Origin of the sequence: Kineothrix sp. IPX-CK, from assembly GCF_039134705.1 — a bacterium.
GTDB lineage: Bacteria > Bacillota > Clostridia > Lachnospirales > Lachnospiraceae > Kineothrix > Kineothrix sedimenti.
This window is the reverse complement of record NZ_CP146256.1, coordinates 980,415-1,038,085: the sequence shown is the minus strand read 5'-3', so window position 1 is coordinate 1,038,085 and position 57,671 is coordinate 980,415. Positions and strand designations below refer to the sequence as shown.

The following is a 57,671-nucleotide window of genomic DNA, read 5'->3' as shown; positions in this document are numbered from 1 at the left end:
GCCAGTCCAGATTCAGCCCGTGCAGCAAATTTTCTCCGTTTGGCACCGGACTGTGTATCTGCTCCCAGTCCGTATAAATGTGGCTCCAGAAGGTACTCCACCACGCCTTATTCACTTCTTCCAAGGAACCATACTTATCCTTCAGCCATTTACGAAAGGCAGCGTTACACTCGTCACAATGACAGCTTCCGTCTCCGAAATTGCCGCCCAGCTCATTGGAAATATGCCAAAGCAGGACCGCAGGGTGATTCCCGAAATCCTTCGCCAGCTTCTCATCGATCCTTCTTGTCTTTTCCCGCATCTTCGCCGAGGTATAACAGAAATTATGCCTTTTTCCCGGAAGATTCCTTCTGCCGTCCGCCCCCACCTGCATAACCTCCGGATACTTCTCTGTCATCCAGTGAGGCATCGCACCCGTAGGAGTAGCGAGTATGACAGATATTTCATTTGCATATAGTCTGTCAATAATCTCCTTCAGCCATCCGAAATTAAACTTTCCCTCCTCCGGCTCCAAAACAGCCCAGGAGAATACTCCCAAGGTCACGCAATTGACATGCGCTTTCTTCATCAATTCGATATCCTCTTTCAATATCTCCGGGCAATCCAGCCACTGCTCAGGATTGTAGTCTCCTCCATGAAGCATATTCTTAAGTTCCACCGCACGACCTCCGCATTATAAATAAAATTAAAATTCAAAATTGGTAAATCTCTTCATCATATCCTTGTAGCGGAATCTGGCCATCTGATTTTTCTCAAGTACATCCTCTTCTGTTCCTACATACTGGCATCTGATGCAGTAATATTCCTTTTTATCCTTATCATAAAACATATCCATATCCAAGTCTCTCATAAAGCAGGAAGGACATCTGTAATTTAATTTACCTTTTCCAGACTGAGCCATGATACAAGTCCCTCTTTCTCTTTCAATTTCGCCGTATATCCCAGCGTGAACATAGGTGAAAATGCGTATCCCTCTTTCACATATCCCGTCGCTTCTTTTCTGTCCGTGCGCATGGATACTCCCGTCTCGATCTGGGGCACTGACGCCCGCACCAAATTCGCGTCAGGCATCTCGATTTCCCTGCACTTATATTCATAAGAAATCGTCTCTATACGTTCTTCATTCCTGCAGCTTAGGGTAATTCCCTCCATGGACTCCGAATATTCCGTAGTTCCGTAGCAGGCAACCATATATTCGTTCAGTTCTATCTCCGCACCGGGCTTGCTCATATTCAGTATCTTTCTCTCGAATCTGATTTCCGAACTGCCTTCCCCGAAGGATATGACCGTCTGCAGCTTTACCGTCAGGTCATCGAATTCGATGTCTACCGGGTCGAGTGTAAGAGTCCTCACCTTGCCCTCCTCAGAATAATGGGCTTTGGTCCGGCACAGGCACAAATCTACCTCTTCCCCCTGATAGGATAATTTCGCACTCTTTATGGTTCCTTCACCGGCATAGTGAGTAAAATAGCCCGCTCGGTATTTTTCCTGGATAAGGAAGGGATAGGAGGCGTCTGTTACGTGCTTCGTGCCGATACCTACCGGCCACTCCAGCTTAGCCGTATAGGGACGCAGATCCACCAGCGCACCGCCCTGATCCATATTGACACATGCCCTCATATCCGGATCGCAGTACCAGAATAACTGCTTGTCAGAGCCATACAGGATATCTCTCCAAAGGGCACATTCCGGCTCGGTATACGACTTTTTCTGACGGTAATAATCCGCAAATTCCGCCATCGTCATATCCTTCAATTTTCCTTCTTCCTTCAGCTTTCCGTAATATGCCATTCCGTCGTCATAGCTCTTAACCAACAATTCGTAGGAGGATTCCCACCTTCCCATTTTATTCAGCCAGCCCGGACCCACGAACATCATGTTATAGGAATAGCCGTTGTTGTATTTTTCCAGATTTCTGTATTGGTCGATCAAATTAAACAGATAAGGATATTCCCAGGTCTTGGTATCGTAGATCATGCCTCGGAGCACATTCTGCGGATGGGTTCCGAAATTGGAGCCATTTCCATCATAGCAGGCAATCAAGTCTCTTGACAAATGAGGAATCGCCACGATACCGCTGTCCTCTTCCTTGTTCGCCGCCGGAGCATGGGTGTTTTGCTTGGATGGAATCCATGGGTTCCACGGACCGCCGTCCATAAATGTGTACCACGAATTATTGCAGGTATGGTACGCCTTCGGACCTTCTTCCCAACAGGTTGCAACCGCACATTTTACCATAGGATATTGCTCTTTGATATAGTTCGTCAGATCTGCATCCATGTAATAGGAGCCGGTAGATTCCGGATAAAAACCAAATACATTATTGAATTTTTCAAAAACGTCGTTTATGATCGACTTCTTATCTTCCATGGAAAACATCCATATGCAGAAATCCTTTGTCTTATATTTTTCGCGGAATTCATTGCAGGGAAGCCCTAATAACGAAAGTGCGATTTCATCTCCGTATTTTTCATGGTGCTCCTTGGCAATCTCCACCGCTTCCTCATTAAACAATGACGCATATGTCATATGTATTGTCGTCCTCAGTCCGTATTTATGAGCAGTTTCCTGCTGAAATCTGAAAATATCCAGAGATTCCTTCAAAAGCGATGTCCTTCCGATATCCTCTTCCTTTCCATGGCCGGTCACCTTTTCCGCATATTCCGGCACCATTTCCGGGCGATGTATAATATTTAGAATAAAATCACTCATTACTATAACCTTGTTCCTCTCATATTTTTATGCTTTTCTTACTTCACCGCTCCGGTGATTCCTTCCGCGAAGCTCTTTTGCAGCATGAAGAAAATGATTACCGTAGGAATCGTGCAAAGCAGTACGCCCAGCATAAGCATTCCGTAATCCGTAAAGTAGCCTTCTTTTAAGTTCGCCACTAACATGGGCATCGTAATGCTGTCGTTATCCTGCATGATCACTTTAGGCCACAGGTAATTGTTCCAGGCATTCATGAACGTAATCGTCATCGCAGCTGCGTAAGTGGAGCGCATGGTAGGTATGAACATCCGGAAGAATATGGAAATCTCACTCAAACCGTCGATCCTCGCAGCCTCAATAATATCGTGGGGAAATGATCTGGCACTCTGCCTGAACATCATGATCAAAAAAGGGGTGGATATTGTGGGCAGAACAAAGCCTATGGCAGTATTCAAAAGCTTCGCCTGCGAAAACATCTGGAACAGCGGAATCATGGTCGCCGCAAAGGGAACCATCATAGCTAAAAGGATAATAGCCATTACCATATCCTTCCCTTTATCATGGTATATTTCGAAGCCGTAGCCGGCAAGAGAGCATACAATGAGGGAAATAACCGTAAGTATGATCGAATATTGGAAGGAATTGAACATTGCTGTTCCTACCTTCTGAGCAGCGAAAAGATTTTTCAGATTCTCTATGAAATAAGTACTGGGAATCAAAGTTCCTCTAACTACGTCCACACTTTTGTTGGTGGAAGCCACTACCATCCAGTAAAGCGGAAATATAGACAGTAATGACACTATTGTCAGAAATATATAGGAAAAAGCCATTCTTGCTTTACTAGTCACGCTTATCACCTACTTTCATCTGTATGAAGGCCAGTACTGCTACCAATATCAAAATCATGTACGACATCGCCGCCGCATATCCGAAGTTAGGAACATACTTAAAGGAAATGTTGTAAATATAGTGTGACATCGTTATGGTTGCATTTGCCGGTCCTCCATTGGTCAAGTTCATCGATTCATCGAAAAGCTGCAAGGTACCGTTGGTTGACATAATAGCCGTCAGTAGAATGGTAGGCTTTAACAGCGGAACGGTAATCTTTCGAAAGCTTTGAAAGGGCGATGCCCCGTCTATTTTGGCGGCTTCATATACTGAATATTCGATATTCTGTAATCCTGCCAGATAAAATACCATATTATAGCCGGTCCACCTCCATACGAGAGCTACGATAATGATAATTTTCGCACTGAAGGGATGGCCCAGGAAATTGTAGCCTGTATGTAAGATTCCGAGGTTAATCAGAACATTATTCACGAACCCATCCACCGCGAACAGGGAGCGGAATATAATTGCATAGGACACCAGCGAGGTCGCACAGGGAAGGAAAATCGCCGTGCGGAAAAACCCCTTAAATTTTAAATCCTTGTTGTTTAACATGGATGCCAGCACCAGTGCCGTGATTAGCATGATCGGTACTTGTATGATAAGATAGAAAAAATTGTTTTTTAAGGATTGCATAAAGACTGCATCCTTAAACATCCGTGTGTAGTTGGTTATTCCCGTATAGGTCATGTTATTGCCTATGCCGGTTTTAAAAGACAAAATGAGCGCCTGGACCATCGGCACGAAACTCATTGCAACAATCAGTACCGCCGCAGGCATAAGGAATGTCCAGCCTGTGAGATTGTGCTTCTGTCCCAAAGTCAGTTTTTTCTTCATTTGCCTCCTCCTCTCTCCGTTAGCTATGCAGCCTCTGTTTAAATATTATTTATAACCAATACCGCTCCGGAAATGATCAGCATAATGATCACTAACATCTTTCCTGTTTTCTCCGGCATGAACTTTGAACTAAGCATTCCTCCTGCCAGTCCAAGCGCCATAAAAGGAATCAGCAAAACGGCTTTTACAAAAATCTCTTTATTAATAATCCCTAAAATTATGTATACAATAATTCGGAACGTATTTTCAACGATAAATACAACGCAGATATTTCCCCTAAAGGAGCTGCTGTCCTTAGTTGTCCTGCTCATATATGCGGCCAATAGAGCACCGACTCCATATAAGCCGCTAAGCAGTCCGGAAAGCGCCCCAATAATGAAGAGCACCAGTTTTGAGGATTTTCTCTGCTTGATTTTATATTCCCGAAACAACATCTCCACTCCGAGGCCTATAACGATGATCCCGAAGAATATTTTTATATACTGCGCATTTCCGCTTTTTAAAAAAAGCATTCCGGGAATGCTTCCCAAGCATACGAGAAGCGCCGGAAGAAGCCATATTTTATAATCCGTATTCCTCCTTTCCTTCCATGCGATGACAAGATTGGTCGGATACCCTAAAATAAGCTCTACCGGGGTAATATTCACATTGTTGTATCCAAAACCGGTTATGGTGGTGAATACCAGCGTATTCGCAAAGCCGCTTATCCCTTTTACGAAAAAGGCGAGCAAGGCCGCGATTATCATTAAATAGTCCATAATGTAATTGATAGGGAACGACCCGAGGGCCGCTCCCCTTCTTTCTTAAGTTTATTGTCCCATTGCAAAATTTACGGTATCCTGAGCCACCTGAAGCTCACCGGCAACATCCGCGCCGGATACGATATTTGTAATTGCTGTCGCTACGGCATCACGTGCTTCATAGAAATAAACGCCCGTGTTGCAGGCAGGAATCTGTCCCGCAAAATCGATGATTTTCGCATATACTGCTTCTCCGCCGAAGAAATCGTTGGATGCACCGTACATATCGCTGTCGCCTGCCGGCAAGTAGCATGCGATTGCACCTGTATTCAAAATGGATTCATAGAATTCCACGCTTCCGCCGAAGGTAGCACCCATGAAGTCAGCCGCAAGATCTATGTTTTTGCAGTTGGATGTGATTGCCCAGCTGGAACCGCCCTGGTTTGCATAATTGGTAGCTGTCGTTGCGTTATCTAATTTAGGCATGTTCGTTATTCCCCAGTTGCCGGCCTGATCGTCAGCCGCCTGAATAGAAGCCATAATCCAGCATCCGGCCATGGTTCCTGCAACTGCTCCGCTGTTAAGGGTTCCGATATAGGAATCCCAGTCGTTCACTTCTACGAGGACACCGCTCTTAACCAGTTCCGCATAGGTGCTCATAACCTCTTCCAAAATGGCGTTATCAACCAACTGCGCGGAGCCGTCGTCTCCGAAGAAGCTGCCGCCTGCGGACTGAAGCATCATAACGATGATATCGGATTCACCGCCTACACAGGAGAGCATTGGTTTTCCGGTTTTCCCAAGAACAACTTTTCCTTTTTCGATGAAATCCGACCATGTGATATTTTCAAAATCGGAAATTGTGTACCCTGCCTGCTCCAGCAAATCTGTTCTGTAAGAAGCGATAACCGCACCGTTGTCGAAGGGTACACCGTAGTTCTTGCCGTCTACCGTAGAAAAGCCTACCTTACCTGCTGAGAACTGGCTGTAATCCAACTTGCCCGTAAGATCTGTAAATGCATCGGGATAACTGATTACGTTCTTCTGGAATGCCGCATCCTGCATTAAGAGGATATCCGGCAGCGTTTCGAGGTTTCCTGAGGTAGCCGCCGTGGTCAGTTTCGTCTGAACATCCTCCCAGGGTGTTTCTACTACTTCCAGTACGAAGTTCGGATGATCTTTTTGATAAACCTCAGCCGCTTTGTTCATCGCGTTGATGTTGAATGCCGGATCCCAGCACCATACGGTCAGCTTCTCTTCTCCGGCAGCTCCGGTATCAGCCTGCGCCTCGTCCTCTGATGTTTCCGCAGCAGAAGCTGCTTCCGTAGTTGTTTCATCGGTTCCTGTGGTCTGGCTCGCCGTCTCGGCACCTCCGCCGCAGCCCGCTAATAGGGAAACCGTTAATGCAGCCGCTAAAACGGTGCTTACTAATTTTTTCTTCATTCTCTTTCCTCCCAAATGATTGTATCAACTGTTATTATTCTTCAGAACGTTGCTCTCGTTTGCGCAATTGCTTGTTCTGAAAATATCATACTAAAATCTCTCATTGTTGTCTATTGACAGAATATACTTTTGTTGCGTTTTATTTTTCATCTATTTGCACATTTTTCAAATCCTTTTCAACTCTTTTTTGCGCAATTTTGCGCACCTTATTTTTCATTCGTGCGCACCTTTGGGACTATGGCATACTATCGATTTCCCATCACTTGGTAGATTCCCTGAAGATGATTTCATAACCTAACAGCGTCCTTACATCCACTTTATTCCCGTTGATCAAATCTAACAGAACCTTGCAGGCAACACTGCCGAGTTCGATAGCATCGAATCGGATGGAGGTGACAGAGGGCGTATAATCCTCCAGCACCTCGCTGTCGTAGCAGGAGGCGACTTTTATCTGCCCCGGTACCCGAATGTGCTCGCGGCGTAGCTTGGTAAGAATCCACCGGCACAGCGTATCGTCCATACATAGGATTCCATCTATTTTTTTCATTATAATTTCGTCCACGATTTTCTCCGCTTTCAGCTTATTGTGCACATCCAGGAATACGTAGTCGGGATTTACTCCGATGCGGTTGTCCTCCAGACCTGAGCAATAGCCATTGAATCTGGCATTGGTGACAATATGGCTTCGGTTGTTTCCAATCATCGCAATTTTGCGCATCCCCTTTAAAACCATAGTGGATACCATATCCCGGCAAGCCTCCTCGTGGTCGTTATCTATCTGTACCACTTCCGGATCATCAATGCTTCCTAAGGTCACAAAAGGCATGTTCACTCCCTTTAAATATTTCACGAACACATCATCCACATAGGTTCTCGCCAGTACAAAGCCGTCCACCTTCCTGCTGTTCACGATTCGCTCCAGGCTTCCGATATCTCTGTCCCCAGTCATTACAATAATGGTATCATAATCATTGACCATGGCAATTTCTGTTATTCCGATCATACAGCGCTGGAAAAACGGAAGGTCGATGATCCTCCAGTTATTGGGGATGACAAGTGCGATATTATTTGTCCTGCCCTTCTTTTCTTCAGAGGATAGCTCCGAATAGCCGCAGACATTCACCGCATAATCCCGTATCATCTTTCGCGTATCTTCTCCGATTCTCCCTTTCCCCGACATGGCGCGGGAGACGGTAGTTCTGGAAACCCCCAGCTTCTTTGCCATTTCTACATAATTTATCTTTTTCTTACCGTCCATAGCACTCCATTCCTACCCCTTACACTTGAAATTCTCCCAACGCTGCTTCTAACTGCTCTACCTGATAAAGCATTTTTTCTGAAAGCGTAGAAAGCTCTTCCACGATCTGCACCTGGTTCTTCGTCTTTCCATTTGCCGCTGTTATCGATTCAAAGGCCTCCGCTGTCACCTCCGAGATGTGTTCCATCTTATTCACCGATTCTTCCTTTTCCGTGCGCATCCTTTCGATGCTCAGCACAATGGCTTCCACCTTCTTCACCAGGGCCTCCACCTGCCCCTTCATACCATTAAAAGAATCGCGCATATCCTCTACCGCAATTTCCTGATAGCTAATGACCTCACCCGCATCGTTTGCCGCATTTACCGTACGCACTGTTTCTTCTTTTATCTCATCCACAATGCTTCTGATCTGGCTTGCTGCCGTCAAAGACTGGTCTGCCAGCTTCTTGATAGAATCCGCCACGATGGCAAAACCCCTTCCCGCCGCACCTGCTCTGACCGCCTCGATGGCAGCATTTAAGGACAGCAGTGTGGTTTCTTCCGAAATGCTGTCTATGGTATCCACGATGCCGCCTATCAGACCTGATTTCACTCTCAGCTCATCGATGGACTCTATGACTTTTTGGGTTATCGCAGAGGTTTCCTCTGTCTTTTCCCTCAGAATGTGCATTCTGTCGATGCTGTCTCCGATGGCAAAGGTCGTTTCTCCGGCGATCTCCCTGATTTCCATAGTTTCCGTATCTACAATTCCAATATGTTTCGCCAGACTCTCCAGCTTCTCCACGCCGTTCTTCGTATCGCTAGCCTGTTCGAACAGTCCTTGCTCTATCTGACCTATGGCGGCCGATATATAAGCTGCAGATTCCGAAATAGTCTCCGAGGACTTTACAACATTCTGTGCGGACTGCGCTGCCTCAAGGCTCACAGCTTTCACATGACCCATCAGCCCGTTCATACTTTCCAGCATGTGATTCATATGCTTCGCCAGCGTTCCGAACTCATCCTTCCGATTCGTGTGCAGACGAATAGAAATGTCTCCTCTGGTAATGATTTCCATCTTATCGATAAAATATTTAATAGCCCGGCTAATTCCCACTGCGATTCCACCGCCTATCAAAAGCGCAATGAGGACGGATGCCAATATGACAAAAAAAGTCAGATACTTGATATCCTCCACCTGTCCCGTAATCTCCGACTCGGGAATCAGCATGCATACCATTGCCCCGGTATCCGCTACTTTGCGGTATAGAAACAAATATTCCCTTCCCTCAAGAGACACGTTCTCCATCGTTCCCAGGCTTTCCTCCTCAGCCTTGGCCCGCTCATAGAAATCGGTACCGTAAAAACACGTTTCTCTGCTTCCGTTCCCGGAAATCTCTACTCCATCTCCTGTTACAAAGGCGATTCTGCAACTCTCTCCCATCTGTATTTTGTTCAGGATGTCGGTGACCGCCTGCTTATCGATATCCATGGCGAGAAAGGCTTCCTTCCGGTAAAAAGCTTTCACCATGCGAATCGCATAATTATTGCTGTCGACATTTAAAGTTTCGTCAATGATAGAAGGCTTGCCGAACCAGTAATAGGTCTGGGCGTCTTCCAGCAAGGCTTTTCCCTGCTCGGACTGCGTATACTCCGAGAACATATTTAAAGTAGATTTCTTATTCGTAGATAAGGAGGGAACACTATCCGAGAAAAGATAGATACTCTGTAAAAAAGTGTCGGCAGTTACCTTCGTGGTAATCTCCGACTTCTTGTCTGTATAATAAGTGGATTGGTCTGCCTTCTTCGCTACCATGCCTCCGGTCAGATAGTCCGTCACATTGGTATCCGACAAATATTCCACCGCCGCACCACTTACCGTATCGAATCCAAATTCCAGATATTCTCCCAGCATGTCCAGCGATTGCAGGGTAAATGTTTTATAATTCACTTTTATAGCACCAGAAGCAGAGGTGTACGCCGCCACCCCTGCTATAATAATAAATCCTATTAACAAACAGTAAGAACCCGCCAGCTTGAACCGTATGGTCGAGAACAGATTCTTCTTCCATTTATTTCTTACACGTTTAGATTTCACCATATTCCACCTCTTCATGTTATTCGATCATTCCATTAACATGAACAGGCAACTGCGCAAACACCAAATCTAAAATGATAGATTTCAATAATCCTTGGTCGATTCCTTCAGGCGGATCTCATATCCGAACAGATTGTTCGTATTGACCTCCTTGCCCTCCATATAATCGATTAATATTTTCCCGGCATTCCTTCCTAGCTCGCAGGCATCGAAATCGATAGAACTTATTGCGGGTATACGATTCTCCAAAAGGCTGCTGTCATAAAAAGAACCTACCTTTACGTTGTGAGGAACTTCGACATTTTCCTTATTCAGCTTATTAAGCACATAGAGACAGATGGAGTCATCCGTACACAGAAGGCAATCCACCCTCTTTCGAAGCAGTTCTTCTACCGCGATCTCCGCCGCCACATAGTTCTCTACGTCCATATAAACCAGACCCTGGTCGGCACTTCTTCCCGCCTGCACCATCGCCTCCTCGTAGCCTGCATAACGGCTCAGATTGACAATAAGCCTTTTATTGCCTCCTATGAGACCTATTTTCTCACAGCCCTTAAGGATCAACATGGAGGTGAACTCCTTGCACGCCGCCTTGTGGTCGTGATCCACGCGCAGAACATTCTCGTCGTCGTAGCTTCCGATCGCAAGAAAGGGAACTTTCTTTCCTTTAAGGAAATCGATGGCCAAATCATCCACATTCGTCCTCGCCAACACGATGCCGTCCGCCTTACGGTTGCCAACAAGATTCTTCAGATGAGAAATGTCGTTCTGGCTGCTGGATGTAACCAAGAGATTATAGCCGAAGGTCTCCGTCACTTCTAAAAGTCCCGTCATACACTGTTGAAAAAAGGGAATCTCCACCACATTACAGTCTCCGGGCATCACCCAGCAAATGTTGCGGGTCCTGCCGGAAATCAGTCCATTTGAGCCAATGCCCGGCATATAATTATGCTCCTCAATGTAGTCGAACACTCTTCTTCTCGTAGCCTCACCGATTCTTCCCTTTCCGGAGATGGCTCTGGATACGGTACTCTCGCTGACACCAAGACTTTCCGCCACATCTTTAATTGTTAATTTCTCAGTAACTTCGTCTCTCTTCGCTAAGCCCACACTCTCCGCCACACTGTCTTTCTCATCAATGATGTCAAAAATGCCATATGTTCATATTATCAACTGGCTCCGGCTTCGTCAATGTGCCAATTCACTAAGAAACGCCCACGTAAATTAGTTAAATCATCCACTGTTTGCGACTTTTTTATCCTTATTCCCCTATTGTATATTGCTTGTCATTCACATACTTTTCCTTTATAAATATAAGCAAACTTAATAATGAGAAACATGAAATACTCAAAATTTTATATGTAAACCAATAATGTTCTTGGGAATGGTTTGCAAAAACCAAAAACCACATAATAGGTAACACAGATATAAGAAGGAAAGCCACTATGGTTGAAATTTCATTTATAAATATATTACTTATCCTATTTTTCTTAAACGTCAAATCCTTAATAAAATATAGGCATATCATAATCCCCATTCCTACAAAAGGCCACTTCATTAATACTCCAAAATTTTTTATTATTGCATCCATACGACTTGTGTTTTCCACTACGCCAACACTTGAAGATGTCCTAAACATTGCCTGATTAAGCGCATCTGAAAATATATTACTTTGTAATAAAAGACTTCCAACGCTCCATTTCCCCATCCACATACCGAAATAGCCGCACCCCCAAGTTATAAGTCCTTTCATAAAATCATTAACATAATGCTTTTTAGAATTTATACGGTTATTTAAAATTATATACAATGTCATTAATATTCCAAATGAGGAAAGAGGATATGTAAGAAGATCCAAATAGCTAGTAATTACTCCCGTAAAAAATAATAATGTACAAAAATGTGAAAATTCTAAATGTTGTCTTTTATAATATATATATAATAAATAAATGGATGATAGTAAAATTATATAATATATCGAAGAGTACTGCAGCGATAATGCAGCTGTTAATGGATTCAAAACAATCAGGGCGCTTCCAAACGCCAATAAATTTTTCTGAATATTATTTTTATAAAATAACGATACTATTATACATATTAAAATGCTCTGCATTATAAAGTTAAAAACTCTAAAATCCGTATATTCAAAAAAAAGAAGAAAAATTTTTAGAGGAACTAAATATCCATGCCAGTACCTTGCATAACTAACAGCATAATAATCGAAATCTGCATTATTGGCATAGTTAGTTAACGCTAGTGTTGGAGATAAATCATCACAATCAATATGATAATTATTCATTGCTTCATCAAGGAGACTTCCTCCTTCTCCATAAATAGCTGCCCCTAACATAATACTGTCTGTGTAATTATCCAATTGAGTATACTTATATCCATTAGCCAACTGTGGATATATTCCTTCATAGTCAAAAACAGAACTAGACCTAGCTACGTTTTCTTTCATGCTTGCCGTTGGTAAAATATAAACCGCTAAAATCAACAATGTACCCGCTATAATGCAGATAACCAATTCTATCAATCTAATAAAAACACTCATTTTTTTCATAATATTCAGCTTTATCCTCCGTACTCACTCTTCAGAATAAAATCAAAACTTTTTTATTTTCTAATTATCTTAATAAATAGAAAGTTTCAAAATAACACTATCTTTTAAAAAGTATATCATACGAATAGCATAAACAAAATAACTAATTAAAAAGATGCTTGTTTTATGGTTATTCCTAATTTTAGTTTGCACAAATATAAAACTTATACAAAATCTTCTACATATTAAAAAAGCAACTATATAGTTAGTATTAGTAATTTTGTCATCCGCAACTTTTCACATTACAATGTCGAAGGCTTTATTCGTAACTTTTGTAGTTAGCTTTACGACCAACTTAGTGTTGGACTTGAAAGGTCCTACAGTCCCGTTTCTCCAACCTTTTCGTCAATTTCTTCTGTTCTTATCATAATATCATCGTTTCCAATATGCCATTTTCCATTCTCCCCAATTACCGGAGAGACAACGCTTCCATCTCCGTAACTATGTATACGTACTTTCCACAGTCTTTTTTGCATAATAATTTTCTTCTGCTTTAAAATTTACTAATTATTTTATTACACATGTTAGCCATAATGCGGAACATATATTTGTTTATCGCAACAATATAATCATCGGAATTAACCATTAAATATCTATTATGTATTTTAATTATTGTTTTAATCGTCTTTCCTTTTCTGTTTTTAGAGTTTATCCTTCATCAAAACAATCTTTTCTGCTTTGTTTTTTTCTATTAGATATCCCCATTATTTTCATATTAATGCCAGCCGATACAAATGTAACAGTCTTAAGCTCGTAATAGCAATTGGATAATGTAATAATGCATAATACATTAACATTTATTATAGTTCATAAAATTCAACAAAAATACACCCGCAGACATATGTACCTTCCACGAATATATTTTTATATTACTTATTATTTGTCACCTTATTTTACGGAAATGATTTTAACGGTAAATAATTTGTTCAAAGCAAACTACAGCATATTTAAATTATAGTCATGGAAGAATAACAAAATATATATCAGAAATTTTTTATCCTTATTTTCCCGGCTTTTTTATATTTACTTTGCTATTGTATTCCGTCACGGCCGGATCCTTCATATCATATACCCGGTACCACTCTTTTGTCTCCGTATTTTTCACAGTCTCCGAGCGATTCTTATATAAAAATCTGGTCAAACTATAGCAATCGATCCATATCTCGTTATTTCCCTCTTTCTGAGACTCGTCAAAAATAAGCTGTAATCCCCAGTGAAGATGGGTTACTTCGATATTGTTCACGTTCTCCTTCGTGCTGTAGCCCGTATGTCCCATGTATCCGATCACCTGTCCGGCAGTAACCACGCTGCCCTCCTCTAACTCCTTGAAATAGGGGAAGTTCTGCCGCAGATGAGCATAGTAATAATATCTCTTCCCGTCAAAGCTGCGGATTCCCAGACGCCATCCGCCGTACTGGTTCCAGCCGATGGCCTCCACGTAGCCGGATTCGATGGCAATAATGGGCGTTCCCACCTGTCCCATCATGTCATGGCCGAGATGAGGCCTGGAATATCCGTAGCTTCTGGAAGTTCCGAAATCGTCATAATCGTTATAGGCAAAGCCTTTCGCCACGGGGGAAAAGGCTTTTAAGCCGTAACACGACTGCCATTTTACCGTCCCGTCCTCCATTGGCTTTTGTATCTCATATTCCCCTACGAAGCCACCCAGCACAGCGGTATAAGCTTCCAGATAATAAGCGTAATATTCCATATCCTTCGTCAGTTCCCTCATCGTCGTATCCTTGGAAGTGATTTTCTGTGCAGCCTTGCTTATCTCCGATACGCTTCCCTTGGGAAACTTTCCTCCATTCTTAGCTCCCGCATAGGCCAGCAGCTCGATCCAGTTTAGATGCACCGCTTCCTTATCCTCCAGGTTCTCCTTATACGTGTCCACATCCCACTTATAAGCTTCACACAGGGCCTCATAAGATATATTGAAATCCACCCATTTGATATACTTCTTTTCCGCGAATACTTCCAGCTCTATCGCCTGATCTTCCTCCTCCGAAAAACCGTCTCTTAGAAATCCTGCTGTCCAGACGATTCCAAAACAGCTAAGAAGAATACACTCTATAATTACCGCCCTTTTTATTTTTTTCAGATACTGCATATTTCACCATCCGGTATACCTCATAGAAATATATGAAAAAGAGCGGGGTTCTATTCCCCGCTCCTGAATTACAGCAATTTTTCGTATAGGTAATCCTGCATATTGAAGTAACTTTGCACTCTTTCATAATTGTCCAGAATGGCAGGAAGCCTCCGATCGTATTCTTCTTTTGTACATTTCTTTATAACAGCTTCTATATTATCGATATCCTTTAACGATATTTCTATAATTCCGTCCTTATTAAAATAGCTGTCTATCTTGCGCGCTCCAAGGTAAATGGGAATGGTCTGGGCGGCAAAGCAGCTGGTGATCCTTTCCGTAAAAAAATAGTCCGACAGTTCATTTTCAATGGCAAAGGAATATCGGTAGTTCCTCAAGCTGTCATCGATGGACACATATTCGCCTCCGTCAAGAGTACCCATCACGTCCGCCAGCCGGTTTCTTTTACAGCAGCGCGCAATTTCCGCCCGTACTTTATGGAGCTCACACATTTGCTTGTCGGAACAAAGAATGGATATATTTTTATCCTTCTCAGCATACGCATTACAGTGTATGATTTCCGGATTACTCCGCCCATACCACACCTCCGCGCATATCGGGTAATATTTAGCATTTTGCAGAGAATCTAACAGCCTCTCATCATAAGTAAATATGGCATCGAATTCACGCTCAAGCCCCTTATGCTTCTTAAACATAAGATAGTCCTTCGGCACAATCGCTCTGGATTCTCCCAGCATTCCATACTTTCTTAGCGGCTTTCCCATAGTCTCAAGCATGGCACGGTGCGTATAAAAGTGCGTGTCCAGTCCCCAGTTATAGCGGTCCCACAAGAAATGCTTTCCTACATTGCCGTATGGATTATGGGCGGTATGCATATCTCTAATAAAAAACAGCTCCATAGGCTGTCCGCTCTCATTAAAAATGGGGGGCTGCTTAGAGCTGATACCCGCAGCATGATTATAATACGGCTTATAAATCTTTGAATTCTCCCTTATTGAAACAACCTTATTCCTCACCTTCCGGTATACGCCCATATCCATTCTTCCTCCAAAATAAAAAGGAGCCGTGTCCACCGATGATAGCTCATCCAATTTCACACAGCCCCCTTACCCTTCTATAATTCGGGCTCGATCAGACCATAAGTATTGCCTTTTCTCTTGTACACTACGTTTACCTGATCGGTCTCCGCATTGCAGAATACGAAGAAATTATGTCCCAAAAGCTCCATTTGAATACATGCGTCTTCCGGATACATCGGCTTGATGTCAAATTTTTTGGTACGGATGATCTTGATTTCCTCTTCATCCATATAATCCTTCTCTATGAATTCTTGTTTGAAAAAGCTTACAGACTGCTTCTGGTCTACCAGCTTATTCTTGTACTTCTTTAACTGTCTTTCGATAATCTCTTCTACCAGGTCGATAGAAACATACATATCGTTGCTTACCTGTTCCGAGCGAATGATACTTCCTTTTACCGGTATCGTTACTTCTATCTTTTGCCTTTCCTTTTCTACGCTCAACGTTACGTGTACTTCGGTCTCCGGATTGAAATATTTCTCCAGTTTACCTATCTTATCCTCTACCGCTGTCCTTAAACCTTCAGTAACATCGATATTCTTACCTGCTATAATAAACTTCATATCACTCATCCCTTTCATTGGATTATTGTACAAGCATTATACCATATTCCAATGACCTTGTGCAACAAATTAGAGATTTTGTTTTAGCTTCAAGACTTTTGTAAAGTCAATACCACTTTCGACATTTTCCGATAAAAAAGACATTTTTATCAGAACTATACAAAACATGCGTTCTAAAGGTTACCATAATTTCCTTCCCTCTTTTACTCCCAAAACATGTGGATAATGTGTATAACTTCGTGTATAACTGCCAAATGCCTATTTTTAGGCACTTTCCTATGTGGATAACTTCAAAACTTTATTAAGTGTATTTTGTATTGTTATTTTGTTCTTTGTGAATCTTGTACAAGTCGCAAATTGTCAAGATGATTTTGAATTCCCTCCGGTTTTCCCCACTCAAACGGCTCTTGCAATTCGGATGAAGATAATCAAAAAGGCGAATGCCAGAAAGCATCCGCCCGGTTTGTCCTATTATTTCTCCGATTAAAAAATTCTTCTAACAGAAAGAGGTGTTCTATAGTTAGCATTGGATACGATGATGCCTGTTTTAGAGGTAGAGGCATGTACAATCTGACCGTTTCCAATATATAACGCCACATGTCCGGAATAACATACGAGATCACCCGGCTGTGCATTTTCCAATCCGTTTACTGCCGATCCCACGCTTCTATCTGCCGACGAAGAATGAGGCAGACCAACGCCGAAGTTCGCATAAACACTCATAACAAATCCTGAGCAATCTGCTCCGTTCGTAAGGCTCGTTCCACCATATACATATGGATTGCCCACAAATTGAAGTGCATAATCCGCTACGGAACGTCCCATTGCGCTTCCGCCGCTGGAAGCATATGTAATCGTCTGCTTGGAAGAGCTCGACTGAGTAGCTCTTGCTGCCGCAGCTTGTGCTGCTTTTCTCTCCGCTTCTTCCTTAGCAAGTCTGGCAGCTTCTTCTTCCTTTGACTCTGCCTTGACGAATTCCGTCGAAAGCGTTATGTAATCTGTAGAAACATAACCATCGCCTTCTTCTATGTTCACCTTTACCCAATCATCCATTTCTTCCGTTACGATCAATTGATCTTCAATCGGTATCAGGCCGAGTACCGTCGCATCCATTCCGGGCTGCTCACGTACTTTCAGGGTCGTGGTTGTAACCGTTGCAATTCTCGTTCCTACTTCCTTTGCAAGTGTGATGGCATTCTCGCCTGTCACGCAATATTCACTTTTCACATAACCTGTCACAGAGCCGGAATTGATTTGATACCAGCCGTCGGTCTCCGAAATAAATGTTCCTACCGATTTATCATAAAGCTTTCCAACGATTTCTCCATCCTCACTCGGGGTATTTCTTACATTTACATAATCATTTACTTTTGCAATAACAAGGCTCTTAAAACCTTCCTCTTCATCCTTCTTGTCCAGCTTCTTCTCTACGCTCTTCAACACGCTTTCATCTACGGTAGATGCGTCGACCACCTTCGTCTCTTCAATGGTCTTTTCCGCTGCTTTCGAAGTATCTCCGGAAACAGTCTCTCCACTTCCCGTTACGGATGTTGTATTCGTGCTTCCTGCGGAAACAGAAGCCTGGGTGCTGTTATTCGATGTATTTCCCGATACACCGGCACTATTTGTGCTCTGAGTCATCTGCGTATTCGCTTCATCCTTAATATTTTTCAAAGAAGTTGCATTGGAAGCCAAGGTATAATCGATTCCTGCAGACGGCAATACAGAAGAAATTCCCGTCGCCGCGTTTGTCTTTATGTCAATACTTGAAAATGTAAGAACTGCTGTTACTGCACATATTACAATTTTCACGTTCTTATGTCTCATACAAGAAATATCCTCCGTTAATTGTTAACGCTAGTACTTAATTTATTACAAATTTATTACATCTGTAAAATAATATAACACCTTTGTAATACTTTGTCAACGATAGGATACATTTACCAATTTTTTCTTATTCCAAATACGGCGGTTATCATAATCATACAAAAAATGTATACAATAGTAAAACTACTGACAATAACCCGCACATATTCAACGGTAATCATATTCCCTGTAAACTTCGCCATCGGAATCTCTTTGTCATTATTTTGTAATATCCATCCGTCAAAATCTGCCGGCAGCTTCTCCTTATCGATAAACACCGGTTCCTGCTCCACTTCATCGCTCTGGCTGGTGGGCATGTAGATTGCCGAGGGTCTGTTCCAGTTCACCGCGTAGATCCCGCTGGTCAGAATTCCGATCAAAATGCTGATTATAGACCACTTCACCACATTTTTCTTAAGCTCCTCAAGGCATGAAGCCATAAATCGTGTTCCGGCTTGTTTGCATCGTACAAAGGCGAGAAGTGATTTCTCCGCTATGCTATAACCGGGCGCAAATAATAATTTTTCGCCCTTTCTCTCTTCCAGCATCTGAAACAGTAAACTTCCCATGAATATGATGGATATATTTTTGAAGGAAGTGTTGAACAAAAAGGGCTCTGAGGCTCCTGCGACGAGAATACCTATAATAATAGCCAATTCCTCTCTTCTATCCTCTTTTAAAAACCGGCGTATCATGACGAAATATGCCGCCATAAGAAATGCGAACAAAAAGATGCCGTAAAGAAGCAGGCAGCTCACATAAGAGCAGTCTATCACATAATTCTTCGGTGCCTCTGCCAAAGAGCTTCCGAATAAAGTGATTTCCTGATGAGTCAGAAAATATCTGGATAAATTGAACCGGGTATTAAGTACTTTATTAAAAATATCAAATAGCTTTCCGGTAAAAACCACAGGGCCTGCAATAGAAATCAGCGAACAAAAGGGCAGCACAAGCTGTATGCAAAAGCTTTCGAATCTGGTAATTCTCTTTCTTGTCACCAAATAGCACCTGGCAATCAAATAAACACCCGATAGGATAAATCCCGTGTAACTGATGGAATAAAGAAAAATATAACAATCACCAATAAACAAAAGTCCGGCGGTTATCCATGTCCATTTTCCCTTGGGCTGAAATACATAGAAAAAGAGCATCATAAAGATAACATATGAAACCTGAAGTACATTCGGATGAGGAAAGCCAAGACTGTAACGCAGTATATGTCCAAGTCCCAGCTTGTTATGAGCAAGAATCAAATCGTTGCTCAAGCCAAAAAGATGGATGAGTATCAGCCCCCAGAACGTAATGGTCCATATACACAACCCCAGTTTAAAAACCTTCTTTACGGATATATTCTTCATTCCAAGCAGAAGCATAAATAAAAAGAGTATTCCTTTTTCTCCCGAATTCAAATAAGCTATGATACTGAGCATTCCCAACAACGCTGAAACGAAATATTCTGCCGGAGAATATTTGGTAAGAATTACTTTTATCACAAAACAGCCCGCTCCCGTCAGTATACCCAGATTAAACAGGAACTGTCCCTCGATCAGTCCGAGTCCCTTTGTAAACAGCATGGTAGAAAAAAACAAATAAAAAAACAGTTCCTCCCAGCTCAGATTCAATTTTTCTTGCAAAGTAACTTTCTCCAGCTTTTTCATCTTTTCACTCCGCTCGTTCCCATTATTGTCTGCTCCTTCTCTTCTTCAATATCATCTCAACGATTGTTTTCGCGTATAACATCAAGGTTCTGAACTCTTCGCTCCTAAAATTAAATACGAAAAAGACCAGTGACGATATGATAACACTTATTATTCCCTTAACAAGAATATCTCCAAGCAAGAATTCCAAATAAAACAACGAGGAAATTTCCCCGGCTATTGCAACGGTAACGCCTAAAAAAATTAAGCGTAGTAAGAATTTTAAATAATATCCATAAGGTTTTTCTTTTATATAATATTTATATACCACTACGGTTCTTCCTAAATAAATCAAAAGATGTCCAACCACTGTTCCTATCATAACTCCTGTAACGCCCACAAGGGGTGTCAGCATAAGAGAGATTATTATGTTAACAATTGCAGCGGCTATCATATAATTTCTATCCCCGCCAAAATGTCCGAACGTATTACGAAAATAATTCATCGGATTATTGCAGATTGCAATAAAAATATTAACGGAAAGTACTATTAAAAAGGATACGGGGAGTTGGAATTCTGTCTTTTTCAGCCACCAGAGAATAAAATCCTGACCAACGATGACTATTCCTGTCGCTGCCGTTAAACCCATGTAAAATCCAACAAGATCCAATGCTTTGAAAAACTTTATTCCCTTTTTTTCTTCATCATCATACACAAGGTTACCAATGCTCGCTTGCAACGCTTTAAATATAGAAAGAATAAATTCCTGAATTTTAGCGGAGATCAGTCCATAATTACTGACCAGCCCATCCATTCTTACTCCCAACATTGCCGTAATGATGATATCACTAGAACTACCATAAATCGTAATTGCAACCTTGGTAGCCATCATATTTTTCACATCATGCCATAAATCAAGCTCTTTTATATCCGCTTTAGTGATTTTCACCCTTGCGATCTCCGGGTATTTCTTCCTCGACCACCATGCGATAATCAGATTAGATATAACATTATTAGCAATGGAAACGAGCAAATATCCAATGTAACTTTGGAATTTAAGCAAGACAAAAATTTTGAGCAAGGTAGCTGCGATGCTCATGACTGTATCTACCATAGTGCAGAAGTAAATTTTCTGATGCGTAACGAAAAGAATCCGTCTGTACGCTAAAAAGTAAGTACATATGGTGGCAAATAATTGCAGGAAATAAATGGTATAGATAAATAACCGGTCCTCTCCCGCCATTTGTTCTTTTAAAATGTAGGGCAGAAAGAAGCAAGCAACAATACCTGCAACAAGCACAAATCCTCCTACGATCTTATATACCATTTTATAAATATATAAAAGCTTCCGAATCTGCTGGGTGTTATTGGTAGCAATCTCACTATACATATGATAGGTGATAATTCCGGCAATACCCATCTCTGATAACGTAAGGAAAGAAAAAATGGAAGAAAACAGTCCATCATATCCTAAATAATCTACCACGAGAACATCGAGGAAAATACGTCGTGTCAGCAGATTGAGTCCCAGCAGTAAAAGAGCGGAGCCCCATATATAAACTAAATTGACCAGTGTGTTTTTAATTCTCATCTTTGTACCCTTATGCTATTCCATATCTTTTCAATTTCCTCCCCTGTTTTATATGCCTCTTTTACATAACCGGGGATGACTTCTTCCAAGTGCTTCCTTATATCCTCTTTGTAGTCCGACAACCATTGGAAAGCATCGATAAGCGCTTCCTCGTTTTGCAGCTGCTGTACCTGAAGTACGTAATTATCGTAGGTTCCGAATAAATCCTTTGCAATTCCCTTTGCTTTCACAGAATATCCCACCACCAAAGTGGGAACACACGCGGAATATGCCGCAATCGTAGCGTGAGTCCTGGCACCAATAAACATGCAACAGCGGGCAATGTACCCTTTCAGCTCCTCGCAAGTCCCGTCCTCTATCATAACCACCCTTCCGGTATTCTTAAATTCTTCAAACAGCTCCTTTATCGGCACTCTATCATCGTTTCTTTCCCATACCACATGAGGAATTAACGCAATCTGCATATCCGTCGCCGCTATGATATGATGGAGCAGTGCTTTATAACTTAACATGGTAATTCCCTTTTTGCTCTCGTTATCCTGAATCATAGGGCTGACATTAATTCCAATCGTATTGCCCTGAATAAATCCATCCGGCAACGGAAGTTCCTTTTTCCTTAAAGTAAATGCCGGATCAGGAATTAAGAACAGCTTTTCTTCCGGCACTATCAACTTTAATGCTTCATAAGTAATCGATTCTCTTGCTATAATCGTTAGATACCTGTTCAAATCTTCCTTTAAAGCGTCATTTAAACCTTCTCTTAAAAAAAGCTCCGGATCAATAGAGCAGCCTAAAAGCACTGTTTTGACTCCCCTCTCCCCAAACGCTTTATTGGCTAAAAGCAAGTCCTTAAGCATCATGTCATAGCAGTAATTATCACCGCCGATAGAAATCGCCAGCGGATAAAACTTTTTACCGAATACAGTACGATAGCGATAACGGATAAAGGATTCTGGATCTTTCATCACTTTTCTCCAGATATAATACATCACATGAGCAAACTTATGCCTCGAAAATTGCCGCTCTTCCTCCAAATAGCAAAGAGCGGTATCTTTTGATGCCGCAAGAGAATATTTCCGGTCTTCAGCCTTGCTGTTAGTCAGCACTAAAACATCTTTCTTCAGCATATGACAAACGCTGTTGACAATCGCTTCACAGCCATGATTTCCGCTTCCTGCGTGCATGTATAATAAAATTCTATCTTCTTCCATCCTTTTTACTGACATCAATTTATCCCTTTATCATTCCTCATCTTTTCAGTTCGTCACATTCCTAAAGTTATTTGTGCAATCCGTCTCCTAACCTGAATAAGAACCGGACAACATTTATATAAATAAGCTTAGGATTTTTCAATAAAAAATATAAAATCCTGTTTATCTTGTTTCCAACAATTACAGGATAAGTCATTACGATGTCCTGATTCCCATTACAAATTTCGCGTACTTTAACAGAATAGTTTTTCCGTCCGCCTCTTATTTCATTTTTTAAAGCGAACATCAACAGGTAAATATATTCCTTGTCCCCTTGCATTTCGCCATTCTGTCTCTTTTTATCCTCAAAAATTTCTTTTATTACAGAACGAAGAGTGCATATTCCTTGGTATAGCTTCTTATCATATTTATGGACCATAGAATCATAATTGTAAAAATAATGATAAAACAGTGCTTCTTCCATAATAACCAGACGCTCACAGTCTAACAGAGCCGGCAGCACGATGTTAACGTCTTCTCCAAACGTAATATCGGGATTACAATATTTCATATTGTCTTCTATCAATCTTCTGGAAAAAAGCTTCATGCACCTTGACATGGAGACCAAACGATTTTCATGTCCCAGCAACTGATCTTTTACGTCTGTTTCTAATTGCTTTCCTTCGTATATTCCCGGCTTAAGTTCGTGATAATGCTTTGTTACCTTGTATTGCCCGGAACTCATATCATCGCCCGTAAAGCGGTCTATCACAAAATTACAGCAGATAATTTCTTTTTTATCAGAAGGTATTTCCATGGAATCGGCATTGCCAGCGGAAAGAAAGGCATACATTTCTGAAATCATATCCGGTTCTACCCAATCATCGCTATCCACAAAGCAAAGATATTTGCCGTCACTCGCCCTGACTCCTGCCTGCCAAGCGGAAACTAATCCGCCGTTTTCCTTATGAATCACTTTCACCCGTTCATCCACCTTGGCATATTGATCACACATAGTCGGAGAATTGTCGGGAGATCCGTCATTCACAAGCACAATTTCTATATTTTCATAGGTCTGGCTCAATATGCTGTTTACGCATCGTTCCAGATACTTTTCCACATTATAGACCGGAACAATAATGCTGATCTTGTGCATCGATTCACTCCATTTTCTACAGAAAATAATTCTGAATGCTAGTCACCGCGTTGGCGCCGTCGGCTACAGCCGTGATAATCTGTCTGAGCTTCTTAGTTCTTACATCTCCCGCTGCAAAGATTCCGGCCGTGTGCGTAACGCAGTCCTCATCCGCGACGATATATCCTCTATCATCACATTTCACGGCATTCCCGAAGCTTTCCGTATTGGGATGGATTCCTACGGCGATGAATACACCGTCCACCACAAGTTCCTTTTTTTCCTCAGTCTTCAGATCTCGCAGAAGAAGGCCCTGAACCTGATCCTCTCCTTTGATTTCCTCCACTACCGTATCCCATATCACTTCCACATTATCAAGACGGCTTAAACTTTCCTGAAGGATATTAGCCGCCCGAAGTTCGTTTCTTCTATGAATCAAATATACCTTCTTGCTGGTTCTCGCCAAGAAAATCGCATCTTCCACCGCTACGTCGCCGCCGCCTACTACCGCCACAGTGCGGTTCCTGAAAAAGGCACCGTCGCAAGTAGCACAGTAGGAGACACCCATACCGGCGAACTCTTCTTCTCCCGGCACACCCAGCTTGGCATAAGAGGCGCCGGTAGCGATTAAAATCGTTCTCGTTTCATAATCTCCCTGGCTGGTGCTAATGCGATGTATGCGCTTCCTCCTGCAGGCGTCTAAATCGATATTCGCCGCTTTCATATCCTGCATGGGATGTTCATTACAGCCCGGCGCGTCAATACTTTTAATGCCCGTCACCTCTGCTTCCACGAATTCAATCTCCATATTATCCGCATGTTCTCTGAACTTCATGCCCAAATCGAAGCCGTTAATTCCCGGTAGTCCCAGATAATTATCCACCTCATAAGTGGTAAGCACCTGACCTCCGCTCATTGTACTCTTTTCCAAAACCAAGGTTTTGAGACCTGCTCTTTTCGCATATATTGCCGCCGACAACCCTGCCGGTCCTGATCCGATAATCACTAAATCGTACATAGTCATCCCTCTATTCTTTCTTATTTCAACACCATCCGCCGTCCATCGTTATAATCTGTCCCGTCATATATTCGGGTGCATCGATGATCTGCAGGATGAGTTTCGCCGCTTCCTCCGGCCGTCCGAAACGATCTGCCGGTATTTCTTCTGTAAGTGCCCTGCGTTCCGCTTCGTCAAAGCACTGGTTCATATCCGTATCAATTACGCCGCAGGCCAACGCATTCACACAAATGTGACTGGGGGCCAGTTCCTTTGCCAACGCCTTGGTAAAGCTGTTCACTCCGCCCTTGGAGGCAGAATAAGCCACCTCCATAGAAGCACCCGCGCTTCCCCATACCGAAGATATATTGATAATCCTTCCTGATTTCTTTTTAAGCATAAGCGGGATCGCAAGCTTGCAGGTATAAAATACGGAGCTCAAATTGGTATCTATTATTTCCTGCCACCTGGAAACTTCCATTTCAGACAAAAGACCGATATAAGAAATGCCCGCATTGTTCACCAGTACATCCAAATCGGGAATATGACCGAAAAGACCGCTTACTTCTTCATAGCTCCCCATATTACATATATATGCTGCACAATGAATATTGTAATTTTCTTCCAACTCATCTTTCAGTTCTAATAATTTCTCTTCCGACTGCCTGCATGTCAAGTACAAATCATATCCTGCTTCTGCCAGACTCTTTGCTACGGCACGGCCGATACCGCGGGACGCTCCGCTAACAAGCGCTGCTTTGCCCATATATTATTATACACCTCTCCATTAAATCAGATTCTTAATTCCGTCACATATTCTACGAGCCACTACCGGATTATTCATCGTAAAAATATGTATGCCTTCCACTTCGTTCGAAAGCAGATCCACGATCTGGTCGATGGCATATGCCATTCCCGCATCGAAAAGAGCCTCTTTATTACCGCCGTATTTATTCAGAATTTTTGCCAGCTTAGGAGGCAGAGAAGCTCCGCACATGGTCACCATCTTCTCTATCTGCGCTTTGTTCGTGACTGGCATAATGCCCGGCTCCCGCATCCACCTTTTTCTTAAGATTGCGTATATCGCTTATGGGATCTGCCGCCTCCAGATGGGTCTCGGGATAGCAGGCTCCGCTCACATGAAAATCTCCGTTTTTCTTAATGAACTCCACCAGTTCTCCTGCATATCTGAAATCATGCCTGGGGAAAACCTCGGGATTAATGTCGCCTCTAAGCGCCAGTATATTCTTAAGCTGTGCTGCCTCAAGCTGCTTAAGAAGAACACGTATTTCTTCTTCGCTGTGATTTATGCACGTTAAGTGTACGAGCGGCTCTATTTTGTATTCTTCTTTTATTTTTTTCGCAAGCTCTACGGTTTTATTTTTGCCGCCGCTCCCTCCCGCTCCGAAAGTCACACTGATAAAATCAGGATTCAGCTTCGCCAATGTAGAAAGCGTCTCATCGATACTTAGAAGCGCCGCTTCTTTCTTCGGAGGAAATATTTCAAAAGACAGCACGGGTCTTTTTTCTTTAAATAGGTTTTCTATAATCATGTCTTCAGCCTTTCGTACCCGCCACCCCAAGGGGTGTAAACTATAAACAGACATTTAGTCCGTTTCGTTATCTATTCATTATACTTTATATCCATATATTTTTCTACTTCTTAATTCGATTTATCCTTTCCCGGCTCCTCTTTTGTTACTGTTCACTGCGTTCACAGTAACCTCTTTTCCTAATCGGAAAGCGCCCCCGCACAGAGTTTTTCTATCTCTTCCTGATACAGCGAAAGCTCTCTTCTATCCACCATGGCCGGCTGTACCCCTTGCCTTGTGGAGCTGATGCCCGCCGCATAGGAGGCGAAGCTGATTGCCTGCCTTATTTCATTGCCTTCGCTTAAAGAAACAGCCAACGCACTGATGAAGGCATCCGCTGCTCCGGTACTGTCCACCGGATGAAAGCCTGCTGTAGGCACAAATCCCTGATATTTCGCATTTTTTAAGTAGCAGCCTTTTTGCCCTAAAGTTATAATTACATTTTTAACACCCTTTTTTATGAATATATCAGCCCTCTCCTCCACCGATGATGCCTGGGGAACCAGAAGTTCAGCCTCTTTTTCGTTAGGTATGAAATAATCGACATCCTGAAACAAACTTTCCCTCATTCTTTCCACAGCCGAAAGCTTCAGTATGACCGGGACCTTCATCTCCCTGCATTTTTCAATCGTGTATTCTACTGTTTCTTCCGGAATCTCCGAGGTCAAAAGGCAGTAAGCAGCACCCTCCAGCAGTCTCTCGTATTGGTTTATCTGACTGCAATCCAGCTTCGCATTGGCTCCGGGATAGATGACGATGGTGCTGTCTCCTCCCGATGCGACATTAACATAGGCCCTTCCCGTAGAGACCGAATCATCGAAGACGACCCCCTCTGTTTTTACTCCGCTGTTTACCAGGCTGTTATATATCGTTTTTCCGTCGCTGTCGTTTCCAAGTCTTCCTATCATATAGACAAGACCCTCCAGCTTACCGGCTCCTACCGCTTGATTCGCTCCCTTTCCTCCGGGCAGGGATATGATGTTTCCCGCCTTTACCGTCTCTCCCACCGTCGGAATACGGCTTACGCCGATCATACAGTCCATGTTCATACTGCCCACCACCACGATTTTCCCGCCCCGTTCATGTCCTGACGGCGCTGAAACACTGCTTCTTTCGCATATATGCTGGGAAATCTTCTCCTTAAACTCATGAGCGGACTTTCTGTCCTCCATCATTTGAATCAGGACATTCACTCCCCGCGCACCGATTTCATCCATAGGCACATGTACGGCCGTCAGCTTCGGATAAATCTTTTCCGCAAGAGCACTGTCCCTTGTACTGATAACAGACATTTTATTCGGAATTCCATCTCCCCGCTCCCTGACTTTCTCATAAACGGCATTTCCCATCTCTGCACTGGAGCATACGATGGCCGTCACATCCGCCTTCAGGCACCTAGCAATTCCCTCTCTTTCGATTTCTTCCTCGGTACCCATGAAAATCCATTCCTCATCCGGAGAAACAAACCTTTCCTTATATGCTCCCCGGTATCCCTCCCTTATGTCCTCCTCATCCTTTTCCAAAAGGCATGCAATTCTCTCATGCCCCATTTCAAGAAGGTAACTGACCGCAAGGTATCCGGACTCTTTCATATCGAAATAAAGATCCGCAGCAGCGTTTTTTATTTCGCGCTCTCTATTTTGGATGCGCACGATGGGTATCTTCATTTCCTCCGGTGGCTCTGTGTCCTGACAAATGGAGATAATGCCGTCCACGCCTTTATTGTTAAATATTTGATAATACTTTTCCGCCTTTTTCTCATCCTGTGCCGTATTGCACAGCATGATGCCATATCCGTTTTTGGAAGCCGCTTTTTCGATGCTGTAAAGCATGTCTTGTACGCCGTATGTATTCTCGGCCAGAAGCACACCTATCATATTCGTCTTGGGAGCCGCACTGTTTATTACCTTGGAGTAAGGAACATACTGGTATTCCTTAATGATTTCCAAAACCTTTTTTCTCGTTTCCACGCTGATATCCGCATCCTTATTGTGTAGAATCTTGGATACGGTAGATGGTGACACACCGCATAAATTGGCAATGTCTTTTATATTCATACGAGGTTCCCCTTTCGTGAGCAAAATTTTTAAATATTATACCACATTTTTCCTGTTACTAACAACGAGCTGTACGTTTCCCCGATTATCCCGATATTAAGCATAAAAAGGCACGAGGTTCTCCTCATGCCTTCCTTCGTCTATTTTATATGCTCATGCTTTTGAGCACTTCATCCGTTTCCTCTCTGCTGGGAATCGAGGTCTGCGCTCCGTTTCTCGTTACCGCGATGGAGGATGCCGCGTTGGCAAAGGTCACCGCCTCCTTCTGCCCCTTCCCTTCCGCAAGCGCTACCACAAAAGCTCCGTTGAAGCAATCGCCTGCTGCTGTCGTATCCACGGAAACCACCTTCCTTGTAGGAAATATCTCCGTCATACTCTCATTCACAAGAAGCGCTCCTCTCTCACCCAAGGTAACCAGCACGTTCTTTACCCCCTTTTGCAGGAGTGCGCCTGCACCTTCAATAAAATCTTCCAACGTCTCTCCGCTCCGTCCGCATAGTTTCATAAGCTCCGTCTCATTAGGCGTAATATAGTCAAGCCTCGCCAGAATTTCGTCAGGAAGAGAGTCCGGCGCCGGTGCGGGGTTCAATATAACCGTCTTTCCCAGCTCCTTCGCTCGTTTTACCGCATAGAAAATCGCCTCATAAGGTATCTCCATCTGCAAAATGACATAATCGCAAGCCTTTATCGCATCGTCATGCTCCTGCAGATAAGAGACGTCACATTCCTGATTAGCTCCTGCAACTACCACAATGCTGTTGCTCCCATTCTCGTCTACATATATGCTGGCCGTTCCTGTCTTCTGCGTCTTGCTTCTCTTAAAACAGCCGGTATCCACTCCATTTTCCGAAAGACTATTGTTTTGTATATCTCCGAATTCGTCTTCTCCCACGCAGCCCAGCATCATCACATCTCCGGCCAGCCGCCCGGCCGCACACGCCTGATTGGCACCCTTTCCGCCGGGAATATAATTAAGCTGAGTTCCAAGAACCGTTTCCCCTACAAGAGGCATACGCTTCATCTCGATCACCATATCTACATTCAAGCTTCCGATTATCAGTATTTTCTTTTTCATCTTAAAAGTCTCCTTCCTCTAAGAGAGGGGCTATTGAATTGCTGTAAATCACCTTGAGAAATATTTTTCCTAAAATATTTTCTCTATATTTTCATATTACAACTTTTCCCGAGATTGTCAATACATCTTAAAATATTATTGAAGACTTCGCCAGTTTTATGTGCAATTCCACGGCCATGAAGCAGCCTGCTTAAAAACTCCTTATCTTATCCGTCCCATCATCTACCGTTTTTTCTATTTTCTTCACAACGATATAATAACTAAAACTGTCATTCACCTGTACGCACACTCTATCTCCTACCTTGTGCCCTATAAGTGCCTTCCCTATCGGCGATTCCGTACTGATAAGTCCTTCCAGCGAATTCCCCCTCATAGTCGTCACTATTTTATAAACTTCCAAGGCTCCATCCTCTTCAAACATCACCTCTACCGTATTATTAACGCCAATCTCATCCTCCTTCGATTCATCAGAAATAATCTCCGCAGTCTTTATCATCCTCTCAAGAAAACGAATCCGGCTCTCGTTTTTATTCTTCTCCCGCTTCGCCGCATAATATTCGAAGTTTTCGCTAAGGTCTCCGTGAGCCCTGGCTTCCTTTACCGCCTCCAGCGCTTCCTTGCGGATTATCAATTTCCGGTGTTCAATTTCTTCTTCCATCCTTTTAATATCGTTCAATGTAAGCTGATTGTTCATAATCCTGATTCCTCCCCCATGTTAAGTAAAATAGCGAGCAACGCACCTAAATTTCAGTCCAAAAACCTCATGGAATTCTTCTCCGTATTCAGAACTGCACGACCTCCAACCGGAAGTATTGCATGGTTCTCCCCATGTCCGAAATCATCGCAATAGGCTACCGGAATATCATATTTTTCGCCAAGTCTTCTAAGGCGGTTCAAAAGCTGTTCGGAAAGCGTATCCGAATAATTGCCGAAAAGCACGCCGGAAACATACTCCATAAAACCGCTTTGCTCAATGCAGGCCAGATACGAGCTCACCGCAGCAACGCTGCTGAAAGCTTCAAAGTCCTCCATAAACAAAATATACTTTTTGCTCCGGTCTAACTGTAAATACGGGGTATTTATGGAAAGGGCGAAGTTCCATGTATAACCGCCTATCAATGTTCCTTCTCCAATTCCCTCCTTCAGAGAATACCATTTACTGTTGCTCACAAAGCAGAAAGCATCCCTTCTCACCAAATGTGAGGAAAACTGTTCGAAGGTATATTCCTTCAGATCCCGGAAATGTCCCGGCGATTGCCCATAATATGTAATCAGACCCGTTTTGGTGTGAATCGCGTTCAAAATGGAGGTACCGTCACTATAGCTCAAAAACAGCTTGGGATTCCTCTTTATAATCTCATAATCTATATAGGGAAGCACTTCAATACTTCCGTAGCCGCCGCCGAAAAAGATCAGCTTGACCTCCGCATCTGCCGCCATTTCATTCAAGTCCCCGGCGCGTTCAGCCTCACTGGCTAAATATCCATAAGTATCCTTATATAGATTCCTCCCGGCCTTTACCTTAAACCCCTTTGCCTCTATCCCGGAAATAATTTCCGCATAACCCTCCATCGTAGCCACATGGCTGGGCGATATAATACCGATAGTATCTCCCGGCTTCAATTTCTCCGCAAGCATCTCTTTTTCCTCCTTTTACCGAAAAGCATTGCCCTATTTTATTTGCTGTTCCTGAAATAGTCTGTCCGTTATTTCCTCATAATCGCACAGCCTCGACGTTTTCTTTATCTTTTTTAGATATTTTTCACCTTCCGGGAACATGCGAATCATGTAAAACCACAATTCCTTCATCTTGAACAGAAGATTGACGTCACCGGAAAATGACTCCTTATAGTCCGAATACAGCTTGTCGTGAAACTCCTTAATCCGTCTCTTATCCGCCCCCGGCTCACCCTTTATTCTATCGATGAGCGAAGGATCTCTCAGCACGCCTCTGCCGATCATCACACTGTTTATCTGGGGGAATTCCCCGCAAATCTGCTGGTAATCCTGCTTTGTAACGATATCTCCATTATAGCATAACGGGTTTTTGCCAGCCGAAACCGCATAACCGAACATCTCTTTATTCGGTGTGTTGTTATAATAGTCCGTCTGTACCCTCGGATGAACGATCAGCTCATGGAGCGGATATTTATTAAATATATGCATCAGCTCATAAAATTCCTCTGCCGACTCCTTTCCGATTCTCGTCTTTACAGAAATTTTTATATCGGCGGCTGCGAATACCTGTTCCATAAAGATATCCAGTTCCTTGCGTTTTGCAAGAAATCCTGCACCCTTTCCCTTAGCCACCACAGTTCCTGATGGACAGCCGAGATTCAAATTCACTTCATGATAGCCGTATTCTTCCTTAAGTTCCCTCGCTGCCCGGATAAAATGCTCCGCATTGTTTGTAAGAATCTGAGGAACCACATACATTCCTTCGTTGTTCTTTGGCAGAATATCCTTCATTTCCTTCGAGCCCAACCCACGATTCTGGTTCGGCGATAAGAAGGGAGTAAAATATTTATCTATACAAGGAAAAAAGGTGTTGTAGGCATTTCTAAATATATATCCGGTAATTCCCTCCATAGGGGCAAAATAAAAATTCATAATATGCTGAATTATCTCCAATCAAATATTCTAAAATCTATAGCCATTGAATAAATGCAGTCTTATCCTTTCTATTATATCCTGCCTGCTCGTAGAACCTCAGAGTGCTTTCTTCCTTCGCTCCGGTAAGAAGCATCAGTTTATAACAGTTTTCCTTTACGGCCAAGTCTCTCGCATAATTCAGGCAGGCCGTCGCCAGCCCCTTTTTTCTATGCTCTCCGTCGGTAATGACGTTCTCAATGAACGCATAAGGCCGTTGATCGCGGGTGAGATTCGGGATGATGACGCATACGCATGAAGATACGATTTCATGTATCATAGATTATCTCCCTTTTCCACGAGTTGATTTTTCAATTATAGCATAAAACTTTTGCAATATATACTATCAAAAATGCATTCACTCTTCTATCGACAGACTTCTGTCCTCCACATGCTTCCGGTCCATTTGATGTCGCAATTTGCGATTTTCCACCGAATCGAAAATAATGGAAAAGTCATAATCCTCCGGATACAGTTCCGTCGCCGCCACATGCAGCTTGATCCGCTTATGGTTGATATAAATTTTCTTATCCTGCAGCTGTACGCGCAGCACTCCCTTTTCATCAGCCGTCTGACAGACGATTCCAATTTTTTTCTCAGGATAAACCATGACACTGTCTCCCAGCCGAAACTGCATAGCTTTCGTCTGACGGTTCGCCGGATCCTTCTTTTTACGTATATGCGCTCCGGCCGCTTTCTCCACCCTCTCTTCTCCGGCCGGAATATTCAGCTCTTCCGGCGGGTTATCTCCATAGGCCTCCTTTACCGCTCTTTGCAGCATGGAAGCCGGCATGCCCAGTTTACCGGCAATATAGAATGCACAACTTTCTCCGGCTTCTCCGATTACCATCCGGTACAAAGGCTTCAAGCTTTCTTTATCAAAAGTCATTCTGGCATTTACCACTCCCTCCGCTTTATCCGCATATTTTTTTATTTCGGGATAATGCGTTGTGACAAGATAAAGGGCACCGCTTTTCTTCAGCTCCTCCAAAACAGCAACGGCGATTCCCATACCCTCCGCAGGATCGGTGCCGGAACCCAGTTCGTCCATAATTACAAGGCTCTCCTTGTCCGCTCTGTTCAATATATCCAGAACATTGGTAATATGCGCCGAAAAGGTGGAAAGATTCTCTGAAATATTCTGACCGTCCCCGATGTCACACAAATATGCGTCATTCATACAGATATCTGCTTCTTTACAGGTTACATGAAGTCCACACTGGGCCATCATACAATTTAATGCTACCGTCTTGATCGCTACTGTTTTTCCTCCCGTATTCGGTCCGGTGATCACAATACCGTTTGTACCGTTTCCAATCTCAAACTCCAACGGGACATTGATATCCGGATCCATCAGCGGATGCCTTCCTTTTACCAGACGGATTCTTCTTTCGGTATTAATAACAGGCTGTACTCCTTTATACTCAAGACTGAGCTTTCCTTTCGCAAACATGAAGTCCAATTTTTCTATCGTCTTATTATTCCGTTCCATAATTTCTGCCACACCCGCAAGCATTGCCGTCAGGGAATATAGGATTCTTCTCACTTCGTTCTCTTCATCTATTTCCATTCCCTGAAGCTCTTCATAATACCGTCCCACCGCAGCCGGTTCTATAAATATGGTATTTCCGGTGGCAGATTTATCTATGACCGCTCCCGCTATTTTCAGCTTATATTCCTTTTTTACAGGAATACAGATATGCCCGTTTCGTATGGTACTGAAACTGTCCGACATGTATTCCTTATTTGTGCGCATTACGTTATCCGCTTTATCGCGCATTTTGCTTTCGGTCAGACTTATATCTCTTCTTAGGTCTCCCAGCAGCTTCGAGGCATAATCATCTACTTTTCCGTCACGGATGTTTTTTTGTATTTCTTCTCTGATTCCTTCCAGTGAATCCAGATTTTCCTCATAATAGGGAATGCTCAAATCGTACTGCTTACAGCGGTTTAAGTAATCTTTCAGGCGCTTAACACCAGTCAGTGAAATACCTACTTTTTCTAATTGTTCTTCCGTCAGACAGCCGCCTTTTTCCGCAATCTGTATCAACTCGCCGATACCCCTTAAAGATGTTAATGGTGGATTCCCCGCTTTTTCCAAAAGCAGCCTCGCCTCAGTTGTCTCCCGCATTCTCGCTCTCAGCTCGCTTTCCGACATGTATGGCTTCAGAACTTCTATTTCTTCCTTCGCTTTATCCGTGTATGCCAGTTCCATTAGCTTTTCTTTTACTGTATTAAATTCCAATATTTTTTCTGTATTCAACATTTTTATAACCTTTCTCCTTTCAATCTTATCCTTCCTTCGTTTTTCTTTTCTGAAGGCACCGGCCGCATCGGGTTCCCTTATTTGGACAAAAGTGTATTTTGAACATATTCCCCGCCGAATACATTGGCTGTACAGCTTCTGTCCCGCGCGCGCAGCTGCGCATACTGCACGAAGTGCCTTTATCTTATAGGACGTACTTTCCTATAAGGATTAGGGTGTCAAAAGGTCCTTTTGCAAACGTCTCAAGTCAATATGCTCAAAACAAAAAGACTCCTGCTCCGAATTCCAATATATAAGAAGTTCTAATTCTCAGTCTATTCGCGCCAAACATACCAGAAAACAAAAAACTCGCTGCGCTCAAACAGTTTTGTTTTCTGTTATGGCTCAAATATCCAGAGAAAGAACTTCTAAATATTTACATAGGCGCAGTCGTTCTTTTGGTTTTGGTCATATTGACCAGAATGTATTTATAAAGGACCTTTTCACCCTAATCCTATAAGATAACAAAATGAGCGCTGAAGTATCCGTCTTTAAGACATGCCTTTTCAGCGCTCATAAATAAAACAGCCCATAATAAATAAACTCCGTAAAAATATGTGTAAATGACAACAAAAAAGCACAACGATACCGTTATGCCTTCCAAAGAGTCTAAATAATACAAACGTCTATTTGAAGTGTATGAACTCTTGCCACGCAAGGGTTAAGCATTCAGTAAAGCAGATACACCGGCTTCATTCGCCGATAAAAGGACAGACCCATAGCGTAATCGCTAACGTCTTTCCTTTTCAACTATTTAGTTAGTTGTGTTCTCCAATACCGACTCACGTAACATGAACATACCTCTCTTTTTTTTAATAATGATTTTATGCTATCCCATTATATTGTTTTTGTCAATATTTTTTAATTCAATTTATATATTTATAAAAAAAGTTGACACTTCTATAACTATATAATATATTCCTATATGGGAGGATTTCTATGGACACACAAGGAGGATTTTTAATTACACAAATAAAACAGATTGGAGGGCGAATCTTCGAAAAAATATTATCCGAAGAAAATATTGATGAATTCAACGGCGCACAAGGAAAAATATTATATGTTCTTTGGCAGACGGACCGCATATCCATCGCAGAATTAGCGACTCAGGTGGGCCTGGCAAATACCACCTTAACCAGCATGCTGGACCGGATGGCTGAAGCGGACTTGATCATGCGCGTTCCGGACGAAGCGGATCGTCGGAAGAATTTGATTGTTTTAACAGAAAAAGCACGAGGATTACAAGAAAAGTACGAGCAGGTTTCCAGGCGGATGAATGAAATTTATTATAAAGGCTTTACCGAACAAGAAATCATTCAACTCGAAAAACAACTAACAAGAATCTTGAAGAATTTGAAGGAGGTAAATTAAATGAGTAAAATATCAATGCCCATATCTAACGATTTCTGCCCGCAAACGTTGTTTCTATATGGTACATATAAGGAGGATGGTACGCCGAATTTCGGGCTCTTTTGCTGGTTCAGCTACTACTGGGACAAAGAATTAGGTGTAATGGCATGTATTGGTGGGGAGAAACTTACGAAAGATAGGATCAATGCAACAAAAGTATTTTCTGCGAATCTAGTGACAGAGGAAATGCTGCCTCTTGCGGACTTTTTGGGATCGACCGACGGATACCGTGTGGAGAAAGCGGCTCATACGCTGGAGACAGAAAAAGGACAGGCCCTGAATGTTCCTGTCTTATCATGCAGCCCTGTAGTCTTTGAATTGGAAGTCGTCAACACCATGCAAATGGACGATGGTTCAGTGATGCTATGTAAAATTAGGAATGTTCTCGCCGAAGAATTTCTAAGTGATGCGAGCATGAGCGTGGAGGAGCGGATCCAAAAGATCGCACCTATCAGTACTACCTGCTCCACTTATTTTTCATGGGACGGGAAGAATCTCGGGAAATGGGGGACCTGCTTCGATTAACTTTCCATAAAACCTTGCAGCTTATCTGCATACGCCCTCGGATTGCCAAGGCTGCAGCCACAATGGCCGCAGCCTTCAAACACATCCGTTTGACTTCCGGGTATTTGAGACGCAGCGTACCGGATTTCTGCTTTCATCGCTCTGCTTTCTTTGCTGCCGCATATGACAAGGACCTTTGCCGTTGTCTGGCGAAGGCCTCCCGGCAGCTCGTAGCTAAAATACGTCCGGTACAAGTTATAGTTGCTGTCCGCACTTACGGCTTTCACATCTTCGGTAATCTTATCGGCTATCTCCATAGGCCATCCGCTGTATTTGCATTGAAGTCTCACAAGCCATTTCCATTGATACATTTTCTCCATGGCGTCAATCATCCTCCGTGACATCAGCCTTGCCAGGGCCTTCTTAGGGCGGCAGATCCCGCTCTCTAAAAATGCCCGCTCAGCTATCCGGGGCCTTTTGCCCAGAATCTCCATCGCTATCTGACTTCCCAAAGAAGCCCCCGCAATGCAAAATAGCCGGCCGCCCAGATTCTCATCGATATACCGGATGATCTTCTCTGCTTCCTCTCTTGTCGACATATACATAATGGCATGCTCTTCTCCATGTCCGTCCAGTTCAGGAACGATTATCCGATATTTATCTTTCATCAGCCTGGCAGCCCGTTCAAACATCCACTTTGAATTACCGCCTCCGTGAATGAGCATAACGACGGGCAGTCCTTCAGCCCCATAACAGTAAAATTTCATAAGGTATCAAATTCCTTCCTTTTTCCTTCGTTCAGGCATTCCTTGCAAGCAATGTGCCTGATACAAGATATTTGCTACTATTCAGCCTAGGGCTTAATAGCGGCAATTGATATCACGAATATTTTACCATTATTTCTTAATAAAGTATACATACCATCGTTTGACAAGGTCTTACACGCCCTGAACGATGGTAATATTATTGCAGTTTAAACTTACCGACCTCCTCATTCAGAAGAGCTGCCTGCGAAGCCATTTCCTCGCTTGTTGCCGAGTTCTCTTCCGCGGTTGCCGCATTATTCTGTATAACTGCCGATACTTGATTGAGCCCCTCTCTTATCTGATCGATTGAAATCGTCTGGTCGGCAGATACCTCTTCAATTCTGGAAATACCTTCTACCACTTTCAAAGTATCCACTTCAACTTCCTGTAAGAACCGCGCCGTTTCTTCCGCTATTTTTGTACCTGTTTCCACATCTTTCAAAGAATTCTGGAGAAGCTGTACTGTCTGCTTGGCCGCCTCTGCAGATTTTTGAGCCAAATCACGCACTTCATCCGCCACAACAGCAAACCCTTTTCCCGCTTCACCGGCTCTGGCTGCTTCAATAGCTGCATTCAAAGACAGTAGGTTTGTCTGGGAAGCTATTCCATCAATAACTTTGGTAATATCCGCGATCTGATTGGCAGAGGATTCGATGTCCACCATAGCTGCAGTTAGCTGCACCATACGCTGGTTGCCAACATTCAAACGATTCGCGGTATTCTTCAACTGTTCGGTAGTTGTTTTGACCAGATTCAGATTCTCCTCCGCCTGCCTTGCGATTTCAGTAGAAGATGCATTCAATTCCTCCACCGTAGCAGCCTGTTCCGTGGAGCCGGAAGCAAGTGCCTGTGCGCCGCCGGAAACTTGTTCCGAGCTGCTGCTTACCTGTGTGACAGACAAGCGGATTGTTGACAGAGTATGATTCAAGGAAGCCGATATTTCTTCAAATGCCTTTCTGATAGCAGCAAATTCTCCCACATAATCCTGCTCCAAATGAATACGCATGTCTCCTGCCGCCATAGTTCCCAAAACAGAAGCAATCTCTTGTATATATGCAATGTAACGCCTTAACTGTACAACTGTACGGTTAATAGCCTCTCCCATCTGCCCCACTTCGTCTTTCGTAGATACCTTGGCTTCAATATCCAGATTTCCCTCTGCAATAAGATTCGCCGTATCAGTCAGTTCCTTAATCGGCTTTACTATCGACTTCGAAACCATCAAAATCATAAGGAAAATGCAAAGGATAGCCAAAAGGAATATAACCAACAGCGTTCCCACCACCACTAAGTATTCCTGATTAAACTCCGTGTTCGGAAGTCCCGTGGCCATTATCCACCCCGTATCTCCTATCGGTTCCAGATAACCATGGTTAGCAATTCCGTGAGAGGTATAATTTATACGTCCCATTGAGCCTGATAGAATTGCATTTTTAAAATTTTCCGACATATCCGTTTCTGAAACATTAAGATTAACATATTCTGCCGCCGGATGGTAAATAATCTGTCCTGTACCGGTTGTCATAATGTAAAATCCCGTATTTCTCAACGTATAGCTTCCAACAGTCTCCGCCAGGCCTTCCAAGACGAAGTCCAATCCCGCCGCACCTATAATTTCCGATGTACCCGATTTATATACGGGTGAAACCACGCTGACGATCTGCTTTTTCGTAAAACTGTCTTCATAGGGCTCGGTCATAATGGTTTTATTTTTTTCAAGAAGTTCTATGTACCAGGATCGTGTCGTAATATCCCATCCGGTATTTAAAACAGAACCGTCCGACTGCGCAATCTGACTGGAATCAACATCTGCCATCCAAACGGACAGTATGCTGTCGGAATTCGCTTCTTCGATATTTATAAGAGTTTCATATGCCGCTTTGAAATTGCCGGCCTGATCAATGTTCTTACCCGGTGTAACTTCAGTAAACAACATTTCCATCTGAGTATTTAAGGAAAGCTGCTCCGTAATTTCCTGATATCTTGCAAAATATCCCTCCACTTCATTAGATGCCGCCAGCGACTGGGCACTCAGTTCATTTTCACTCAAACGGGTTACGGAAGCGACCACAATACCTACAATAATGATTCCTACAATTAAATAGGAAAGTATTACAGGACCTCCGATGGTAGTGAGGATCTTTGCAAAAAGTGTCCGGAATTCTCCTGCCTGTTTTTTGGGTTTCTTATTTTCTTTTTGTACAGTCATATCGACTACTCCTTTGTATAAATGTATTGTATTAACTTATGGTTATTTGGTTATAAATAAATTATATTTTGTATAATATCTAATGTTTACATTATATAATCTATACATCATTTATGCAAGCATGAGTTTTTCGATATAATTAAGGCTAAAAAAGGAGGTTTTACATGGTACGCTTGCGCATATTGCAAATATTATCTGAGCAGGAGCATACGAAGTATTGGCTATACAAACAAATGGATTTAAGCTATCAAAACTTTAACCGCATGGTTACGAACCAAACTTCGTCTATAAGGTTTGATAATCTTGACAAATTAAGCAAAATATTAGATTGTCCTGTTGGGGATTTATTCGAGGCAATAGAAGACGTAAACACTAAATAACCCCTCTTTGCGTTATCAACAAAGAGGGGTTATCAATACCCATTGAAAAATTTGCATGTGCAGTCCGAATCGGTACGCATGCTTTATATAGTCATGAACTTTATTACTTCCCGGTTAAAGAATTTGTATCCATCAAAGTTGGAATTATGACCGGCACCCGGAATGATCACCAAAGGATATCCGGCTTCCTTCGCCGTACAGCGGCATATCCCATGTTATCACGATCAGCTTATCCCGCAAATATTCTGTTTGCTTATCAAAAGGAGTGTGGTCTGCCGTTAGTCCGTGAGTAAACATAATGACACTTTTATCTTTTAAGTCGGCCTTCATCCTGATTTAAAATGGCATATACATAGGTATCCCAGTAAATAGGCCTGCCCTGCTCATCATTATGAAAAGAAATATTTTTTATAAAATGTGCTTCCTTCTTGAGTCCGCACTTCTCCATCAATTTCCATGATGGCACATTCCCGGGTGCGCATTCAGCAAAGATTCTATGAATACCATGGGCAAAAGTGTAGTTAATCGCCGCCGTGCAAGCTTCCGTTCCATATCCTTGGTTTTGATAGTTCTCGTTAAGGACATATCCGAGCTCCTTCGCATTGAAATCCCTTTTTCCTAAATAAACGTTACCGATCACCTTATGACTGGCTTTTAATTCAATAGCAAAGAATTCATCACTGCCAGTGCGGTATTCTATTTCCTGATCAGCTTTTTGGACGGTAAAATCGGGATAACTTTCGAATTCAGCACGAACACGCTGCAGCATGTATTCGCACAGGTCCTCTTTATCTCTTAATTCAAAGTTTCTGACAATTAATCTTTGAGTTTCTATTTTCATAGGGCTCCTTAATACGATCTAATATTCGTCCGGTGAATCTATCGCAAACATATTTCACCATTTTATTAAGCATGTGATATCTCCGGGAACATCATTTTTTCCAGTTCCACCTTCTTCAGATTGTCTCCCAGAATAAATAAAGTGCAATCTTTTACTATGTGCTGCTCTATATCGTAGTCCTCTTTTCTGGCCGGTGTAAATCCAAGCTTTATCTCCGATACTCTTCTGAAAGAAGCAGCAAGCTTTTTAATGTCTATCACGTCTTTGCTAATAATCTGATATATTTTGAGCGTATCCGCATTTAAATCGGCAATAATATATGCCCCTATATCCGGCAAATAGTATACATTCTCTCGAAATTCTTCCGCCAGCCAGAACTGATATAATCCGAGGTTGTCGCACATATTAAAACCATCGTTCGGATTATTTCCTCTTGCTGAAGAATTATATTCCATGATAGCGTTATACAATTTATCACATGTGCCTTTATCAGACAAATCTGTTTTCTCAATCCGGGATGCATTTCTTTCGATATCCGATATTGCTTCACTTTCCCAATGCAATTTGCAGCTATACTCATATTCTTTAATCGGGGTGAATCCGAACCTCGGATAATATTCCAGAACGCTGTCATTTCCAAAAAGATATATTCCATCAACCTTTCCCCGATACTTTTCCAAAATCTTTTCCAGTATGTATCTGTTAAGTCCCTGACCGCGATAATCAGGGTCGGTCATAACCGTCCCAAGCTGAATATATTTTTTAATTTCCCCGCCCATATTGAAGTACATGAGATTAACCGACACATTCGATATAACTCTGCCTTTATCCTCCAAGACATGAGGTATATATTTATCTCCCCATTGACCTCTTTCATACCATTGTTTGAAATCAAACCCGTATACCTTCTGCGTCAGCTCGTTAAAGCTTGCACGCAATTTATCATCATCTCTCACATTTATAATATAATTGTATTTCATATCCCATGTTCTCCTTTAACAATAAGAGCCAAAGCAATGCCACTAATATTATAACAAGCTTATCCAATGTTTCATAGCATCTTATAAAAAAACACCCCTAAATCAACAGCATTTCGCCATCGATCTAAGGATGTATAATTTAATCCCGGTAATCATGTAACGCTTTCATTTCATCAAGTAAGCTCCTAGGCACTTGTAACGGGGATTAAATAATCTGTTATTCCCAAGCGGTTTCCGAACGGGTCTTCAAATTCGACGGCATATCCTGTTTTTATCTTGAATGGTTCTGATAAGAAAACTATTCCCATTCCTTTCATTTCCTCATATTTCTTCATAACATCGGATACTTCAAACCATATGGTCGGCTTTAAATCCTCGAATTTGCTTTTATCCTTTAAAATAATTGCAGGTTCCTCATTTCCAACATTATATGCAATCATCCCCTTATCAGTAAAGTCAAATTTCATCTGTAGTCCTAATAATTCTCCATAATATTTTTTAGCTTCTTCCATATCACCGACAGGAAGAAAAAAGTTATCATAATTTTTCATTTTTATACCCATCTGTGCGTTGCGACGCACACTCAAATCAATAGTTGAATATACATTTTTATTCAACTTTTTATCCACTCTATCACTTACCTCCTACTAATTATGCATACCTCCATTTTTATTACTGCCTTTCATCACTCCTTTTCTTTCCTAATTCAGCAAAGATATCGTCAGATATCATGATATTTTCCTCCTCATAGATAAAGATGCTGCATTTATATAAAAGGCCCGGGTGAAAAGCTTTTATTTATATAAACTTCCGATTAACAGAATAATATTTTGATACCACTGCTTTGGCGGCTGCATTTCCGGAATACGGCGATAGTAAAATGCTATTTTATTCCTGGTTTCCAAATCAAATGAATATTCTTTTTCCTTATAATCAGGCAGGCTCTTTTTCATAGCCTCCTGAAGCTTCTCACGTGTAAGGTAGAATTCACTCCATGCTTCGCACCGGCACGGATTTTTTATATCCAGAATATTGCAGTGTCCCTGAAAAAAGGCATCCAGATTCATCCTTGCCCTGTATAGCAATCCCTTAACCGCTTTTGGCGTAATATCCAATATATCAGCGACCTCTTTGATCGATAATCCAAACATATCAACCAAAGAAAAAGTTATCCTTTGATTCAAGGAAAGTTTCCGAGCCATTGCCAAAAAGCATCCATTCCGTATTTTAATCATTTCCTCAGCCATAATGATTTCATCAACGACTATTTCCTGAACATCGCTCAGAAGGTCAGAATCATTTTCCAAATCTTCAATATTCTCTATGTAATCAATATTTTCGCGAGCTTGTTTCCTTATCATCATCTTAAATTCATTCACACATATTACATGAAGCCATTTTTTTAGTGCTGCAGGTTCTTTTAAGTTTTCAAGATGCTTCCATGCCTTTATGAAGGTTTCTTGCGCCAGATCCTCTGCCTTTTCAGCTTTACCCGACAGCTTAAATGCTAAATTATAAACATAGCTGCCGTATTGTTCTACTATCGTTTCAATAGAAATATATTCCATTTTTATCCCCATCTGTGCGTCGCCAAGCGTACTCAAATCAATAGTTAAAAGTTTTTTCTTCATTATATTCGTTCGAACGAATAATAGCAATGTAAAAGAGGACACATTTCAGCAATACTTCCACCGAAAAATGTCCTCTGAAGTTTCTCTTGTACCCTATTCTTTGTACGCAATTGCATCGATCTGAACGTGCAGCTCATCCGGTCCCCCGCTATGTGCGAACGCTGTCTGTATCGTCTTTCTCGCAGGGTATATGCCTTCAAACCGCTCCTTAAATACTTTTTCCATAACCGGAATATTCCAGACATCCTTTAATAAAACATCCATCTTTACCACATTATGCAATGACAGATTTACTTTTTTCAAACGTCTTTCCATATCATCGAGTGCTCCATGAACCTGTTCTTCAACTGTTCCTCCTACGTTTCCTACGCAGAAGCTGAGAAATACATAGTCACCGGCCTCCACGATTCCGGAATATGCGCACTCTTCATTAACATCCGTTCTAATTATCCTGTTCATAATTAATCTCCATTCTATCATAATCTGCAAGTTTGCGGTCAAACAAGCTTGTTGAGTGAAACTTAGACTTTCTTAGACTGCGTATTTTACTGTCTTAGAAAATATTTTCACTCTTCTTCCTGCTTTAAAATAATATCTTCATATGTGTCCAGACACTGTACGGACAGATACCTTGCGAAATCCTCAATTGAATGTTGTATCTGCTCTAACAATTCATCCGTAATAGTTATATTTTTTTCACACCACCAGTTTTTGATGGAAAACGGCTCATTTTTCTTGGGCTTTTCCGGTTCAAACCTCGCGATCAATTGATTTCCATATAGAACAGGAAGAACATAATATCCGTATTTGCGCTTATCTATTGGAGTATAGACCTCCCATCGATAATTGAAATCAAACAGTCTGTTTATCATCTCCCGATCCCATAGCATATTATCAAGCGGTGCCAAAAACTTTACATGTTTCTTTTCCAAGTTAACATCAAAAAATCTTTCATCTTTGCTAATCATATAAAATGGTGATTCAATCCCTTCAATCAGAACCATTTGCACTTCACCTATATGAACCAAATGAGCCAGAATTTCCTCTCTCAACTTTATATTTGATATAAAATGTCCCTGCCATGCACCCCCGCTTTTATTCCATAACAAACCTACACTTTGTATCCTTCGTTTGATATACCATTCCAAAAATTGTCTGTCGCTTTTGGAATCCTCTTGTGCCAGTATCTCCTTTGGCACTACATTTTCCGTAAAATCATAATATTTATGAGTCCCTCTTTTTTCCTTAACACTTAATTCTCCGGTACAGTAAAGATAATCCAAGGCAGCACTGGAAAGCTTTTTATGCCCCCAGCGGCTCGCTCTGCTCTCACCTATCGATATATCTTTACTGCTGGTGAGTCCGTACCTCTTAACGTGTTCTCTCACATCATCCAGCACATTTAATGCATCAAACTGTTCTCTACAGGCCAATCTCTCCTTTGCCGTCTCTCCGCAGGCAGCTCTTATCCTTCTGAATTTATTGAAATCATCAGCTTCATAAATACACATTTCTTTATCAAACCCATCAATTAATTCATATCTTTGATAAAGCAGTTCATATAACATGCCCGGCTCATATCCGCTTACTCTGGCCTGCAGGACCAAATCTGCATTTCGACCGACAACATTCAACGGATCGTATTGTATACTTTTCATTTGGCGAAAACACTCCATCACCCCCTCTATTCCTTTTAGATTCCTTGCCTGATTCAAATTATGGTAATTTACCAAAAAATTCCTTGCTTCTTCCATTGAAATTATTACTTCTCTGTTCATATGCCCTCCGTTAAAGCAAATATAACAAAAGAAGTATGACACCTGTATGTCACACTTCTTCAAATTATTTCACTATTTCGTTGCAATACATGCAGGTTCTCCAAAATACTCATTCAGACTCATTCAAAATTACCGCTTTTATTCGCCTTACTCCCGCTGAAGAAGCTTCTTCCTTAATGATCTTGAAAGCGCCTAGTTCTCCTGTATTCTCCGCATGCGGTCCTCCACAGATCTCGTTGGAGTAACCCGGTATGGAATAGACTTTTACTTTTTCTTCATATTTGCTCGAAAATACTCCAATCGCACCTGATTGATAAGCCTCCTCGATCGCCATTTCTTTCATAGATACTTTTATCTTCTTTTCAATTGCCTCATTAACAATTCTTGAAATTTCTGCGAGTTCTTCCTCCGTCACTTTCCTGTTAAAAGAAAAATCAAACCGAAGTCTTTCAGGCGTAATATTACTTCCTCTTTGATATATCTCATTTCCAAGTACTTTACGTAACGCGCCGTTTAATAAATGTGTTGCTGTATGGAGTCTGGCTGTCTGTATACTATTGTCAGCTAATCCGCCTTTGAATTTCTCTCCTGCACCATTTCTCGATTTGCTCTGATGCTCTGAATATTTGCTTTGGAATTCCTCTAAATCAACGCGACATCCCTTTTCCTGTGCCAATTCACAAGTAAACTCAATCGGGAAACCATATGTGTCGAATAATTTAAATGCCAGCTCTCCATTTAGAATACCGTTTGCTCCAACGCTTTCAAGACACTTTTCCGCCTTTTTTAAACCGGCATCCAATGTTTTTGTAAATAATTCAAATTCCTTTTGTAACTGGTCTACGATAAAGTTTTCATTTTCACCAAGCTCTTTATAGATATTCTTATACTGATCGATTATGACTCTCGCCAAATCGCATAAAAAATTGTGATCTATTCCTGATTTCTTAAACAGCCTTATCATCCTGCGGATCAAACGTCGTAAGATATAGCCCTGTTCCGTATTAGACGGACTAATCCTCTTGGAATCCCCCAGAATAAAACTGACAGCTCTAATATGCTCACAGATAATCCGTTTATTTCTCATTGACATTTGCTTATTCAATCCACTTATAAGATTATTTAAATGAGTCATTACGGGTACAAATAATTCTGTGTCATAAACATTGGTTTTTCCATTAAATACTGTCAAAACTCTTTCAAGCCCCATACCTGTGTCCACATTTTTCTGCTTTAATTCTTTAAAGCTTCCATCCGCCTCTTTATTAAATTGCATAAATACATTGTTCCATATCTCAACATATTTCCCGCATTTACATGATGGTCCACAATCTATGCTGCACTTTGGCTTTCCCATATCATAAAATATCTCTGTATCCGGACCGCACGGTCCCGTCTGTCCTGCGGGGCCCCACCAATTTTCTTCTCTGCCATAGTAAAATATTTGTTCCTCTTTTAACCCCTTGTTCTTCCATATGACCCCGGTCTCAATATCCTTCGGTACAAGTAAATCACCTGCAAAAACAGTTACCGCAAGACGTTCTACGGGGATATTCAGAACATTTGTCAGTAAATCAAAACTCATTGATATTGCTTCTTCCTTGAAATAATCTCCTAATGACCAATTCCCCAGCATTTCAAAAAATGTTAAATGTGTATCGTCCCCAACCTCCTCAACATCTCCGGTCCTTACACATTTTTGAATATCTGTAAGGCGCTTTCCCTGGGGATGATTCTCACCAAGCAGATAAGGCACTAAGGGGTGCATCCCTGCAGTAGTAAATAAAACCATCGGATCATTTTCCGGCAAAAGTGAAGCAGATGCAATTTCTTTGTGCCCCCTTTCTTCAAAAAAATTTACATACATTGTTCTTAATTCATTTGCTGTCATTAAAATGCTCCTTTCTGTTTATTTACTCAAAACAAAAAGCCCTAAGCTGACTCATTGTCAACTTAGGGCGAACTATCATGTCCGTGTTACCACCTAATTTCAGATTTCTCTGCTCTCAATCAATACGGGATATCTCCGATATTGTTTCCAAAATAACGGCGGAATTCCGTTGAAGCCTACTAAGATTATACTGTTCGGTTCAAAGCTCAGAGGCTGCTTCCATATTAGATCAATGAAGATTCGCACCATCCATCTTCTCTCTGTGAAATCCCTAATACTTACTATTCCTCATCAAAGCCTTTTCGTTTTAAGTTAGGTGTATAGTATCACGTCGGAACTGTATCTGTCAATTGAATATTATTTTCTTGAGTTTTCGTAGTTTTATCCACAAACCCCTTGTTTCACTAGTAATGCAATGAACAACTTTCAGAAAATGCCCAAAATATAAGGAATCACCAGTCCTTTTGTAGTAGAATTAAGTTGCGAAACAAAATCTACACTAAACAATAAAGAAAGGGATTCCTCATGCTTAATTCTACTACAAAAACCTACACTTTGAAACGTGAAATTTTATCTTTTTCAAACAAAATATCCCGTAAGCTTTCCAAACCGGACAAAAAGTTTACTTCGGACATGACCTATGGCATGTTAGCTTCTGGTAGTTGTCTTCTGACTGATATTGCAGATCAACTTCACGAAGACTCTAAAAAGGTCAACAGTGTTGAGCGCCTTACCAGACATTTAAATAAAGGGACTTCCAAACAAGCCTTACTTTCTTATCTTCAAACTGTTCGTAAATGGGTGCCCGATGATCCGGTAATCCATATCGATGACAGTGACGTCATCAAGCCTGACGGATATAAGTTTGAGGCTCTTGGTATGGTAAGGGATGGTTCCAAAAGTACTAAAACAAAAAATGTCTACGAGAAAGGCTACCATGTAACAGAGGCCTGTGTCATGACAAAAGACAATCATCCTGTCAGCATTTACTCCAAAATCCATTCTTCAAAAGAAAAGACCTTCACCTCTGTCAATAGCGTTACCTTCGATGCCATGGAGCGTGGAAAAGCAATGTTTGGAAAAGCTACTTTTGTTATGGACCGGGGCTATGATGATAATAAGATGTTCCTTAAGCTTGATGAATTAAAACAGGACTATGTGATTCGGCTTACTGCTAAAAGAAAGCTCCTTTTCCATAACAAATGGGTAGCTGCCACAGAACTTCGAAATCGTCGGAAAGGTAAAATCACGACACCTGTATTCTATAAAGGTAAAAAACGGGAGGCTTATCTATCCCATGTGAAGGTTCAGATCACCGCATCCAGAAAAGACATTTTTCTGGTTCTTGTCTATGGCATCACAGAGTATCCGATGATGCTCGCAACGAACAAAGAATTAAAATCCAGAGATGATGTAATCCGGATTGCAAGACTTTATTTCTCCCGCTGGCGCATCGAGGAATATTTCCGCTGCAAGAAACAGGTCTTCCAGTTCGAAAACTTCCGAGTTCGGAAACTGAAAGCAATCAATGCTCTAAATTTTTACATTACCATGTGTATGGCATTTCTTGCGCTGGTTTCAATGAAAGCAGAAACAAATGCCCTAAAAGTTTCAATCATACAGACAGCAGCTCCTATAAAGGAAAAAGTTCAATTCTGCTATTACCGATTAGCGAAAGGTATCTCTGGTATACTGTCGTATGCAAAAGAAGGTGTCAGGCTTTGGTTCAGAACAAAACGTCCTGCATACCGTCAACTTTGCTTTAAGCTGATCGCATAAATAGATAACATAATATTTCTCCCAAAGTCCGGTTCCCACGGGGCTTGTTTCGGTGACTCTATTCGAAGTATTGTCCTTTTATTTTTCAAAAAAAAGACAGATTGGTACTTTAGGAGAAGTTATATTTTTTAAAAATTACATTTTACGGAAACTCAAGAATATTATTTTAGAACATATTATTGAAAATGCGTTTCACGACCATTGTCCCGGTAGTTTTAATTTCTCCATATAAGGAAATTTCTTATCATATTCTTCCACTCTGTCCGTATATAATTGTTCAAATATTTCTGATTCATAAAACTCTCCATGAATATCGCCAAAAGCATTCGGTACTATCTCATACCCCATGAACGCATCAAAGTTCTTCCCTTCTTTCGTGGTGATTCCATATCGATCACAAGTCTTAAATCCATGCTTAGGATAATATCCCGGTTCACCAAAGATAATAATTCCCTTATATCCTTGTTCTCTTGCTTCTTTTATCGTTATCTCTAACAATTTTCCTCCTATGCCTTTGTTTTGGTAATCCGGATCTACACATAGCGGTCCAAAAGTCAACACATCCGCCCTCGCATTTCCATCCAGGACATATGCTTTGGAATAATAAATCCCTCCCACGATTTTATTGTCTAATTCTGCAACCCGGCTTAGATCTTCCATGTAGTCTGCACTGCCTCTAAGCAAATGAACCAGATAATGCTCATCACATCCCGGACGATGCAGATTCCAGAAGGCTTTCTTCGTCATATATTCCGCATTATAATAATCATCTTTGGTTTCTTTTCTTATTATTAGATTTCTCATCTCATTCCCCGCGCTTTCAATCTCCATTACCATTCCTCCATTTTGCTATTTACTTTTGACGAATTCCTCACCATTTTTTTATTAGTCTTCTTACTCTCTCTCGATTTATTTCTGCTTTCTTTTTCTGCTTGAAAATCTGATTCTCTTTGAAGCTTTAAATAATTTTTCCATCTGGCATCGGTTAATGTCCCATTTTGCAAAGCGCTTCTAACCGCACAATCCGGCTCGCCCGTATGAGTACAGTCGCTGAATCTGCATTGCACAGCCAAACTGATTATATCAGAAAAACTATAATCCATTCCATCTTCAACAATCCACATACCCAGCTCCCGCATTCCCGGTGTGTCAATAATCTTTGTGCCATTATCCAATACAAACAGCTGACGGTGGGTTGTCGTATGATGGCCTTTGGAATCCTCTTCTCTAATCCCCGCCGTCTCCATAACTTCTCTTCCGAGTAAATAGTTAGTGAAAGTAGATTTTCCAACTCCTGATGAGCCTAAGAATACAATTGTCTTATCCGGTTCTAAATACTTTTTCAGCGGTTCCATCCCTTCGCCTGTAATTGTACTAACCGTATAAATATCCGCACCCAATGCTATTTGACTGACCAATTCCACTTTTTTCTCCACATCTTCTGCGATATCCGTCTTTGTAAGTACAATGACCGGCTGTGCTCCGCTTTGCCATGAAGCAGTTATATATCGCTCCAGACGTTTGAGATTAAAGTCGAAATTAAGTGACATCATAATAAAAACATAATCAAAATTCGCAGCAATAATCTGCTCTCCCTTTCCAATATCCGGATCTTTTCTTGAAAACTTAGATTTTCTTTCCTTCGTCTTGATTATCAGACTGTCTCCCGTGGAATTATATGCTAATACAACATTATCCCCTACTGTGGGGAACTCCTCTTCTCGTTCATCCGAATAATAAACTCCCGTTTTTAATCTTGCATAAAAATTCTCACCATTTACATATACCTCATAGCGATCCCTATGAACTGCCGTAACAAAACCTTCGATTCTTTCTTTCAAATATAGCGCCTCTCTTTCCTTCTCATTGCAATAAACAGCATATCAACCAATCAAAAAAGGGCATAAAAAAGCCACAGTAAAAGCCCATAAAAGCTACAACTGCGATACGATCCACGAAAAAAGAGTACAAAAAAAACACATCCTATCATGTGTTTAACGTAAGTTAAGCTATTCATAAGAGTATAAAAGTGGCATTCCAAGAAATTCATCTTATAACATGCCCAATATTCAATTAGTCTGCAACTACCTCATTTACATTCGATTTTTTCATAGTTTATCTCCTTTCGAAATTGCTTAAGCTTTATTTTGGATATGTGACTTCCAATTATTATCAAGATAACATATATTATTTTCTGAGTCAATATTTATTAATTTGTTTTTAGCATGAGTTAGTGTAGGATTACAATACATATGTTACAAAACTAAATAATAAAAAGCGAGAATACCTTTTTGTGTTATATTTAAGTCACCACAACAAAAACCTACACAAAGGAGCGTATTCTCGCATGGCTAGTATAACACAGGATATGAGGTATCGTCTATCTCTCATTCATTACGCGGATAAGTATGGTGTCTCCAAGGCCGCTGTCAGATATAAGACCAACAGACAGTATATTTATCGTTGGAAACGTCGTTTTGATGGTTCTATCGAATCCCTTAGGGACCGTTCCAGAAAACCTCACCATCACCCCAACCAGCATACCGATGCCGAAAGGAAGCTCATTTCGGATATGCGCAGACGCAATCCAGATGCCGGACTGGTCGTCCTTTGGGTCAAGCTCATGCAGCGGGGATACTCCCGCTCCATCCCCGGACTCTATCGCTTCCTGAGAAAACAGGGCATTCTGGCACGAAGACCTCCAAATCCCAAGTACATCCCTAAGCCTTACGAAGCCATGAGCTATCCCGGACAGCGCATCCAGATCGACGTCAAATTTGTCCCTTCTGTCTGCCTGACAGGTGATGCTGTGAATGGCATAATAAAAATACCCACTTTTGGCGGAGAAAATTCCCCACCTTGTTATGCCTAACGTAAAGACCAAGTTATACTGAAAGCGTAACAAAGGACTCTCCCCATAAGGAGGAAAATTTTATTATGCTGGAGGTAGACATGAAAACTACAATCATGACTCTGTATCAGAAAGGATACAACAAAACCCAGATTGGGAAGATGCTTAGCATTGACAGAAAAACAGTACGCAAAGTGCTCAGAGAAGAAACGCAGGGAAAGGAGCTGCCACAGGAAACACAGGAGGGAACCTGGCCGTCCATGCTGGATGAATACAAGGAATACATAGAAATCCAGTTATCCAAGGAATTGTCCATTACCCGCATCCACCAGGATCTGCAAAAAGAGTTCGGCGTTGCCTGCGGTTATACCACCCTGCGCGATTATGTGAAAAAAATAAGGAAATCCCAGCCTCACGCCTACATGGTGCTGCATTCCCTGCCGGGCGAAGAGGCACAGGTAGATTTCGGTTATATCGGAACCTTGAGAGTAAATGGAACACCGCGCAAAGCATGGATCTTTGTCATGTCTTTGAGCTACTCCCGCTACATGTACGTTGCTGTTACTCTGGATCAGAGCGTGCAGACCTTCATCCGGTGCCACACAGAGGCATTCCGGTACTTTGGCGGAGTTCCCCAGACCGTAAAGATCGACAACTTAAAGGCTGCTATCGTTGAGGCAGACTTTTATGAGCCGACCGTGCAGCGCACCTATGCCGCTTTTGCCGGGCACTATGGCTTCCTTCCCAATCCGTGCCGGGTATACACACCAACCGATAAAGGGAAAGTAGAATCGAACGTGAGATACGTAAAAGAAAACTGCTTTAAGGGACGGGATTTTAAAGAAATCGAAGAAGCAAAGCGGTTTCTCCTGTCATGGCTGAAAGAAACGGCAAACCGTCGGATACACGGGACTACAAGCCGAAAACCGGAAACCGTATATCTTGAGACAGAAAAAGCATATTTAAAGCCGCTTCCTGCGCAGGACTTTCTCTTTTCAAAATCCGGGGCCGCCACCGTAAGGACAGACTGCCATATCGTTCATGACGGCAATTATTATTCCGTGCCTTACACTTATATCGGAATGGAAGTGGATGTCATCGAAGTGAATCATTTATTGAAAATCTACCATGCCGGAAAAGAGATCGCCCTCCACAGTCTGTGCGGGAATGCAAAGGGCGAACATGTGACGGATAAGAGTCATTACCCATCTACCAAAACAATAACACAGGAGGAGCTTTTGTCAAGCTATCGCGAAAAAATGGCACAGGTGGGGACAGGCGCGCTGGCATTTCTGGAAGCATTTAAGGATACGGAGATGTACCAGTGCCATCATTACCGGAGCATTTCCGGTATCCTGGCACTCCGAAAAAAATATGGGGAGGATGCCGTAGACAAGGCCTGCCAAAGGGCATGCCATTATGGAAACATTACCTACCGGGCAGTAAAAAAGATCTGTGAAAGCGGTCTGTACCATCTTCCACTGGAGGATGAACAGGAACTGTCCATGGAAGGAAGAAGCAAAATCAGGAAACTGTCGGATTACCGTCAAATGACAGGACTGGGGGTGATCTCCCATGAATGATTCCTTACAGGAAAAGATAAAAAAGCTCCATCTTGCCGGAATTCTCCAAACAGCGGATATGCGGGCCCAACAGGCAGCAAAGGAACAGATGTCCTATATCGAATTTCTTGAACTGCTCATAAATGATGAAAATCTTAACCGCTCAAGAAACAGACGTAACGATCGGATGAAGCGTTCGCGCATGCCCCAGCATAAAACAATGGAAGAATTCAACTTTTCATGGCAGCCCTGCCTGAACCGTCAGGTCATCTATGCCCTTGGGACCTGCGAGTTTATCCGGAAAAAAGAAAATATAGCTTTTATCGGACTTCCCGGAACCGGTAAGACTCATCTCTCCATCGCACTTGGCATAAAAGCGATTGAACAGGGGTACACGGTGCTGTTCACCACGCTTTCGGAAATGATGGAGGATTTATACATATCCCGTGCGGACAACTCTTTCCGCCAGAAACTGAAGAAATACATTTCACCGGATCTGCTGGTAATTGATGAGTTTGGGCTCAAGAAGCTGGGCCAGACAAATGTGGACGATCTTTATGAAGTGATTTCCAAAAGATACGAGACAGCCTCTACCATCATTACTTCCAATAAGCAGTTTGATGAATGGGGGAGCATTCTTTTTGACCCGGTACTGGCAACGGCCATTCTTGACCGTTTTGTGCACCACTGCAGCTTTATAACTATAGAAGGTGAAAGCTACCGGATGAAAGAACGGGAACGGATCAGCGCTGTGAAACGGCGGGGCAGACCGAAAAAAGAGAGTTCAGGAAATGGAACAAAGGAAGGTTTGAGCGAAATGGAAGAGACCGAAGAAAGCGGGGATTTATGAGATGAAAGAAAACAGGCTGACACGAAACGAAGCGATAGAAGCGGCGGATATACTGAGAGATATGCTTGATGATGAGCAAAGAAAAGCTGAACTGCTCAAACAGCGTAATAAAGAGCTGGAATTATTGCTTATGAAGAATGATATCGCAATTCCTGATTATGAATTATGGCATGGCGTATTACCCATGGTGTAAAAAGACAGTAAAAAACTGGAAAAAGCATCCATAGCGGTGCTTTTTCCCGGGTAAATAAAGTGGGGAATTTTCTCCGCTATTTTTGGGACTTTTTTATTGACAATCACAGGTGATGCCAAAGGGAAGCGTTTTTATCAATACACAGCCATCGATGAATTCTCCCGATGGCGTTTCGTGGAAGCCTTTGAAGAACACAGTTCTTATTCTTCCTCACAGTTTTTGGAGCACCTGATCAAAGCATTTCCCTTACCCATCGAGTGTGTGCAGACCGATAATGGGCAGGAATTCACCAAGCGGTTTGCTTCTTATGGTGGTTGCGATAAACCGACTCTTTTTCAGGTAAGGCTACAGCAGCATGGCATCCGTCATAAGTTGATCCGTCCCTTCACTCCAAGACATAATGGGAAGGTAGAGCGCAGCCACAGAAAAGACAATGAACGCTTTTATGCCACCCATCGATTCTACTCATTGGAGGACTTTGGCAGACAGTTAAAGATCTATAACACAAGGGATTATAACCGCTTTCCCATGAGGCCCCTTGGATGGAAATCTCCCGCAGAGATATTAAAGAATTATTTACGGTCACTGTAACATATGTTTGACAAACCTACATATTAATTTGTTTTTAGCATGAGTTAGTACATTATTAGCATAATCGATGCAGTTGACAAGATATAAAAGAATGAAAACATCGAGCAACACACTTTGCGCCCTACTCTTATTAATAAAAGGACATTTTCCGGCAAATTGCTTCACCCAAAAATGTCCTATGAAAATCTGTATCTTGACCTATGGGACTAATCTATTAATGTCTCTGGGAAATAATGTAGAAAATCGTACATTTTCCTGTTCTAATAGCCTGCTGGTAAAACGTTCCAATCCTAACCCCAATCCTCCATGCGGCGGCATACCATATTTATGCATCATGAGATAGCTTTGAAACTGTTCTATATCCATGTCTCTCCTTTTCATCTTTTCAATCTGCTCTTGATAGGAATGTATTCTTTGACCACCAGTAGTAATCTCCAGCCCTCTGAACAAAAGATCAAAGCTTAAGGTTTCTTCCCTGTTTTCTTTACTCTCCATGGCATAAAAAGGACGTTTTTTACTTGGATAGCCGGTTACAAAAACAAAATCACTTACGGTTTCCTCCTTTATCCATCTACAAAGTAATTTTTCTTCTTCAGGCTCAAAATCATCTAAATCATTTATTTCCCTATGATATTCTTTTGCAATCAATTCTTTTGCCTCTTTAAAAGTAATCACAGGAATCTCATGAATGACTGGCAAGTTTATTCTTAACAGCTTTATTTCAGATTCATATTTTTTTTGGAGATATTGAAAAGTGTATCTCAACATCAGGGTTTCCATCTGCATAATTTCTTCGAAACTATTGATATACCCCATTTCAAAATCTACGCTTGTGTACTCATTAAGGTGTCTGGAAGTATCATGCTTCTCAGCTCGATAAACCGGTGCAATTTCAAATACTCTCTCATATACACCAACCATCATTTGTTTATAGAATTGTGGACTCTGCGCTAAATAAGCATTTCTTCCAAAATACTCCAGATGAAATATGTTAGCACCACCTTCTGCACCAGCATAAACAATTTTGGGAGTACGAATTTCTGTGAATTTTTCTTTTTTTAAGAACTCACGTATTCCATCCACTATTCCTTCCTGAATTTTAAATATAGCCCGCTCTTTTTCATTTCTTAATGTAATTGGCCTAAAATCAAGTAATTTTTCAATGGAAGTATCTACATACTTATTATTGATTACAATTGGACTCGATGCTTCAGGGGCTGACAATACATTAATATTTCTAATTTGAAGATCATATCCAGTTTTTGATCTGTTTTCTTCCTGAACATATGCCGTAACTATAACACAGCTTTCCTCCACTAATTTCTCTAATGGAAATTCGGAGGTTTCCTTCGTATATATGCACTGGACAATTTCTCTTTTTGCTCTTAATAATACAAATGCAAAATCACTCATTTTTCTGATTTTGTAAATACTGCCATGTATTTGCACTGTATTACCTATTTGATTTTTTAATTCATCTGCTTCTACGGCTACTTTTTCTAATTTTCCTGTTAGTTTTATCATTTTAATAACCATGCCTTTCTCATAACCTGCAAACTTTGGGCCACAGGCACAAAGTTGCGTGTGAAACATTCATTTTTCACACTATCCTCCTGAATTCATCTTTCTTAAAAAAATCACAAATCCATGAGGACATAATCTATATGCCCCATACAATCACAACCTTTCAGTTACCTGTATGGCTAAAAAAAGAGCCACACAAGTAAAATTAATTTACCAATGTGGCTCTTAGTATATTTCTCCACATAGGCACAACACGTTTAGCGCTTGCACCTATGATTCTTACATCACGGTTACAAGCGCTATAAATCGTCGTCCCTATTCAACATTTCATATTGTTGATACTGATTCATTACAGCAGCCTCCATTTATTATTAAGAGATAATATAGCATATTATTAATTTATGGTCAACAAAAAAGATGTCCTCATCACCTGAATGCATTACTTTAAACAGCTCCATCACTATTTATATCCCTCTCTATTTCAATAATGATTTTATGTTCCTGTTTTTCTTCTGCCACAACAATAGCTCCGGACTTTTCTAATCCTTTAACTCCGGACCTCGTAAGATTTAAAATCTCAGCTGCAACTTTATCGGTTCGTATTTTGAGTGCATAACTGCTGCTAACTACCAGTAAATCACCTTTGCGAAAAAATTGCTATCTGTTCCATACGCAAATGCTAATTCACTGGAATTACTTAAATATCCCTCATATTCCTGCCGCAATATGGACTCCGGTTTACATCTTTCGTAGACCGTCAAATTATGAGTATGTTTACACTTTATACATTGATAGATCAACCATATATCTATTTTATTACCATTTGCATTTACACGAAAGCAATTTGTATTATGAAACACTGCTTTACAACCACATCCCGAACAATTTTTTAGTATTTTAAAAGATTCCTTCTGTATTATTGTATATTCTATTTTTCTTAAATAGTTCATTTTGCATTTCCTTTAGAATTTATAAATGGATTTGCAAAGTGCTATTACATAATCATCTGATTTTTATTTGAAATAGCCTTTGCTATGCAAAACAAACTGGGGTAGTCATAAAAATGTTCCTCCTATGTTAATTTCTTATTTAATTTTAGGAAATATTACATTTAATTCCCACCTTAAATATTTTTCTAAAAAAGAATGAGCCGATACAAATTTCTTTGGATCAGCTCAAATATGACAATATTCATTTCATTTTACGTAAAATACGTTGGATACTTTTCTCCGATAAAAATACTTAATTGATAAATCCTGAACTTTATGCCCATTTTGAAAGTCAGTAAATATCTGAAAATTCCGATCTTCCAATTCCTGCCGTATAAAAGTGTTGTTTCCCCATTCTTTTCTTTGATTTTCTTTTCTGGGAATATAAATATTTTCTCCATCCACATATTTATGTATTAATTCTATTATTTCCATTGGCAGAATTTCTTCCGCTTTTCTATAGCCCATATTTGCCTCCTAAATTATTAAATTCTTTAGG

General features: G+C 41.5%; 53 protein-coding genes, 1 pseudogene and 1 other annotated feature (1 of these 55 only partly in view). Of the genes and pseudogenes, 9 read left to right on the top strand and 45 right to left on the bottom strand.

What is annotated here, in order from left to right:
* From V6984_RS04900 to V6984_RS04755, 30 genes and pseudogenes are all read right to left on the bottom strand, one after another.
* A protein-coding gene (locus V6984_RS04900) for a beta-galactosidase (RefSeq protein WP_342758679.1) crosses the window boundary here: on the bottom strand, window positions 1-658 show its beginning. It extends 1,352 nt beyond the left edge of the window; only the first 658 of its 2,010 coding nucleotides appear in the window; the start codon lies at window positions 656-658; the stop codon falls past the left edge of the window.
* A 27-nt stretch (window positions 659-685) separates the two neighbouring features.
* Entirely contained in the window at window positions 686-850 is a 165-nt protein-coding gene (locus V6984_RS04895; protein WP_342758678.1) for a hypothetical protein, read from the bottom strand.
* A gap of 23 nt (window positions 851-873) precedes the next feature.
* A complete protein-coding gene (locus V6984_RS04890; RefSeq protein ID WP_342758677.1) occupies window positions 874-2,712 on the bottom strand; it encodes a hypothetical protein in 1,839 nt (612 codons plus the stop codon).
* Between the two features lie 38 nt (window positions 2,713-2,750).
* A complete protein-coding gene (locus V6984_RS04885) occupies window positions 2,751-3,542 on the bottom strand; it encodes a carbohydrate ABC transporter permease (protein ID WP_342759940.1) in 792 nt (263 codons plus the stop codon).
* 10 nt (window positions 3,543-3,552) lie between these two features.
* Window positions 3,553-4,437, bottom strand: a complete 885-nt coding sequence (locus tag V6984_RS04880; protein WP_342758676.1) for a sugar ABC transporter permease — start codon at window positions 4,435-4,437, stop codon at window positions 3,553-3,555.
* Between the two features lie 38 nt (window positions 4,438-4,475).
* Window positions 4,476-5,195, bottom strand: a complete 720-nt coding sequence (locus V6984_RS04875) for a sulfite exporter TauE/SafE family protein (protein WP_342758675.1) — start codon at window positions 5,193-5,195, stop codon at window positions 4,476-4,478.
* 51 nt (window positions 5,196-5,246) lie between these two features.
* Window positions 5,247-6,620, bottom strand: coding sequence for an ABC transporter substrate-binding protein (locus V6984_RS04870; protein WP_342758674.1), 1,374 nt, complete (start codon window positions 6,618-6,620; stop codon window positions 5,247-5,249).
* Between the two features lie 259 nt (window positions 6,621-6,879).
* Window positions 6,880-7,878 carry a LacI family DNA-binding transcriptional regulator gene (locus V6984_RS04865; protein WP_342758673.1) on the bottom strand — a complete coding sequence of 333 codons (999 nt, stop codon included), beginning with the start codon at window positions 7,876-7,878 and terminating at the stop codon, window positions 6,880-6,882.
* A 19-nt stretch (window positions 7,879-7,897) separates the two neighbouring features.
* Entirely contained in the window at window positions 7,898-9,958 is a 2,061-nt protein-coding gene (locus tag V6984_RS04860; protein WP_342758672.1) for a methyl-accepting chemotaxis protein, read from the bottom strand.
* Window positions 9,959-10,039: 81 nt separating this feature from the next.
* On the bottom strand, window positions 10,040-11,077 hold the full coding sequence (locus tag V6984_RS04855) for a LacI family DNA-binding transcriptional regulator (RefSeq protein ID WP_342758671.1): 1,038 nt from the start codon (window positions 11,075-11,077) through the stop codon (window positions 10,040-10,042).
* Window positions 11,078-11,216: 139 nt separating this feature from the next.
* Complete coding sequence (locus V6984_RS04850; protein WP_342758670.1) at window positions 11,217-12,518, bottom strand: hypothetical protein; 1,302 nt, start codon at window positions 12,516-12,518, stop codon at window positions 11,217-11,219.
* A gap of 356 nt (window positions 12,519-12,874) precedes the next feature.
* Window positions 12,875-13,033 carry a hypothetical protein gene (locus tag V6984_RS04845; RefSeq protein WP_342758669.1) on the bottom strand — a complete coding sequence of 53 codons (159 nt, stop codon included), beginning with the start codon at window positions 13,031-13,033 and terminating at the stop codon, window positions 12,875-12,877.
* A 524-nt stretch (window positions 13,034-13,557) separates the two neighbouring features.
* Window positions 13,558-14,667: a M23 family metallopeptidase gene (locus tag V6984_RS04840; RefSeq protein WP_342758668.1), complete on the bottom strand. Its 1,110-nt coding sequence runs from the start codon at window positions 14,665-14,667 to the stop codon at window positions 13,558-13,560.
* A gap of 68 nt (window positions 14,668-14,735) precedes the next feature.
* Window positions 14,736-15,758, bottom strand: a complete 1,023-nt coding sequence (locus V6984_RS04835) for a glycosyltransferase family 10 domain-containing protein (protein WP_342758667.1) — start codon at window positions 15,756-15,758, stop codon at window positions 14,736-14,738.
* A 23-nt stretch (window positions 15,759-15,781) separates the two neighbouring features.
* Entirely contained in the window at window positions 15,782-16,309 is a 528-nt protein-coding gene (gene hpf, locus V6984_RS04830; protein ID WP_342758666.1) for a ribosome hibernation-promoting factor, HPF/YfiA family, read from the bottom strand.
* A 483-nt stretch (window positions 16,310-16,792) separates the two neighbouring features.
* Window positions 16,793-18,136 carry an SH3 domain-containing protein gene (locus V6984_RS04825; protein ID WP_342758665.1) on the bottom strand — a complete coding sequence of 448 codons (1,344 nt, stop codon included), beginning with the start codon at window positions 18,134-18,136 and terminating at the stop codon, window positions 16,793-16,795.
* A 113-nt stretch (window positions 18,137-18,249) separates the two neighbouring features.
* Window positions 18,250-19,833: a hypothetical protein gene (locus V6984_RS04820; protein ID WP_342758664.1), complete on the bottom strand. Its 1,584-nt coding sequence runs from the start codon at window positions 19,831-19,833 to the stop codon at window positions 18,250-18,252.
* Window positions 19,834-19,855: 22 nt separating this feature from the next.
* Window positions 19,856-21,403: a polysaccharide biosynthesis C-terminal domain-containing protein gene (locus V6984_RS04815; RefSeq protein ID WP_342758663.1), complete on the bottom strand. Its 1,548-nt coding sequence runs from the start codon at window positions 21,401-21,403 to the stop codon at window positions 19,856-19,858.
* Window positions 21,400-22,629, bottom strand: coding sequence for a polysaccharide pyruvyl transferase family protein (locus tag V6984_RS04810; protein WP_342758662.1), 1,230 nt, complete (start codon window positions 22,627-22,629; stop codon window positions 21,400-21,402). The genes V6984_RS04815 and V6984_RS04810 overlap by 4 nt, the downstream gene beginning before the upstream one ends.
* A 52-nt stretch (window positions 22,630-22,681) precedes the next feature.
* A complete protein-coding gene (locus V6984_RS04805) occupies window positions 22,682-23,749 on the bottom strand; it encodes a glycosyltransferase family 2 protein (RefSeq protein ID WP_342758661.1) in 1,068 nt (355 codons plus the stop codon).
* Window positions 23,750-23,765: 16 nt separating this feature from the next.
* The gene (locus V6984_RS04800) at window positions 23,766-24,746 is read right to left on the bottom strand and encodes an NAD(P)/FAD-dependent oxidoreductase (RefSeq protein ID WP_425324231.1); all 981 of its coding nucleotides are present in this window, start codon (window positions 24,744-24,746) and stop codon (window positions 23,766-23,768) included.
* A 25-nt stretch (window positions 24,747-24,771) separates the two neighbouring features.
* Window positions 24,772-25,491, bottom strand: a complete 720-nt coding sequence (gene ymfI, locus V6984_RS04795; RefSeq protein WP_342758659.1) for an elongation factor P 5-aminopentanone reductase — start codon at window positions 25,489-25,491, stop codon at window positions 24,772-24,774.
* A 21-nt stretch (window positions 25,492-25,512) separates the two neighbouring features.
* A pseudogene (locus tag V6984_RS04790) lies at window positions 25,513-26,278 on the bottom strand (methylenetetrahydrofolate reductase).
* Window positions 26,279-26,457: 179 nt separating this feature from the next.
* Window positions 26,458-28,374, bottom strand: a complete 1,917-nt coding sequence (locus V6984_RS04785) for a PfkB family carbohydrate kinase (RefSeq protein WP_342758658.1) — start codon at window positions 28,372-28,374, stop codon at window positions 26,458-26,460.
* 145 nt (window positions 28,375-28,519) lie between these two features.
* Window positions 28,520-29,449, bottom strand: coding sequence for a ribokinase (rbsK, locus tag V6984_RS04780; protein ID WP_342758657.1), 930 nt, complete (start codon window positions 29,447-29,449; stop codon window positions 28,520-28,522).
* Window positions 29,450-29,639: 190 nt separating this feature from the next.
* Window positions 29,640-30,143, bottom strand: a complete 504-nt coding sequence (locus V6984_RS04775) for a transcription elongation factor GreA (protein WP_342758656.1) — start codon at window positions 30,141-30,143, stop codon at window positions 29,640-29,642.
* A 53-nt stretch (window positions 30,144-30,196) separates the two neighbouring features.
* A complete protein-coding gene (locus V6984_RS04770) occupies window positions 30,197-31,087 on the bottom strand; it encodes a S66 peptidase family protein (RefSeq protein ID WP_342758655.1) in 891 nt (296 codons plus the stop codon).
* Between the two features lie 33 nt (window positions 31,088-31,120).
* Window positions 31,121-32,059 (bottom strand): tRNA-dihydrouridine synthase family protein, encoded by a 939-nt coding sequence (locus tag V6984_RS04765; RefSeq protein ID WP_342758654.1) that lies wholly within the window; start codon window positions 32,057-32,059, stop codon window positions 31,121-31,123.
* Between the two features lie 37 nt (window positions 32,060-32,096).
* The gene (locus V6984_RS04760) at window positions 32,097-32,378 is read right to left on the bottom strand and encodes a GNAT family N-acetyltransferase (RefSeq protein ID WP_342758653.1); all 282 of its coding nucleotides are present in this window, start codon (window positions 32,376-32,378) and stop codon (window positions 32,097-32,099) included.
* A 78-nt stretch (window positions 32,379-32,456) separates the two neighbouring features.
* Window positions 32,457-34,364 carry an endonuclease MutS2 gene (locus V6984_RS04755; RefSeq protein ID WP_342758652.1) on the bottom strand — a complete coding sequence of 636 codons (1,908 nt, stop codon included), beginning with the start codon at window positions 34,362-34,364 and terminating at the stop codon, window positions 32,457-32,459.
* Between the two features lie 978 nt (window positions 34,365-35,342).
* Between V6984_RS04755 and V6984_RS04750 the strand changes: the two genes are divergently transcribed.
* Both V6984_RS04750 and V6984_RS04745 read left to right on the top strand, forming a co-directional pair.
* Window positions 35,343-35,774: a MarR family transcriptional regulator gene (locus V6984_RS04750; protein WP_342758651.1), complete on the top strand. Its 432-nt coding sequence runs from the start codon at window positions 35,343-35,345 to the stop codon at window positions 35,772-35,774.
* Complete coding sequence (locus tag V6984_RS04745) at window positions 35,775-36,338, top strand: flavin reductase family protein (RefSeq protein ID WP_342758650.1); 564 nt, start codon at window positions 35,775-35,777, stop codon at window positions 36,336-36,338.
* Here V6984_RS04745 and V6984_RS04740 read toward each other — a convergent pair.
* Together V6984_RS04740 and V6984_RS04735 are read right to left on the bottom strand one after the other, a co-directional pair.
* On the bottom strand, window positions 36,335-37,084 hold the full coding sequence (locus V6984_RS04740; protein WP_342758649.1) for an alpha/beta hydrolase: 750 nt from the start codon (window positions 37,082-37,084) through the stop codon (window positions 36,335-36,337). The genes V6984_RS04745 and V6984_RS04740 overlap by 4 nt on opposite strands.
* Window positions 37,085-37,280: 196 nt before the next feature.
* The gene (locus V6984_RS04735) at window positions 37,281-39,332 is read right to left on the bottom strand and encodes a methyl-accepting chemotaxis protein (protein ID WP_342758648.1); all 2,052 of its coding nucleotides are present in this window, start codon (window positions 39,330-39,332) and stop codon (window positions 37,281-37,283) included.
* Window positions 39,333-39,496: 164 nt separating this feature from the next.
* Between V6984_RS04735 and V6984_RS04730 the strand changes: the two genes are divergently transcribed.
* Complete coding sequence (locus V6984_RS04730) at window positions 39,497-39,712, top strand: helix-turn-helix transcriptional regulator (protein ID WP_342758647.1); 216 nt, start codon at window positions 39,497-39,499, stop codon at window positions 39,710-39,712.
* Window positions 39,713-39,856: 144 nt separating this feature from the next.
* Here the strand turns inward: V6984_RS04730 and V6984_RS04725 are convergent, their stop codons facing one another.
* The 8 genes from V6984_RS04725 to V6984_RS04690 form a co-directional block, all read right to left on the bottom strand.
* A complete protein-coding gene (locus V6984_RS04725; RefSeq protein ID WP_342758646.1) occupies window positions 39,857-40,009 on the bottom strand; it encodes a hypothetical protein in 153 nt (50 codons plus the stop codon).
* Between the two features lie 10 nt (window positions 40,010-40,019).
* Complete coding sequence (locus V6984_RS04720; RefSeq protein WP_342758645.1) at window positions 40,020-40,553, bottom strand: GNAT family protein; 534 nt, start codon at window positions 40,551-40,553, stop codon at window positions 40,020-40,022.
* Window positions 40,554-40,618: 65 nt separating this feature from the next.
* The gene (locus V6984_RS04715; RefSeq protein WP_342758644.1) at window positions 40,619-41,533 is read right to left on the bottom strand and encodes a GNAT family N-acetyltransferase; all 915 of its coding nucleotides are present in this window, start codon (window positions 41,531-41,533) and stop codon (window positions 40,619-40,621) included.
* Window positions 41,534-41,718: 185 nt separating this feature from the next.
* Window positions 41,719-42,162, bottom strand: coding sequence for a VOC family protein (locus tag V6984_RS04710; RefSeq protein ID WP_342758643.1), 444 nt, complete (start codon window positions 42,160-42,162; stop codon window positions 41,719-41,721).
* Between the two features lie 165 nt (window positions 42,163-42,327).
* Entirely contained in the window at window positions 42,328-43,164 is an 837-nt protein-coding gene (locus tag V6984_RS04705) for an RNA polymerase sigma factor (protein ID WP_342758642.1), read from the bottom strand.
* Window positions 43,165-43,257: 93 nt separating this feature from the next.
* Entirely contained in the window at window positions 43,258-43,623 is a 366-nt protein-coding gene (locus V6984_RS04700) for a RidA family protein (RefSeq protein WP_342758641.1), read from the bottom strand.
* A gap of 107 nt (window positions 43,624-43,730) precedes the next feature.
* Complete coding sequence (locus V6984_RS04695) at window positions 43,731-44,942, bottom strand: DNA glycosylase AlkZ-like family protein (RefSeq protein WP_342758640.1); 1,212 nt, start codon at window positions 44,940-44,942, stop codon at window positions 43,731-43,733.
* Window positions 44,943-45,051: 109 nt separating this feature from the next.
* Window positions 45,052-46,833 carry an alanine--tRNA ligase gene (locus V6984_RS04690; RefSeq protein WP_342758639.1) on the bottom strand — a complete coding sequence of 594 codons (1,782 nt, stop codon included), beginning with the start codon at window positions 46,831-46,833 and terminating at the stop codon, window positions 45,052-45,054.
* Between the two features lie 60 nt (window positions 46,834-46,893).
* Window positions 46,894-47,137: a binding site (T-box leader), on the bottom strand.
* Window positions 47,138-47,388: 251 nt separating this feature from the next.
* On the opposite strand from V6984_RS04690, the gene V6984_RS04685 reads away from it, so the two are divergent.
* A complete protein-coding gene (locus V6984_RS04685) occupies window positions 47,389-48,612 on the top strand; it encodes a transposase (protein ID WP_342756217.1) in 1,224 nt (407 codons plus the stop codon).
* 192 nt (window positions 48,613-48,804) lie between these two features.
* On the opposite strand, the gene V6984_RS04680 is transcribed toward V6984_RS04685, so the two are convergent.
* Window positions 48,805-49,443, bottom strand: coding sequence for an N-acetyltransferase (locus V6984_RS04680; RefSeq protein ID WP_342758638.1), 639 nt, complete (start codon window positions 49,441-49,443; stop codon window positions 48,805-48,807).
* Window positions 49,443-50,453, bottom strand: a complete 1,011-nt coding sequence (gene rsgA / locus V6984_RS04675) for a ribosome small subunit-dependent GTPase A (RefSeq protein WP_342758637.1) — start codon at window positions 50,451-50,453, stop codon at window positions 49,443-49,445. The genes V6984_RS04680 and rsgA overlap by 1 nt, the downstream gene beginning before the upstream one ends.
* Before the next feature lie 506 nt (window positions 50,454-50,959).
* Between rsgA and V6984_RS04670 the strand changes: the two genes are divergently transcribed.
* The 5 genes from V6984_RS04670 to V6984_RS04650 all read left to right on the top strand — a co-directional run bounded on the left by V6984_RS04670 (window position 50,960) and on the right by V6984_RS04650 (window position 54,659).
* On the top strand, window positions 50,960-51,484 hold the full coding sequence (locus V6984_RS04670) for a helix-turn-helix domain-containing protein (protein ID WP_342758636.1): 525 nt from the start codon (window positions 50,960-50,962) through the stop codon (window positions 51,482-51,484).
* 80 nt (window positions 51,485-51,564) lie between these two features.
* Entirely contained in the window at window positions 51,565-53,046 is a 1,482-nt protein-coding gene (gene istA / locus V6984_RS04665) for an IS21 family transposase (RefSeq protein ID WP_425324244.1), read from the top strand.
* Window positions 53,039-53,875 carry an IS21-like element helper ATPase IstB gene (gene istB, locus V6984_RS04660; RefSeq protein WP_342755953.1) on the top strand — a complete coding sequence of 279 codons (837 nt, stop codon included), beginning with the start codon at window positions 53,039-53,041 and terminating at the stop codon, window positions 53,873-53,875. Before istA ends, istB begins: the two co-directional genes overlap by 8 nt.
* A gap of 1 nt (window position 53,876) precedes the next feature.
* Entirely contained in the window at window positions 53,877-54,068 is a 192-nt protein-coding gene (locus V6984_RS04655) for a hypothetical protein (protein ID WP_342755954.1), read from the top strand.
* A 96-nt stretch (window positions 54,069-54,164) separates the two neighbouring features.
* Entirely contained in the window at window positions 54,165-54,659 is a 495-nt protein-coding gene (locus V6984_RS04650) for a DDE-type integrase/transposase/recombinase (protein WP_342758635.1), read from the top strand.
* A gap of 198 nt (window positions 54,660-54,857) precedes the next feature.
* Here the strand turns inward: V6984_RS04650 and aspS are convergent, their stop codons facing one another.
* From aspS to V6984_RS04640, 3 genes are all read right to left on the bottom strand, one after another.
* Entirely contained in the window at window positions 54,858-56,183 is a 1,326-nt protein-coding gene (gene aspS / locus V6984_RS04645) for an aspartate--tRNA(Asn) ligase (RefSeq protein WP_342758634.1), read from the bottom strand.
* Window positions 56,184-56,809: 626 nt separating this feature from the next.
* Window positions 56,810-57,133 (bottom strand): DUF1062 domain-containing protein, encoded by a 324-nt coding sequence (locus V6984_RS22305; RefSeq protein ID WP_425324230.1) that lies wholly within the window; start codon window positions 57,131-57,133, stop codon window positions 56,810-56,812.
* A 246-nt stretch (window positions 57,134-57,379) separates the two neighbouring features.
* Window positions 57,380-57,640, bottom strand: a complete 261-nt coding sequence (locus V6984_RS04640) for a CD3324 family protein (RefSeq protein WP_342758633.1) — start codon at window positions 57,638-57,640, stop codon at window positions 57,380-57,382.
* Between the last annotated feature and the right edge of the window lie 31 nt (window positions 57,641-57,671).

Coding starts and splice junctions, on each gene's coding strand:
- V6984_RS04895 (WP_342758678.1), bottom strand. CDS start 850: ATGAGAGACTTGGATATGGATATGTTTTATGATAAGGATAAAAAGGAA.
- V6984_RS04890 (WP_342758677.1), bottom strand. CDS start 2,712: ATGAGTGATTTTATTCTAAATATTATACATCGCCCGGAAATGGTGCCG.
- V6984_RS04885 (WP_342759940.1), bottom strand. CDS start 3,542: ATGGCTTTTTCCTATATATTTCTGACAATAGTGTCATTACTGTCTATA.
- V6984_RS04880 (WP_342758676.1), bottom strand. CDS start 4,437: ATGAAGAAAAAACTGACTTTGGGACAGAAGCACAATCTCACAGGCTGG.
- V6984_RS04875 (WP_342758675.1), bottom strand. CDS start 5,195: ATGGACTATTTAATGATAATCGCGGCCTTGCTCGCCTTTTTCGTAAAA.
- V6984_RS04870 (WP_342758674.1), bottom strand. CDS start 6,620: ATGAAGAAAAAATTAGTAAGCACCGTTTTAGCGGCTGCATTAACGGTT.
- V6984_RS04865 (WP_342758673.1), bottom strand. CDS start 7,878: ATGGACGGTAAGAAAAAGATAAATTATGTAGAAATGGCAAAGAAGCTG.
- V6984_RS04860 (WP_342758672.1), bottom strand. CDS start 9,958: ATGGTGAAATCTAAACGTGTAAGAAATAAATGGAAGAAGAATCTGTTC.
- V6984_RS04850 (WP_342758670.1), bottom strand. CDS start 12,518: ATGAAAAAAATGAGTGTTTTTATTAGATTGATAGAATTGGTTATCTGC.
- V6984_RS04845 (WP_342758669.1), bottom strand. CDS start 13,033: ATGCAAAAAAGACTGTGGAAAGTACGTATACATAGTTACGGAGATGGA.
- V6984_RS04840 (WP_342758668.1), bottom strand. CDS start 14,667: ATGCAGTATCTGAAAAAAATAAAAAGGGCGGTAATTATAGAGTGTATT.
- hpf (WP_342758666.1), bottom strand. CDS start 16,309: ATGAAGTTTATTATAGCAGGTAAGAATATCGATGTTACTGAAGGTTTA.
- V6984_RS04825 (WP_342758665.1), bottom strand. CDS start 18,136: ATGAGACATAAGAACGTGAAAATTGTAATATGTGCAGTAACAGCAGTT.
- V6984_RS04820 (WP_342758664.1), bottom strand. CDS start 19,833: ATGAAAAAGCTGGAGAAAGTTACTTTGCAAGAAAAATTGAATCTGAGC.
- V6984_RS04815 (WP_342758663.1), bottom strand. CDS start 21,403: ATGAGAATTAAAAACACACTGGTCAATTTAGTTTATATATGGGGCTCC.
- V6984_RS04810 (WP_342758662.1), bottom strand. CDS start 22,629: ATGTCAGTAAAAAGGATGGAAGAAGATAGAATTTTATTATACATGCAC.
- V6984_RS04805 (WP_342758661.1), bottom strand. CDS start 23,749: ATGCACAAGATCAGCATTATTGTTCCGGTCTATAATGTGGAAAAGTAT.
- V6984_RS04800 (WP_425324231.1), bottom strand. CDS start 24,746: ATGTACGATTTAGTGATTATCGGATCAGGACCGGCAGGGTTGTCGGCG.
- ymfI (WP_342758659.1), bottom strand. CDS start 25,491: ATGGGCAAAGCAGCGCTTGTTAGCGGAGCGTCCCGCGGTATCGGCCGT.
- V6984_RS04785 (WP_342758658.1), bottom strand. CDS start 28,374: ATGAATATAAAAGACATTGCCAATTTATGCGGTGTGTCACCATCTACC.
- rbsK (WP_342758657.1), bottom strand. CDS start 29,449: ATGAAAAAGAAAATACTGATAATCGGAAGCTTGAATGTAGATATGGTG.
- V6984_RS04775 (WP_342758656.1), bottom strand. CDS start 30,143: ATGAACAATCAGCTTACATTGAACGATATTAAAAGGATGGAAGAAGAA.
- V6984_RS04770 (WP_342758655.1), bottom strand. CDS start 31,087: ATGCTTGCGGAGAAATTGAAGCCGGGAGATACTATCGGTATTATATCG.
- V6984_RS04765 (WP_342758654.1), bottom strand. CDS start 32,059: ATGAATTTTTATTTTGCCCCTATGGAGGGAATTACCGGATATATATTT.
- V6984_RS04760 (WP_342758653.1), bottom strand. CDS start 32,378: ATGATACATGAAATCGTATCTTCATGCGTATGCGTCATCATCCCGAAT.
- V6984_RS04755 (WP_342758652.1), bottom strand. CDS start 34,364: ATGTTGAATACAGAAAAAATATTGGAATTTAATACAGTAAAAGAAAAG.
- V6984_RS04750 (WP_342758651.1), top strand. CDS start 35,343: ATGGACACACAAGGAGGATTTTTAATTACACAAATAAAACAGATTGGA.
- V6984_RS04745 (WP_342758650.1), top strand. CDS start 35,775: ATGAGTAAAATATCAATGCCCATATCTAACGATTTCTGCCCGCAAACG.
- V6984_RS04740 (WP_342758649.1), bottom strand. CDS start 37,084: ATGAAATTTTACTGTTATGGGGCTGAAGGACTGCCCGTCGTTATGCTC.
- V6984_RS04735 (WP_342758648.1), bottom strand. CDS start 39,332: ATGACTGTACAAAAAGAAAATAAGAAACCCAAAAAACAGGCAGGAGAA.
- V6984_RS04730 (WP_342758647.1), top strand. CDS start 39,497: ATGGTACGCTTGCGCATATTGCAAATATTATCTGAGCAGGAGCATACG.
- V6984_RS04725 (WP_342758646.1), bottom strand. CDS start 40,009: ATGTTTACTCACGGACTAACGGCAGACCACACTCCTTTTGATAAGCAA.
- V6984_RS04720 (WP_342758645.1), bottom strand. CDS start 40,553: ATGAAAATAGAAACTCAAAGATTAATTGTCAGAAACTTTGAATTAAGA.
- V6984_RS04715 (WP_342758644.1), bottom strand. CDS start 41,533: ATGAAATACAATTATATTATAAATGTGAGAGATGATGATAAATTGCGT.
- V6984_RS04705 (WP_342758642.1), bottom strand. CDS start 43,164: ATGAAGAAAAAACTTTTAACTATTGATTTGAGTACGCTTGGCGACGCA.
- V6984_RS04700 (WP_342758641.1), bottom strand. CDS start 43,623: ATGAACAGGATAATTAGAACGGATGTTAATGAAGAGTGCGCATATTCC.
- V6984_RS04695 (WP_342758640.1), bottom strand. CDS start 44,942: ATGAACAGAGAAGTAATAATTTCAATGGAAGAAGCAAGGAATTTTTTG.
- V6984_RS04690 (WP_342758639.1), bottom strand. CDS start 46,833: ATGACAGCAAATGAATTAAGAACAATGTATGTAAATTTTTTTGAAGAA.
- V6984_RS04680 (WP_342758638.1), bottom strand. CDS start 49,443: ATGGAGATTGAAAGCGCGGGGAATGAGATGAGAAATCTAATAATAAGA.
- V6984_RS04670 (WP_342758636.1), top strand. CDS start 50,960: ATGGCTAGTATAACACAGGATATGAGGTATCGTCTATCTCTCATTCAT.
- istA (WP_425324244.1), top strand. CDS start 51,565: ATGAAAACTACAATCATGACTCTGTATCAGAAAGGATACAACAAAACC.
- istB (WP_342755953.1), top strand. CDS start 53,039: ATGAATGATTCCTTACAGGAAAAGATAAAAAAGCTCCATCTTGCCGGA.
- V6984_RS04655 (WP_342755954.1), top strand. CDS start 53,877: ATGAAAGAAAACAGGCTGACACGAAACGAAGCGATAGAAGCGGCGGAT.
- aspS (WP_342758634.1), bottom strand. CDS start 56,183: ATGATAAAACTAACAGGAAAATTAGAAAAAGTAGCCGTAGAAGCAGAT.
- V6984_RS22305 (WP_425324230.1), bottom strand. CDS start 57,133: ATGAACTATTTAAGAAAAATAGAATATACAATAATACAGAAGGAATCT.
- V6984_RS04640 (WP_342758633.1), bottom strand. CDS start 57,640: ATGGGCTATAGAAAAGCGGAAGAAATTCTGCCAATGGAAATAATAGAA.